Source organism: Neobacillus drentensis (genome assembly GCF_036965425.1).
GTDB lineage: Bacteria > Bacillota > Bacilli > Bacillales > Cytobacillaceae > Neobacillus > Neobacillus drentensis_F.
Window position 1 is genome coordinate 57,672 of record NZ_JBALPP010000023.1, and the last position, 57,671, is coordinate 115,342.

A 57,671-nucleotide genomic window follows, 5' to 3' on the forward strand; every position below is an offset into this window, starting at 1 on the left:
ATGCCACCCAAAAGTTTGGGGAAAAAAAGGTAGAAGCAATTAAGGCTGGCATTCATGCAAACCGAGAATGGGATGACCGGGAAAAATCCTTCCGAATTGCCGATACATTAATGATCCAGTGCCAGGAGCTTGCACCGGCCATCGTCCTGCTTTTTGCACCACCTTATTATCCTGCGGTCAATTCATCGGAGGATGAACTCGTGAATCAATGTGTGGATTACGTAAAGAAGGAAGGGCTCGCAAAATTTGATTTGCCGGTAAGACAAATCCATTATTTCAATGGTATCAGCGATTTAAGCTATGTGAACTATCGGGATGAAGGGGAAGGATGGACTACTTTCCAAGCAAACACCCCGGTATGGGGCAGCAGCTACAGCATCCCATTCACAGAGATGGCCCAGCTCCAAGCCCCGGTTTTAAATGTCGGCCCCCTTGGAAAAGACGCACATAAACGTACGGAACGTCTCCATATGAAAAGTGCATTTGAAGAAGTACCTGTACTAGTTGAAGGTATGATTAAGATGATAATGAATACGAAGATAAAAGACTGATTCACCTTGGTGGATCAGTTTTTTTATTAAGTTTGATTAAAAAAACTAATCAAGCGTTTGATTAAACGAGGCTGAAGTCATGCCGGGTCTGATATTTACCATATTATAAAAAAACTAATCAAACGTTTGATTAAATAGTACTAAAGGCTTGGTATATAAAGGTTATTCCTGACATATCCATTAAATATCAAACGTTTGATGAAACTCGTAATTTATAATTCCGACTTGGTTGATGGGAATGTGTAGTATTGGCGATTTCCATAAAAATTAAAGGAGGAACAATATGGATACTTTTTTAATCATCGTGAATATTGCCGTTCTGGTATTACTCATGGTTGGTTTGTTCATGATGCAAAAAAAGCACGTTTCCTTTTCAAAGCGTGTTTTTACTGCGTTGGGTTTAGGTATTATTTTTGGTTATCTCATTCATTTAATCTATGGAACAACATCCGAAGTAACCACTGGTTCAATCGATTGGTTTAACATTGTCGGCAACGGGTATGTGAAACTGTTACAAATGGTCGTGATGCCGCTAGTTTTCATATCTATCGTTGGCGCGTTTACGAAACTAAAATTAACAAAAAACATTGGTAAAATCAGTTTCCTAGTGATAGGAATTCTGCTTGGAACTACAGCTATTGCTGCAGCGATTGGGATTGGATCAGCATTAGGATTTAACCTTGATGGTGTTCAGTTAACAGAAGGTGCAGCTGAAAAAGCTAGGAATGCTCAATTAGAAGAAAGAGTGGCCGGTGTAGAAAACATGACGCTGCCGCAGCAAATTACCGAACTCATTCCAAGCAATCCGTTTCAAGACCTAACTGGGGCTCGTCCGACCTCCACCATTGCCGTTGTCATTTTCGCAGCCTTTGTTGGAATTGCCTATCTTGGTGTCAAACGCAGGGAATCAGAGCATGCAGAATCTTTTGCGAGAATAATAGATACGCTTTATTCGATAACCATGAGGGTGGTTACACTCATTCTCCGGCTGACGCCATACGGAATCCTTGCGATTATTTCAAGGGTAGCCGCGACAAGTGATTACGATGCCATTGCCAAATTAGGTAAGTTTGTCATTGCTTCCTATGTGGCACTGATCATCATGTTTATTGTGCATTTACTGCTTTTAATGCTAGCAAAACTGAGCCCAGTTAATTATGTAAAAAAGGCATTGCCTACCCTAACCTTTGCCTTCACTTCACGAACTAGCGCCGGGACACTGCCGATGACACTTAAAACGCAAACTAAGGATTTAGGAGTATCTGAAGGAATTGCCAACTTTGCAGGCTCCTTCGGGCTTACCATCGGTCAAAATGGCTGTGCTGGAATTTACCCAGCCATGTTAGCCGTTATGGTCGCACCTGCAGCAGGGGTAGATCCAACAAGTTTATCCTTTATCCTACCGCTTATTTTAGTCGTGGCTATCAGCTCATTTGGCGTTGCGGGTGTTGGCGGAGGCGCCACCTTCGCAGCCCTGATTGTCCTATCTGTCATGAACCTGCCTGTAGCAATAGTCGGTCTATTAATCTCTGTTGAGCCTTTGATTGACATGGGACGCACAGCCTTAAACGTCAGCGGCGCCATGACTGCCGGAGTCTTAACTAGCAAAGTGACAGGTGAATTCGAAACCGAAGTATATCAACAGCCTGATATCGTAGAGGCATAAAAAAAGAATCATAACAAAGCTGGATAGATAAAATCTATCCAGTTTTTTTAATGCCGATTCCGACGGCTCCTGTTGGTTTTTCAAATATATAATTCAGATTATTTAGATATCTTTCTTTACCAATCATTAGGAACTTGGTAAAGTAGATTTTAAGATAATCGAGATTACGATTAAATACATAAGGGGTGGAGACTATGAATATTTATCTAATTCGCCATGGGGAAGCAGAGCATAATGTAGATAGATTCTTGATGGCACATACACATGATTCTCAGCATAGTTTGACCGAGATCGGCCATAAGCAAGCACAAATGACAGCTGAATTTATGAAAGAGATTGTAAATGAAAAGTCAGTCCTATTTTGTTCTCCCTATTTACGGACAATGCAAACGGCGCAGGCGATTCATTCGTTACTGCCCGAGCAAATTCCATTTTTCCAGAACCCGCTGCTAAGAGAGTGGGAGTTAGGAAATTTATATGATTTTAACAATCGCACTCCGGAGGCAAAAAAGGAATTCAAAGCGGCGGGACAATTTTACTTCCGCTATCAAAATGGAGAATCATTAGCAGATGTGTACCTGCGGGCAACCATGTTTATGAACACCGTCCTAGAACGCGCGAAACAGCAAGGACGGTACGAAAATGTCGTGATTGTCACGCATGCAGCCTTTATTCAGATGTTCCTTACATTCCTAATGAATTGGCCTATTGAATTATTAGCAAAATTTAAACCGGTTGAAAATGCATCTGTCATTAAGATTCACGAAGCGGATTGGGATTACCAATATGAAAAGATTTTTGTTCCAATTGTCGAGGAATGAAATGCTAAAATCATCCACTAGACTATTAGCATAGTAGAGGGATAATAAAGGTGTATATTTTTTAAAAGGAGAACTGAATGAAAAATAATAATGTTCTTTTTCAAATAGGGGAAGTAGACCGAGAAGCCTTGCCATATTATTATGACTTTGGCAAAATTGTTTCTACTATTCAAGAAAAGCTTGTAGCTGAAACGGGAATCGAATTTCAAATGTACTCTGATTCAGATACTTCCAATGAAATTTGGGATATCCTCGAAGAAGACTTAAAAGAGGAATCTTCGGAATTGCAGCTGATTAGCTATATTTATAAGGAAGGTGAGACGAAAACGATTTCGTCGAACCATACCGATAAAACGATGGAGTTCATAGTAAAACCGCGTGTAGAAAACGGGCTTTACTATTATCCGAACTATGAAGTGGCCTTATCGAGAGTGATGATTTTTCAAAGTGATGGAGATATGGACCGGGATCTCGTTTTTGCCAAAAATGATGCTTGTTTAGTTTCGTTTCTGAAATATGTTCTAAAGAGAAAACGGGAATATATCAAAAATTACGTCACGGTTTTCACGGATACGGATGATGGCGTAGAGACCGAGATTGAAAGCATTACTAGCTTAGTAACCCGAGATGATGTCTTTTTAGAGGATTCACTTAAGAAAGAAATCTACCGTTCGATTGACCAATTCTTCTCCGAAAGCGGCGAGTTTTTCAAAACCTACGATATTCCTTACAAGCGGGGGATTCTATTATACGGAAAGCCAGGGAATGGAAAGACGACACTCGTGAAATCCATTGCCAGCAGCATTAACGCGCCTGTTGCCTATTGGCAGATTACCGAATTCACCTCGAGCTATACGATTAAAGAGGTGTTCTCCTCTGTATTAAAATTGACGCCAATGGTATTGGTGATTGAGGACATCGACTCCATGCCTGCAAGTGTTCGGTCTGTTTTCTTAAACATATTAGATGGGGCGACTTCAAAAGAAGGGATTTTCCTTATCGGGACGACGAACTACCCAGAAAAGATTGATCCGGCACTGATGAACCGTTCCGGCCGATTTGACCGCGCTTATGAGATCAAATTGCCAACGAAGGAACTTCGTTATCAGTATTTGGTTCGTAAAAAAATCGATCGTATCCTCTCCGAGGAAGAGATTCAGGAAGTCATCGAGGCAACAAAGGATTTCTCCTATGCCCAGCTTAATGAACTTTATGCCTCCATCGCCTTAGAATGGCATTATGATCAGAAGGTCGAAATCGCCCGTCTATGCGCAGACCTAAAATCCGACCAGCACAAACAACGCAAACAAAAATGGGATGAATCATTCTCAACCGCCTCCATGGGCTTTACCGGCTTTACAAGTGATTAAAAATGGTGTCAGGCACCATTTGTGGACATTTGTTCTTATGCAGTAGACACTCAGCGTTATGCTGGGTGTTTATTTGTGGCGTGTACTGTGAATCATACAAACTATAAAACAATTGATGTGAAGGATTTGATATTTTGTCTAATGACAAATGAGGGTCGTCCGAGATATGATTAAAATGACTGAATTTTCCCGCTTTTGTACTCTAAGAGATTTATAAACATTAAAAGAAAATAGTTGAACTTATTTTCTAAAAGGGAGTGTTTTAAATGCAGAAACAAAAGTTATTGATTAATGGGGAAAGACTGCAAAAGGAACTAGAACGGTTCGCCGACTTTGGCCGTACAGAAAATAACGGGGTTACACGCCTGTCATTGTCAGAGGAAGACCGCCGCGTAAGAGATTATTTCCGAACCTGCTGCGAGGAATTAGGCATGACAGTCAAGGTGGATGACATGGGCTGCATGTATGCCACACTTGAAGGCACGGAAAATAAACCGCCGATTCTCATTGGCTCCCATCTTGATTCCGTCAAAAAAGGCGGCCGCTTTGATGGTGTTTTAGGTGTTGTCACCGGGCTGGAAGTGGTAAGAACATTAGTGGAAAATAACATTAAGCCGCGGATTCCGATTACCATTGTCAACTTTACGAATGAAGAAGGAGCAAGATTTGAGCCTTCGATGATGGCTTCGGGTGTGCTCTCAGGCAAATTTGACAAGTCTGTCATGCTGAAAAAGAAAGATGCTGACGGAATTACATTTGAAGAAGCACTTAAATCGATTGGCTATGAAGGAGAAGTGTCCAATCGTCTTAAAGATGCAACCGCCTTTTTAGAGCTACATATCGAGCAAGGTCCAATTCTCGAGAAGGAATCACTTACAATTGGTGTCGTCGAATGCGTTGTTGGGATGGCATGTTATGAAATTGAAGTAACAGGAGAATCCGACCATGCGGGAACGACGCCAATGGATATGAGAAAAGATGCTCTTTTTGCCACCAATAATTTAATCAATGAAATTCGCTCACGTTTAGGCTCTTTAGATCCTGATTTGGTCTTTACGATTGGAAGAGTAAACGTGTATCCAAGCATCCATACCGTCATTCCAAATAAAGTCGTCTTTACTCTAGAAGCACGGCACAAAGATATGGAAATTGTCGGTACCGTCAAAGATTTCATTCAGGGATTGGTAAATTTTAAAGACAATGAGGGCTGTGAAATCAAAACAACCAAGCTATGGGACCGTGACACCGTTTGGTTTGCACCGGAAATCTGCAGCCAATTAGAACAGTCCGCAAACTCATTTGGATATTCCAATAAACGAATGGTCAGCGGCGCCGGCCACGATGCCCAGTTCATCGCCAACTATGTCCCTACTGCCATGCTGTTTGTTCCAAGCATAAATGGAAAAAGCCATTGCGAAGAGGAATTAACCAGTTGGGAAGATTGCGAAAAAGGGGTAAATGTAATTTTAGATACCGTGTTAGCTTTATTATCAAAATAAATGAATGCGAAGACTTTTCCACCAACATTGGGGGAAGAGTCTTTTTTTTGGAAAACAACAATTCTGAATTGACAGATATATTGCCTGTTGGTTACTATAAAGACATAAGTTAAATATTTACGAACGTCATCCGATAATGTCGAACGGAAAGGAATCGAAAATGGCTGAACGATACATTCAATCCATCGAAAGAGCAGCAGACGTCCTTGAATTGTTTTTAGCCTCCAATCAAGAACTCAGTGTAAAAGAAATAAGTGAAAAGCTTGGTCTTTCAAAAAGTACGATTCATGGAATCATCAAAACCCTTGAATATCGAGGGTATCTTCAACAGAATCCTGATGATTTGAAATATAAGCTTGGCTTAAAACTTTTCGAGCTTGGAAACAAAGTAAGCAATCAATTTGATATCGGAAATATTGCCCGTCCGATTATGAAAGAATTAGTCGAATCACTTATGGAAACCGTCCACCTAGTTGTATTTGAACGCGGTGAAGTCATTTATATTGAAAAATTGGATGGTCCCCGCTCCTTAAGAATTTACTCACAAATCGGTAAAAGAGCTCCAATCCACTGCACAGGGGTAGGGAAATCCATTCTTGCCTTTCAAGAGGAAGAAGAGATTGAAAGACTCTTAGCGAACGAGGATTTGGAACCGTTTACCGAGTATACCTTGACGGACAAAGCAGAGATAAAAAAACAGCTTCAAACGATTCGGGAGCAGGGCTATTCTGTGGACGATGAAGAAATTGAATTAGGTCTCAAATGTGTGGCCGCTCCTATTTTTAATCATCAAGGGAAGGTCATTGCCGCCATTAGCTGTGCCTCACCAAAAATGAGGCTTACCGAAGACAAGCAGGCTGAAGTGATTGAAGAAATTAAACAGGCTGCACTAGTGATTTCAACAAATATGGGATTTAAAACCCAACCTGCGCTCGCGTAGGCTCGGTTACATAAATTATTTTTTGAAATTAAAGGAGGAGAACAAAACATGTCAAAAGTAAAAGTTGCCATTCTTGGTTCAGGTAATATTGGAACCGATCTCATGATTAAATTAGGGCGCTCTGAAATTTTGGAACTCACGACTGTCATTGGTATTGATCCCGAATCAGATGGATTGCGACGTGCCAAAGAATTAGGATACACGGCTATCGATACAGGATTAGAAGGATTTCTTGAGCGGCCTGAATTAGCAGATATCGTTTTTGATGCCACCTCAGCAAAAGCCCACATCCGCCATGCAAAGCTGCTAAAAGAAGCAGGGAAAAAAGTGATTGATATGACTCCGGCAGCAAGAGGACCATTTGTCGTTCCATCAGTAAATATGGGTTCGAACATTGAAGCGGAGAATATCAACCTGATTACATGTGGCGGTCAGGCAACGATTCCAATGGTTCACGCGGTTAACCGCGTAAGCCCGGTAGAGTATGCGGAAATTGTTGCAACCATCTCCAGCCGCAGTGCCGGACCAGGAACGCGTGCTAATATTGATGAATTTACGGTTACGACATCACGAGGAATAGAAGAAGTAGGGGGCGCGAAGAAAGGAAAAGCGATCATTATCCTTAACCCTGCCGAACCGCCAATATTAATGCGTGATACCGTATATGCCCTTGTAGAAGAAGGAACGATGGACGAAGCGAAAATCACCCAATCTATTAAGGAAATGGAAAAAGCAGTTCAGTCTTATGTGCCTGGATATCGCTTACGTACCGAACCTATTTTTGATGGCAATAAGGTGACTATTTTTATCGAAGTTGAAGGTGCGGGTGACTACCTGCCGAAATACTCCGGCAACCTGGACATTATGACAGCAGCTGGCGTAAAGGTAGCAGAAGAGTTTGCGAAAAATCTAAAAGCGAATCAGCTAGTTTAATAGAAAGGGGAGAACAACACAATGACAAATGCCCGAGATATTTTTATAACAGAGGTAGCATTAAGGGATGGCAGCCATGCCATTGCCCACCAATTTACAGTTGACCAGGTTTTAAAGGTGGCCAAAGCATTAAACGATGCAGGCGTTCCTTATATTGAAGTATCCCATGGTGACGGTTTAGCAGGTTCATCCTTACAGTATGGACTGTCCCGAACAAATGAACTGGAATTAATTGAGGCGGCTGTTTCTGTTGCAGACAAGGCTAAAATTGCGGTCCTTCTCCTGCCAGGAATTGGGACGGTTAAAGACCTAAAAGAAGCAGCGAAATTAGGGGCACAGATGGTACGTGTGGCCACCCATGTAACGGAAGCGGACGTTTCCCTGCAGCATATTCATGCCGCGAAGGAACTAGGGATGGAAACTGTCGGATTTTTGATGATGTCACACATGGCACCGGTAGATAAATTAGTTGAGCAAGCTAAGTTAATGGAAAGCTATGGAGCAGACTCGATTTATGTAGTCGATTCTGCGGGCGCCTTGCTTCCTGATGGGGTTAGAGAGCGCATCCGTGCCTTGAAACAGCATGTAGGTGTTAACATTGGTTTCCATGGTCATAACAACCTTTCCCTTGCAATGGCGAACACTTTGGTGGCGATCGAAGAAGGCGCTACTAGAATCGATGGAAGTGTCCGCTGTTTAGGCGCCGGAGCAGGTAACACGCAAACGGAAGTACTTGTTGCCGTGCTTGACCGGATGGGCATCAAAACAGGCGTAGATGTTTATAAAATAATGGATTTGGCTGAAGAGATAGTGGCACCCATTTTACAAACTCCACAAGAGATTACAAGGGACAGTCTTGTGCTTGGTTATGCGGGCGTTTATTCAAGCTTTGCGCTTCATGCGAAACGGGCGGCCTCCAAGTTCGGCATCGATTCACGCGATATTTTAATAGAGTTGGGTAAACGTAAAGTGGTCGGCGGCCAAGAGGACATGATTGTAGATGTGGCTGCGGAAATTGCCAAAGCTAAAAGTGTAGAATCAGTACGGTAACGGTGCCAGGCACCAATCAAGGACTTTCCTGTAAATCGGGGGGGTCCTTTTTATTTGTAGAATACCTCCACAATTTTATTGAATCCCACCTTCGAATGAAAAGAATATAATCCCAATAGTAGAATAAGGCTTAAATTTTGTAGAATACCAAGTAAAATTTGTAGGAAGTACCCTAAAAAATGTAGAACACCCCCACGATTTTGTAGAAAGTACCTTTGAATTAAAAGAGCTTTATAGCAATTGTAGAATAAGGCTTAAATTTTGTAGAATACCCACTCAAATTCGTAGGAAGACCCTTTAAAATTGTAGAATCCCTCCACGATTTTGTAGAATCCCACTTTCAGTATTTTTTTAAAAAAAGAATTTCATAACTAGCTTTCCTTTCACCAAGTTTTCACCATTCTCTATTAGAATTCATATCATCAAGGAACGAAAGGAGGAAAATATATGAAAAAGAACAAAGTTGTTTTCTGGGGTATCATTATTGCCGCTTCAGTTTTGGTGGTCAATGTACTCCACTTTCTTTTAGGAGGGCATAGCGCTTTTGCCAGAGGTCCACATGGACAAGGCCATGGAGGAATGGGAACACGAGGTGGAGGTTTCGGTCATAACCAGTTCATGAACGGCCCGCATCATGAAGGCGGATTCCCATGGCTCGCCCTTATTATTGGACTAGCTGTCCTCGCTCTACTAGTAAGATGGCTTAGAAAAAAAGCAAAGACTTCTTCAATGAAACAGTTTATTGACACATCTATTGTGGGTTCACATACACCGGTCATGAATCAAAATGCAGCGATTTTAGACCAATGGGAAAAAAATATCATTACTAAAAAGGAGACTGAATAAAATGGGTATTTTTAGAAGAGTAAAAACAATTGCAATGGCAGAGGTTAACGGACTATTGGACGGCATCGAGGATCCGATCGCGATGTTAAATGAATATTCAAGAGAAATGGAGCAAGAAATTGCAAAAGGTCAAAAAGCGTTAGCACGACAAATTTTTGTAGAGAAAAAACAAGCGGGACTCATATCTGAAACACAGGCTTTAGTGGACAAGCGTACCCGCCAGGCGAAGCTGGCCATAGAAAAAGGCGAAGAGGGAATGGCAAAACTCGCCGTGCAGGAAAAGCTCACCCTAGAAAAACAGGCCGCTCTCTATCAGGAACAATATGAGGCAGTAAAAACTCAGACGAAAATCTTAGTTGAAAAATTAGACCAGTTGAAAGAAACATACAACCTAATGCAGCAAAAGAAAATCTTATTGGCCTCTCGTGCTAATGTGGCACAATCTATGAAACAAATTCAGAAAGCAACTGTTTCCTTCCAAACTGACACGATTGCAAGAGGGGTAGCCCGTGCCGAAGAGCGGATTTTGTTAATGGAAGCAGAAGTACAAGCAGGCAGCCAATTCGCCGCTCCTTTAGCCCAATTTGATACAGCCTATGATAATTTCATTAACGATGAGGAATTAAATAACGAAATTGAAAAATTAAAAAATGAAAAGGAAACAATTTAGTAGACCAAAGAGCACCTGAATATGAGGTGCTCTTTTTAAGTGAATCTTAAGCTTGCTAAGTTAGGTTTTATTGGTAAAGAAAAAACTCTATAAGGAGTCTTAGCAATGAATATTTTATTAGCAGAGGATGATTCACGCCTAGGTGAATTAATCGTATATATGTTAAAGAAGAAAGCCGGATACAAGGTTGAGTGGGTTCAAGAAGGGGACGATGCTTACTATTATGCCACTTCCACACACTATGATGTCATAATCATGGACTGGATGATGCCAAACGGGAGCGGGGTAGAAATCTGCAGAAGACTAAGAAAAAACGGTTATTCCGGTGCGATCCTCATGTTAACCGCAAAGGATACGGTTCAGGACCGTATCGAAGGACTGGACTCCGGAGCTGATGATTATCTCGTCAAACCGTTTGAAATTGACGAGCTGCTGGCTCGTTTGCGGGCACTTTCCCGCCGCAACTATGCGCCTATTTTAGAAGAGGAAATCGAAATGGAAGATTTGATTCTGAATCGGATGAGTCACGTCGTACGTTCAAGCGGAAAAGAGATTCTATTAAGTCCCCGTGAATTTCAGCTTTTGGATTTATTGGTGCAAAATAAAGGACAAGTCCTGCCGCGCGAGGTCATACTTGAGCGGATTTGGGGCTTTGATGCGGATGTGGCCATGAAAACGATTGATGCGACCGTCAAATTGATCCGCAAAAAGCTGGTTCCACTTGGAAAACAAGAACGGCTGAAAAGCATTAGAGGGGTAGGATATAAATTTGAATCTTAACCCATTATCATTTATTCGTTCCGTTACCAGCCATAGAGAAAAGGATGTTTTTAAGAGCACACAAGGCAAACTTACCCGGATTTATAGCGGAATTTTGATGTTATTTCTCATCCTTTTTATCGTCATCGTGTATTTTGTGCTCCATTTTGTAATCATGCAAAATCAAGAAAAGGAACTTCAAACTTTAGTAAATCAGGAGGCCGCCTACATTGAAGAATATTTATTGAAAAATAATCAAACGGATTTGCATGATATGCAAAATCAAGAGGTTATCTTCGCTGGAGTGAATCAATATTTCTATTATGTAGTAAGCGCTAATGGCGAAGTGATGATGGGACAAGAAGCTAATCGCCGCATCCGTCCCGATATCCTCCGCATATTGCAGGAGGGTCATCAAAATGAAATACAGAAGAAAACACTAAGTATGGAGAGCAGGGGCAATAAAGGCGAATTCCATCCTTCCGAAGCGAATCAGGATATCCGCTTGATCATTGCCAGTAAGCCGATTTATTATAAAGGGCAATTCATTGGTCAGCTTTATGCAGGAAAAGATATATCATTTGTCTATCAATTGTTTCACTGGGTTCTCATTATTCTAGTTGCTTTAGGTGGTATTTTTTTCGGAATTGCAATCGCTATTAGTACGTCCATGTCGAAAAGAGCGATGGTTCCGATCAGCGGTGCCTTTTCAAGGCAGAGGGAATTTGTTGCAGATGCCTCTCACGAGCTGAGAACCCCTTTAAGTGTTCTGCTATCATCGATTGATGCGATGGAAATGACAATTGAACCGCAAAAAGAGGACTTTTCTGGGAAAATGCTTATGAATATGAGGCAGGAAGTTAAGCGGATGACCCATTTGGTGAGTGATCTATTGACTCTCGCCAGGTCTGATTCGAATACAATCGAACTGAAAACCGAAACCTTTGATTTTCGTTCATATGCAGATAAAGCCTTAGAATCTGTAAGTCCGCTGGCTGCGGCTAAACAAATCTCGTTTAGCCTGGAATCACCAGCAGCACTGTTGGCGGTGGGAGATCCCGAGCGGCTCTCGCAGCTTTTATATATTCTATTAGACAACGCCATTAAATACACCCCAAATGAAGGGAAAGTCAAGTTATTCCTTTCAGGAGAAGGACAGGAGTTAGGCATCGCGGTTCAGGATACTGGAATCGGAATTGAGCGAGAGGAGATCAAGCGAATTTTCGAACGCTTTTACCGTTCCGATAAGTCGCGCTCCAGGCAAATGGGCGGACACGGATTGGGACTTTCCATTGCCAAATGGATTGTGGATAACCATAAAGGGACCATCAAAGTTTCGAGCGAGATTGGAAAGGGAAGCACCTTTATCGTGAGGATACCATTTGGTCTAAAATAGGGATTATAGAAAAACTAATCAAACGTTTGATTAAATAGGTTTATACCTGAAGAAAACTAATCAAACGTTTGATTAAATAGAGTCCAACACTTGATTTATGGAAATCATGACAAAGGAAGAAAACTAATCAAGCGTTTGATTAAATCCGCCTGAACCCTTGGTAAATAAGAGTTTGTTGGAAACTTTGAAATCAGCAATTGAAAAACTAATTAAACGTTTGATTAAATAAGGGAGAAGGCAAAAATTCTTAGGAGGAAACAAAGATGATTTCAAATATTGCAACGGTCGCGGTCTATGTAGACGATCAACAAAAAGCAAAAGAATTTTGGACGGAGAAGGTTGGTTTTGAAGTGAAAGCGGAATTTCCAATGGGACCCAATGCCTTTTGGCTCGAAGTAGCCCCTGCGAATGCCCAATCACACTTAGTGCTTTATCCAAAAGCCATGATGCCAGGACATGATAGCATGAAGGCATCGATCGTTTTTAACTGTGAGGATGTAATGGGTACATATGAAAAAATGAAAGCAAACGGTGTCGTATTTAAGGACGAGCCAAAGGAAATGCAATGGGGCACCTTCGTTCATTTTAGCGATGAAGATGGTAATGAGTTTCTTCTTAAAGGATAAGTTTCGAAATGAGGGTCAGCCGGATTCCGGTTGATCTTTTTATGTGGTTTTGTTTATTTTAAAATTCAAAAATCAATAAAATATCTATTTGACAAAAAGCGCTTACAAGATTAAGATAATGATAGTTAGTAAATTAATTTAATTAACTAATGAGGGACGCATAATATGGAACAAATTCCTCATTCTAGAAGTAAACTTACCATTTTCACCTAAGGGGGAGAAAAAGTTGAAAAAAAAGAAATGGCTTGGGATTGCTTTGACAGCTGCTCTTGCACTCGGATCATTGGCAGGTTGTTCTAGCGCGAAGGACACAAGTAAATCTGACGGGGGAAAAGGGGAGAAAATTACTTATTGGGCTCCATTCTCTGGCGCGGATGGTCCGCGGATGAAGACAATTGTTGAAAACTACAATAAGTCACAATCAAAATATCAAGTTGATTTACAAATTGTTCCACAATCAGACTATTATAAAACAGTTGACCTTGCTTTTTCTGGTCAAAAAAATGCCCCTGATGTATTGATCATGCACACTGATCAGCTCAAGAACTATGCTGATAAGAATTTATTAAAAGACTTAAGTGATACGATTGCTAAAACAGGCGTCAAAGCGGAAGATTATTCTGAAACAGCTTGGAAGGCTGGAGACATTGGCGGTAAACACTATAATATTCCTTTAGATATCCACCCGCTAGTCATGTATTATAACAAAGATTTATTTAAAGCAGCCGGTTTAGATCCGGAGAAGCCGCCAACTAACCGTGAAGAGTTCCTGGCCGCTGCTAAAAAATTAACTGTTCCTTCTAAAAACCAATATGGTTTCGTTGTACCAACCCTATGGCCAAACCAATTCATTTTCCCGACTATTTTATTCCAAAATGGCGGAGAGCTAATGAAGGATGGCAAGCCAAACTATAACAGCCCTGAAGCAGTTGAAGCTCTAACTTTCTATCGGGATTTAATCACAAAAGATAAAGTTTCCCCTGCAAATGTACAACAGGATGGCGAAGTGACACTATTCTTACAAGGTAAAAACGCCATGCACCTGAATGGTCCTTGGATGATGGAACAATGGGATAAAGCGGGCATCAACTATGGTGTAGCTCCTGTTCCACAGCTTGGCACGAAACAACAAGCTGTTTATGCAAATGCACATAATTTCGTTATTCCAGCAACTGTGAAGGACAGCAAAAAATTAGATGGTATTACTGATTTCTTGAAATATGTAGCCGCAAACACAATGGAGTGGGCTAAATCTGGTCAAGCTCCAGCTTCAAAAGCGATTTATGAACAAAGTGAAGAATTTAAACAAATGAAGCAGCAGCCTATCGTAGCGAAAGAATTTGATTATGCTAAATTTGCTCCTGCCATTGCTAACTGGGGACAATTATCTGATCCATTATGGGCGGAAGTAAACCTTGCCCTTCTAGGTAAAAAAGATCCACAAAAGGCATTAGATGATGCAAATAAAAAGGCTGAACAATTATTAAATAAGTAAACATGAAAGGAGGCGGACGGGAGGAAATACTACCTGCTCCGTCTCTTGTTTTATTACAAGATAACGTAGAAAAAAGTATTCGAAAGGAGGAAGGTGAATGAGAAATTCAGGCTGGAAATCACAATTAACTTCTAGTTTATTTGTACTTCCTTACTTGATATTGTTTATTGTTTTTCTATTGATTCCTATTGGGTACGGGGCTTGGATGAGCTTACACAACTGGGATTTATTAAACCCTGTTCATGAATTTGTTGGTTTTAAAAATTACGCTAAAATTTTCGACTCTTCTTCCTATCTAAATGACTTGTTTTTGGAAGGTCTTAAAAATACGTTCCAATTCGTTGTTTTTAGTGTTCCTTTATTGGTGGCTGTGGGATTAGGGCTGGCGTTGCTGGTGAATGCCCTCCCTGGAAGATTTAAAGGATTTTTCCGTACCGTTTACTTTATCCCATACGCAGTTTCCGTTTCAGTTGTGGCGATAATTTGGTTATGGCTCCTTGATACAAATAGCGGTCTGATTAATCAATACATGCAAAAGCTTGATTTACCGATGATTCCTTGGTTGACAGATATGCCATGGGCCTGGATTTCACTTGTAATCGCAACACTCTGGTGGACAATCGGCTTTAACATGGTCATTTTCATTAATGCCCTAAATGATGTATCCGAAGAGTTATATGAAGCTGGGTCCCTGGACGGCGCATCGCGTTGGCAGCGATTTCTTTACATTACTTTGCCGAGCATTAAACCAACCATGTTGTTTGTCGTTATTACATCAACGATTGCCTCTTTTAACATTTACGGTCAACCATTCTTAATGACGCGTGGAGGTCCGGGAACTTCTACAAAAGTGCTGTTAATGAACATTGTAGATGAAGCGTTTAAGCAGCGGCAATTAGGGAATGCAGCCGCGATGTCATTACTTATGGCATTAATCATGATTGTTATTTCGGTATTTCAATTCAAAATTTCTAATCGAAAGGAGTAGAGCAGCATGCAAAGTAAAGGGTTTAAAGTCTTCATTATTATAATAGCGATTATTGTTGGCTTAATTTTTATCGTACCAATTTTATGGATGCTGGCTACTTCCTTTAAAACCGATCAGGAAGCCTTTACGGCCGGTATTAAGTGGATTCCTAAAGTATTTACACTAGAAAATTACCAGTACAGCCTAGCAGGGAATTCAGATACACCAGTAATTCAATGGATGGGTAACTCTCTATTTGTTGGTATTGTTGGGACGTTAATTGTTCTTTTTGTCGATACATTGGCTGCGTATGGCCTCGCCCGTTTAGATGTTCCTTTTAAAAAATTGCTAATTAGTATCTTTATTGGTTCCTTAACCATTCCTTGGGTTATTACGTTTTTACCATTATATATGGAGTTTAATAAGCTGGGGCTTTTAGATACGTATGCTGTATTGATACTTCCGTATTCTGCCAATGCATTTGGTGTATTTCTTCTTTATCAGTATTTCCGCGGTTTTCCAAAAGAGCTGGAGGAGGCTGCATTTCTTGATGGTGCTAATAAATGGCAGGTGTTTGTAAAAGTCGTTCTGCCTGCTGCACGGCCAGTGATTTGGACTCTTGCCATTTTCACTTTTATGGGTATTTACAATGACTTCCTATGGCCGCTTGTTACAACGAATTCTCCTGAAATGCGGACGATTACAACTGGAATTGCCATCATGCAGCAAGGAAGCTTTGTTTCTTCACCAGGCAGGTTGATGGCCTTAACTTCGATTGCAACCATACCAGCCGTACTCTTGTTTATTATAGGTCAGCGTTCCTTTATTAAAGGCGTGACGCAATCAGGAATTAAATAGGATTAGTTAGGAAGGATTGATAATATGTCTACACCCCGCAATGAGTACCCAAGACCACAATTGGTGAGAAAAGAGTGGGTCAATTTAAACGGCGAATGGGACTTCGCCTTTGATGATGATAATGTTGGTTTAAAAAATAAATGGTTTCAAATAGAAGCTCCATTTGATAAAAAAATAAATGTACCTTTTGCTTATCAAACAAAATTAAGCGGAATCGAGGATCCATCCTTCCATGACTTTGTATGGTATCGCCGGGATTTTACTGTGCCCCAAAACTGGAAAGATCAGAGGGTAGTCCTTCATTTTGGAGCAGTAGATTACCGAGCTTGGGTATATGTAAATGGGCATTATGCTGGTTTTCATGAAGGAGGCCACATTTCCTTCTCACTAGATATTACCAATCTTTTAACTTGGGGTAATGAGACCGTGGCAGTAAGAGTGGAAGATCCGTCAACAGATGAAACAATACCACGAGGAAAGCAATTCTGGGTGGAACATTCGGATTCAATTTGGTACACACGTACAACTGGGATATGGCAAACCGTTTGGCTGGAGCCGGTAAGCCCTACAAGTATTTCTAAATTGAGATTAACGCCGGACATAGACCGCGGCGATATTATTGTAGAGTTCGAAGCTGAAGGTAACTTTATTCAAAAAACAGCAGAAATTGAAATTAGTTTTAAAGGGGAAAAGGTAGCAAAGGATACGATTGAACTATTTGAATCCTATAACAAGCGTGCTATTAACCTCTATAACCGCCAAATTTTCAGAACTTCTTTCCATCATATTGGCTGGAATTGGTCACCTGAGAATCCAAATTTATTTGACATTAAAGTCACGCTTAAGGACGAAGCAAATCAAGTCGTTTTAGACGAAGTAGATTCCTACTTCGGGATGAGAAAGGTTCATATTGAAAATGGTATGGTCTATTTAAATAACAAGCCATACTATCAAAAATTAGTTCTTGACCAAGGGTATTGGCCTGAGGGTCTATTAACGGCCCCAACCGATGAAGATTTAAAAAGAGATATTGAATTAGCATTAGAAATGGGCTTTAACGGGTGCAGAAAGCATCAAAAAGTAGAGGATCCGCGTTTCCTTTATTGGGCAGATAAGCTAGGTTTCCTAGTTTGGGGAGAATGTGCAGCATTCCCATCCTATAGTGAAGATGCTGCTTCAAGATTAACAAAAGAATGGCTCGAAATCATTGAACGGGATTACAATCATCCATCCATCGTCGCCTGGGTTCCTGTAAATGAAAGCTGGGGAGTACCATTTATTAAAGGCAACAAACAGCAGCAACACCATTCTTTAGCAATGTACCATCTGATTCATTCAGTTGATACGACTCGTTTAGTCATCTCAAATGATGGCTGGGAGCTAACCGAAACAGATATTTGCGCAATCCATAATTATAATCATGGATCAGATGATGAAAAAGCAAAGTATGAAGCCTTTAAAGATTCATTGGCCACAAAAGAGAATCTACTAAACTCTAAGCCAGCTAACCGTGGCATTTATGCCGATGGTTTTGAGCATAAAGGCGAACCAATTCTTTTAACTGAGTTCGGTGGAATTGGCTTTAAAGTGGGCGAAGATAATGGCTGGGGCTATACATCTGTAAGGGATGAATCCGAGTTTATTGCCGATTATCACAGGGTGATGGAAGCAGTCTATGCTTCGAAAGCATTACATGGCTATTGTTATACGCAGCTAACGGATGTGGAACAAGAAATCAATGGCTTATTAACCTATGATAGAAAGCCAAAATGTGAATTGACGAAGATTAAAGAAATAAATGATATTTGGCATTCTAATATTGTAAGAATCTAAAATAGAAATGCAAAAAAGAGTTGGATCATCCGTAGCCAACTCTTTTTTATATTTCATCTGTTTTGAACATTTTTTGTAAGACCAAGGTTACTGCCCCTAATACCATACCGGTTTTTCCCAAGTTTGAACACACAACAGAAATATCTTCATTGGAGCTTTTAAAAGTGTATTTTTCGATACTTTTTTTAAGTGGAGCTAAAACAAAATCTCCTGCTTCGAAAATACTTCCTTCCACAATCAGTTTTGCTGGCTTAAGAATATTGATCATGTTGGCTGCAGCTAGTCCGAGGGATTGGCCGGCTTCTTCTAATACTAATTTAGCAAAGAAATCATCTTCCCTTGCAGCTTTAAAAACCATTTTTAAATCAAGTTCATCTTTTCCATCCTTCAACCATTCATGAAGAATCGAATCAGAATGATTCTTTACTTCAGCCCTTACTCTGTTAAGGATGGCCGATTCTGATGCATAAGCTTCCAAACAGCCGTTATTCCCGCATTGGCATTTTGGACCGTTGACATCTAAAATGGTATGTCCTATTTCTCCTGCCGTATTAAATGAGCTTTTATAAATTTCATTATTAATATAGATACCTGAACCAATCCCTCGTCCTACACTAAGAGAGATAAAATCAGACACACCTTGTCCTTGTCCAAACCAACTTTCCGCTTTGGCTAATGCGCGTACATCATTTTCGACAATAACAGGAATATCGAATTCTTTTTCTAAGCTATCCTTTATCGGTATATTCTCTAAATGCAAGTGCGGAGAAAAAATGGCTAAACCTTTATCAGGGTCCACTAATCCATGCATTGCAAATCCGATGCCTAAGATTAGCTCTTTCTTTATAGGCGTATTATTTAGAACATGTTGGATGCATTCTATAACCATGATCACGAATTCGTTTTTAGAAGGTAGTTCAGTAATATCCTCACTAAAATCAAAGACAATTTTTCCATCCATTGTAGTCAAAATAACACGGATAACCTCAGCGGCTGCATAGACTCCGATTATATAATGAGCTGTATAGTTAATTCGAAGCAATATTGGCTTTCTTCCGCCTGCCTTTGAGCTTATCGATTGTTCCTCAGTAATCAGATTTTTTTCAATTAATTCACTAACTAAGGAGCTGACTGTCGGCGGTGTCAACTTTGTTAATTTGGCAATTTCCGCTCTCGAAATCGGTTCTCTTAATCGGATCATGTTTAAAACAGTGGATTGATTAAGCGATTTCATTCTTTCGAAGCTTCCGGTTTTGGTATCGTAACTCATATTACATCACGCCTTTTTTTGCATTACCTACTTATAATCATATCACATGTAAGCCTTAAAAAGTAACAGCCCTCAATATGGTGGAAACTTTTTCAACGCTATTTCAGATATTATTGTATTATAAAATAAATATTAGATATTTCTATAACATGGAACCATCAGGGGGGATTGGGATGATAGAAGTGAACCTTTGCAGAACGCTGATTGTAGACGATGAAATGCTAATCAGGCAAGGGATAAAACATTATATTGATTGGGAACAGGAAGGTTTCTTAATTGTGGGGGAGGCTTCAAACGGGCAGGAAGCTCTTGAATTAATAGAGTCGACGAACCCCCATATCATCATTACCGATATTGTCATGCCCATCATGGATGGTGAAGAATTAACAAGAATCGTCAAGGAACAATACCCTCAAATCGAAATTATCATCCTGAGCAGTTTCGGCGAATTCGACTATGTTCGCTCCACCTTCCAAAATGGCGTCGTTGATTACATTTTAAAACCGAAGCTGGATGCACAAAACTTATTAAAAGCATTGAAGACAGCATCAAGCCGCATTCCAGCGTTTCAGAAAGTGGCCAGGAATACAGATGCTCGACTTTATTTAGGACAAATCATACATAAGCTGGTCTCAGGATATGAAGCAAGTTATGATATGAATTCAGTGTTAAATTCTTTTCCATACAGCCAATACTGTCTATTGGGTGTTGACTTAAAGACGCTTCGCAATGACATTCAAACAAAATTGGAGGAGGCAATACCCCATTATATCGATCAAGCGGCACACTACTCATTTCAATTTGACCAAAATATCCATGTGCTTTTATTGAATGTGAACAAAGAAAATATGGATCGAGTCATTAGTTTGGCTTGCTCATTTGCAGAAGCGAATCCTAGTATTAGTTTGGTGCTATCAGAAGAATTCATTGAACTTTCTCAAATAGGAACCATCTACAAAGAAAGTCTGTTAAAGCTGATAAACTATCGTTTTTATTTCCCTCATAAGCAATTCTTAACGAAACGGGATTTGCCGGAATTGCCGGTCAAGCAGGAAAGTTTCAATTTGGATTGGTTTACAGAAGAATTTAAACGGAAGAATTTCGATGAGGCATTCCGATATTTACTTGAACATGTTGGTTTGTTATCAAAAAGTTACACAACAGAGGTTTATGAATATAAGGCTTTCTTTGGAAACATTATTTTTAACATAACCATCCTTTTAAGTAATATGGAATATAACGTTAAAGAATTAGAGAATGCCAGATATTCGTATTTTAAATCGATTGAAGATGCGAGCAATGCGGATGAAACTGCTGCCCTGCTGAATCAGTTTATCGAGGAAGCCAAGGCATGTATATTCTCGTCCCAAACTCAGCCGGACAATCTAAACATGAAAAAGATAATGGAGTATATAAGGACCCATTACGCAGAACCAATTACCCTGAAGGATGTCGCCAAACAATTTCATTTTAATCCTTCGTATCTATCAAACTATTTTTCAACCCATAATAATGAAGGGTTTATTGAATATTTGAATAAGATTCGGATCGAGGAAGCGGCTAAACTGCTTATCCAAGGGACAGTATCCATTTCCGAAATCAGCGGAATGGTCGGCTATTCTGATCACAGTTATTTTTGTAAGGTATTTAAGAAAATTAAGGGAGTATCACCGAGCCAATACAAACGAAAACAAACCTTAAGATAAGAGATGATATCCATGAGGCTTATTCCAAATCGCTTTAAACATAACAACCTGTTTATCATTATGTTCCTCATTACAGTTCTTATGATTGTAATCGTTTCCATCACAATCACGTGGATGACCATTCGCATGTCGGAGAAATTCTTTTTTGAAAAGTTCAGTATTACGAACTCGAAGGTGATGAATCAAGTAAAAGAGAGCTTCGAGTCGTTCCATTATTCAATCGTAATTGCGTCAAACAACCTCCTGCAAAGCGGCAATCTCAAGAAAATCCTAACGGAGGAAGGCTCCAATACGGAAAAAATGAATGCCATATTTACGATAGGCCAGCAAATGGAACATATTCAATCCAATCTAGACGCCTATGAAGTTGAGATCATTGTTACCGGGAAAAATGGGCTAAGCTACGCAACTGATCGCAGGTACTGGCCAATATCAGATGAAGAATTAAAGTATAGTCATCTGACTCGCAATACGTTTAACAACCCGAAAAGGCTCTTGTATCAGTATGACCACCGATTAGTCCAGACTTCAGAGGATGGTGATGGCAATGTCATTGTTGCCTCAAAAGCACTGATGGACCGATTATCAGGAACGATTTATGGTTCAATGTATTTTGCGATTCAAGAGAGAGAGTTCAGAAAGTTTTACTCGAGCTACACTACACCTGGAAATAACGTTGTCATGGCAGATAGGCAGGGAGTGATTGTGTCGAGTAACATATCGAAGCTCATTGGAAAAAAAGATAAGCAGCTTGTAAACTATGCAGCTAAAATTGAAAAAGGCTCAAAGGATTACACCATCGAAAAATTCATGGGAAAGGATCAAATTATCACGATGGAATACCTTCCATCCTTCGATATGTTCCTTTTTAATATCATTGATAAACAAAAGGCAGTCGGCGATCTGATTAATAAAAAGGCGATTGTCCTGATCTCGATGGGAATTGTTCTTGCAGCCCTGATTATCGTGTTTTTAGCCTCTAGACGAGTAACAAATTCGCTTTCGAAACTGGTGAAGCAAATCGGAAATGCTCCGAAACACAACTTCCACCAATATGTTGCTGTTACCGGCACTTATGAAACAAGACAAATTGGCAATGCCTTTAACTCAATGCTTAATGAACTGCATGATTATGTTGAACAATTGGTTTTGGCGCAGAAACAACAGCGTAACGCAGAACTGGCTGCTCTGCAGCAGCAAATTAATCCACATTTCTTATACAATACATTGACTTCCATTAAATTCATGGTTCTGCAGGGTGTGAAGGAAGAAACAGAGGCAGTTATTAATGCCCTGATATCCTTGCTGCAGAATACAATTGGCAATGTCAGTGAAACCATTACAGTTCAACAGGAATTAGAGAACTTAAAAAATTACGTGTTAATCAATCAAAAACGATATGGGGACCGAATAAAAGTAAACTATTTCGTTTCACCGGATTGCAGGGAATATCAAATCCCAAAATTAATTTTACAGCCTTTCATCGAAAATTCTTTTTTTCATGGTTTTAATAAAAAGGCTAATGGGTATATCAATGTTCTTGTTTGGCAGGAGGGTGCCAACTTAATTTGCGAAGTGGTCGATAACGGAGACGGAATGGAAGTTTCCTCAGAAAATAAACTTCCGAATACGAAGCGAAAACAGGCGCTTTTCTCCGGCATTGGAGTCCGGAATGTCCATGAACGCATTCAGCTTATTTATGGGGAAGCATTCGGGGTAACCATTTCCAGTGAACTAGGTGAAGGGACAAAAATCCGGATCACGCTTCCTTCTTCGACTTTGTAAAAAAAATCATAGAATCTAAAAATAGTACAAATTTATTAAAATGGAAGCGCATTCAACTCGTAAAAATATTACCAACTCTAAAAAATATCGTCCTAACGGTGAAGCCCCAGCAGGTGCTACGATAGTACATGTAAGGAGATAACGCTTACAAAAACACATTAGATACGCTTGGGGGGAATATCGAATGAAAAAAGTATTAGCACTATTTTTAGTAAGTATTTTACTTTTAACTGCTTGTTCTTCTGGATCAAAGAATAAACAAGCTTCGGGCGAGTCAAAAGATACGAAGGAAATTACCGTATGGGCATGGGACCCAAATTTTAACATTAAAGCGATGAATCTGGCAAAAGAAGCCTATAAATCTGAAAACCCTGATCTTAAGATTAAAGTGGTTGAAAACGCTCAGGCAGACATCGTTCAAAAGCTAAACACCAGCTTAAGCTCTGGTACGACGAAAGGCCTGCCGAATATTGTGTTGATTGAGGATTATCGGGCGCAAAGCTTCTTGAAAGCCTATCCGGACATGTTCCAGAAACTGACCGGTTCTTTCAAACCAGAAGACTTTGCTCAGTATAAAATGGCTCCAACCAGCTTGGACGGCAAAAACTATGGACTTCCATTCGACACTGGCGTAACCGGATTATATGTTAGAACGGATTATTTAGAAAAAGCAGGTTACAAAGTAGCTGATTTACAAAATATCGACTGGAATAAGTACATTGAGATTGGTAAAAAGGTAAAAGCAGCAACAGGTAAAGTCATGCTGACACAGGATCCAAAAGACCTTGGACTTATCCGCATGATGATTCAGTCAAGTGGTGCTTGGTATTTAAAGAAGGATGGGGTTACACCTGACTTAGCTGGTAATGCAGCTTTAAAAGAAGCATTCAAAACATACAAAGAAATTTTAGATGCTGATTTAGTGAAACCTGTTTCTGACTGGAGCCAGTTTGTCGCAGGATTTAACAGCGGGGATGTTGCAACTGTTCCAACTGGGAACTGGATTACACCATCCATTAAATCTGAAGCCTCCCAATCTGGCAAATGGGCAGTTGTGCCAATGCCAAAACAATCTGGAATTGCAAATTCAGTTAACGCTTCAAACTTAGGCGGAAGCTCTTGGTACGTCCTTAACGTTCCAGGAAAAGAAAAAGCAGTTGATTTCCTTGCTAAAACCTTTGGTTCCAATGTTGACTTCTACCAGACATTGAATAAAGAAATCGGTGCCATTGGTACCTACAAGCCAGCTGCAGAAGGCGAAGCCTATAAGGCATCCGATGATTTCTTTGGAGGACAAAAAATCATTACTGATTTTGCTAACTGGACTGAGCAAATTCCACAAGTAAACTATGGTTTGCATACGTATGCCATTGAAGATATTTTAGCAGTTGGAATGCAGGACTACCTTAAAGGAAAAGACCTTGATAAGGTGTTAGAGGACGCTCAAAAACAAGCCGAAGAACAAATTAAATAAACCTAACATCTAAAAAATAATAAAGAAGTAAGCCTCGGAAATTCGCCGGCTTCTCCTATACGGTTTAACGGTAACGGAGCTAACTGTTTGATCAGGCGATTCGTTCTGAGGCTGTTTCTTTTATTGACAAGGTAAGGAGTCGATCGAAGTGATTACAGCTAAAGTTAATCAAAACCAGGCGCTGAAAACGGCAAAATCAGGCCGAAAAATTCGAGCGAAAAATACTGCAATCGGCTGGTCCTTTGTGACGATTGCATCTCTCATGATTTGCTTATTTTATTTCTATCCAATGGTTCAAGCACTTATCTTATCCTTTCAATCTGGTACTGGCGCGAATCTAACCTTTACAGGTCTTGATAATTATGCACGGTTATTGAAGGATCCGACATTCTTAACGACAGTGAAAAATACTGTTATTTATCTCGTCATTCAAGTGCCTATCATGATCATTCTTGCTTTATTTCTTTCTGTTTTACTGAATAATAAAACGCTGAAGTATAAGGGATTATTCCGAACTGCTATTTTCCTTCCCTGTGTAACCTCGCTTGTCGCATATTCGGTTATCTTTAAGTATCTGTTCGGACAGGATGGCATTATCAACATTATGTTAATGAAGCTTTCGCTTATTTCTGAGCCGATTCAGTGGCTGACAGACCCCCTCTGGGCAAAAATTGCGATCATCGTGGCGATTACGTGGAGATGGACTGGCTATAACATGATCTTTTATTTATCTGCGCTGCAAAACGTCGATGAATCCATATATGAAGCAGCGAAAATCGATGGAGCTTCATCAATCCAGCAATTCTTCAAAATTACGATTCCAATGCTGAAGCCTATTATCCTATTTACATCGATTACCTCAACCATTGGTACGCTTCAATTGTTTGATGAAGTCATGAATATTACCAAAGGCGGACCAGGAAATGCGACGATGACGATTTCTCAATACATCTATAATTTATCGTTTAAATATACTCCTGATTTTGGCTATGCAGCTACAGTTTCATATGCCATTGTCATTATGATTGTCATCTTCTCGATTATTCAGTTTAAAGTGGCAGGTGATAAAAATGAGTAAACGGATCTTTAGCTATACAGTCCTTATTATCGCTTCCATTGTTTCCGTATTCCCATTTTTATGGATGATTGTTAGTTCTACCAACAAGTCTGTGGATGTAACGAAGGGAAGATTGCTGCCAGGAACTCATTTTATCGAGAATTTTCAAAACCTGTTGGATACAGTTGATCTTATCCCAGCATTAGTCAACTCAACTAAAATCTCGATTATTACAACAGTTCTTGCGATGCTGATTGCCTCGTTGGCTGGCTATGGATTTGAGATTTTTAAAAGCAGGACAAAAGACTATTTATTCAACTTTTTGCTTCTTTCCATGATGATACCATTTGCAGCGCTGATGGTTCCGTTATTCCGGATGTTTGGGACAATATCACAATCAGTTCCGATGATTGGCATTGATACATTGTCAGCCGTAATCTTGCCAACCGTCACCACTGCTTTTCTTATCTTTTTCTTTCGACAAAGCACAAAAATGTTCCCGAAGGAAATACTGGAAGCAGGAAGGATTGATGGATTAACTGAATTGGGTGTCTTTTTTAGAATTTATGTTCCTACGATGAAAACAACTTATGCGGCTGCGGCTATTATTACGTTCATGGCGAGCTGGAATAGCTATCTATGGCCGCTTGTTATCTTGCAATCTCCTGAAAATCAGACAATTCCTCTGCTGATTTCTAACCTTGGCTCAAGCTACTCTCCTGACTTTGGAGTAATTATGACCGCGATAGTAATTGCAACCCTGCCGGCAGCGCTTATTTTCTTTATAATGCAAAAACATTTTGTTGCCGGAATGATGGGGTCTGTGAAATAGTGGAATAAAAATAGTTAGGAAGTGTACTAGATCATGTCAACGATTTCTAAAACAATGAAAACCATTCCATCATTAGACTGGCTGACAGATTTAAATGTATTCGCTGTTAACTGTCTCCCTGCACACTCGGATCACTACTATTACGAGACAATGGAAGAAGCGAAAAATGCAGCCTCAATGGAGTGGCGTCATGGTTTAAACGGAGACTGGAAATTTACCTACAGTGTCAATCCGAACAGCCGTCCGGGCGATTTTTATAAGCCCGAATTCAACTGCTCTGGCTGGGGAAATATCTCCGTTCCTGGACATATTCAGCTCCAAGGGTATGGGAAACCGCAATATGTAAATACGATGTACCCTTGGGATGGGCACAATGAAATCCGTCCGCCGGAAATTCCTGCGGATCATAATCCAGTGGGCAGCTATGTGAAATTTTTTAATATTCCTGCCAATATGCAAAATAAGCCGGTTTATATTTCCTTTCAAGGAGTGGAATCTGCCTTCTATTTGTGGTTGAATGGTGAATTTGTCGGCTATAGTGAGGACTCATTTACCCCTGCGGAGTTTGAGCTTACTCCTTACCTTGTGGATGGAGAAAATAAGCTTGCCGTAGAGGTCTACCAAAGAAGCACTGGAAGCTGGCTTGAAGATCAGGACTTTTGGAGATTTTCAGGTATTTTCCGTGATGTGTATCTTTACACGGTTCCTGAGGTACATGTTACAGATTTACATGTTCGTCCTGAGTTGGATGCAAATTTCACAAAAGGTACACTTGCTGCGGATATCAAGATTCAAGGGACTGCTTCCAAGATCACTGCGGAATTAGTTGATGCCAATGGAGTTCGGGTGGCGAGCACAAATGGTGAACAGTTTAATGGAAAATGGACGGTAACACTCCAACTGGACAATCCAGAGCTATGGAGTGCAGAGAGTCCATATTTATACAAATTATATATTCAACTCTTTAATGAATCTGGAAGTTTGGCAGAGGCAGTACCCCAAAAGGTCGGCTTTAGAAGGTTTGAACTTGTGGATAAGATTATGTGCTTAAATGGGAAACGGATTGTGTTTAAAGGAGTAAACCGTCATGAATTTAATCCACGCCGCGGCCGGGCGATTACAAAGGAAGATATGCTGTGGGATATTAAAACCCTGAAGCGTCACAATATGAATGCAGTTCGCACCTCACATTATCCGAATCAGAGTTATTGGTACGAGTTATGTGATGAGTACGGAGTCTACGTCATCGACGAGATGAATTTGGAAACACATGGATCATGGCAAAAGATGGGGGCTGTTGAGCCATCCTGGAACATTCCGGGCAATAAGCCGGAATGGGAGTCCATCGTCATGGACCGTGCGATCTCGATGGTTGAGCGGGATAAGAATCACCCATCCATTTTAATTTGGTCCTGTGGCAATGAATCTTATGCCGGGGAAGTCATCCTTAATGTCTCAAAATATTTTAAGAAGGTAGACCCAAGCCGGCTTGTCCATTATGAAGGTGTATTTCACAATCGCGCTTACAATGATACAAGTGATATGGAAAGCCGGATGTATGCAAAGCCTGCGGACATCGAAAAGTATTTAACGGAACACCCAGAAAAGCCTTATATTAGCTGTGAGTACATGCATGCAATGGGAAATTCGCTTGGCGGCATGTACAAATATACGGACTTAGAGCAAAAGTATCCAATGTACCAAGGCGGATTTATTTGGGATTACATTGATCAGGCGATTTATAAGAATGACCGTTATGGCAGGGAGTTCCTTGCTTATGGGGGGGATTTTGGAGATCGTCCGACTGATTACGGCTTCTGTACGAATGGCATTGTGTATGCAAATCGTGAGCTTTCACCAAAAATGCAGGAAGTAAAATTTTTATATCAAAATTTCAAGCTGGTACCGGATAAGAACGGGGTTACAATCAAAAATGAAAGCCTGTTCTCCAATACAGAAGACTTTGTGCTTGAATATACTCTTTTCTTTGAAGGTGAGGAATTGTACCGAAACACTCTTGAAGCGGCTGTAGAACCTCAAAGTCAGGGGTACTATGAATTCAATTTACCTGATAACATTGATAACCTTTCGGGTGAGTATTCTGTTCAAGCATCACTAAAGCTGAAGGAAAACACACTTTGGGCAGATGCAGGGTATGAGATTGCCTTTGGACAGTTTGTATATCAGGCGGGTTCAAGGGAAACTGTTCCTGTTAAGGGAGAGTTGAGGGCAGTCAATGGTGATGTCAATATTGGTGTTCACGGCCGAGATTTTACGGTGATGTTTTCGAAGCAAGTTGGAAGTTTAATTTCACTGAACTATGCTGGCAGAGAAATGATTGCTCTTCCACCGGCACCATTATTCTGGAGAGCGACAACGGATAATGATCGAGGCTTTTCTCAGAGCTACCATTCCGGGCTTTGGTATGCTGCGAGCCTGGCTAGAAAGTGTGTAAAGATCGAATTGGAGGAAAGCAGCGGTCATGTAAGCGTTAGTTTTACTTATAAATTCTCAATTAACGATGATATTGAGGTAATTACTGTTTACACTGTTTATCCAGATGGAAGCGTCAAGGTTCGATCTAAGTATAAAGGTTCCGAGAAATTATCGCAGCTGCCGATTTTTGCGGTGTCCTTTAAGGTTCCAGCAAATTATGACCAGCTTGAATGGTATTCGATGGGGCCAGAAGAGAATTACTCTGATCGAAACAAGGGAGCAAGATTAGGTATTTTTAAAAATCATGTAGCTGATAATCTTTCCGGCTATGTGATGCCGCAGGAATCAGGCAACCGAACCGGAGTACGCCGTGTGAGCGTGACGGACAAAGAGGGAAAAGGAATCCGAATTTCTTCAGTGACAGAACCGCTTGAATGCAATTTCTCCCCTTATACAGCATTTGAACTTGAGAATGCTCAGCATGTTTTCGAGCTGCCGAATGTTCATTATACCGTGGTGACGGTGGCCGGCAGGCAGATGGGCGTCGGAGGGGACGACAGCTGGGGTGCACCAGTTCACGACGAACATCTCATTCATGCAGAACAGGATATGGAATTTGAGTTTATGATTCATCGGATTTAAGTATTACAAAACGATAATGACTAGTAAAGAGTTCAAACAGGGCTCTTTACTAGATTAGTATGTTATTTAAACAAAATAAACCCTACCCTAGTATAGTATTTATCGGAAAAGGTTGATAAATGCTTCATTGATAGATTGACCATTTTTTAGAAAGGATTTTGGAGTGAATCTCTGTATTTAGGGGGGTGATGACATGATCTGAATTATTGCATTACTGTTTCCGTAATGCCCGGAATTATGGACATCAGTCAAGGATATGAAAGATTTAGTATCATCCATCTTTGAGTAAACATCGAATTCCTTAACTGTCAGGAAATGTACGTCAGAACTATTAAAGGGGAGGATTTGTATTATGTTGATAAAGAGGTTTGACAGAAAAATATTTGCGTATTGCATGGTCGTATTACTTGTTATGGGGGTGGTTTCACCCGTCATATCTAAAAAGACTTTTGCCGAGGAAAATTCTGTTGAAGTCAATTCTAATGAAGAGGCTATTAAATTGGACCCAAGCTATCAGCATGAGCCTATTGATGGCTGGGGAACGGCGCTTGTCTGGTTTGCGAATGTGACTGGAGGCTGGCCGGATGAACTTAAAAACCAGCTGGCAGACGATCTCTTCGGGAAAGATGGGCTGAATTTTAATATTGCCCGCTATAATATTGGCGGCGGTGATTCGCCAGAGACAGCACCCTATATGCGTAAAGGCGGGGCAGTCCCTGGCTACTGGAACCGGCCGGCAGAATTTGGCCCTCCAGTAGGAAATACCACTGGATGGAAGGAACAAGAAAATTGGTGGGATCCAAAGAATCCAGACCATTGGAATTGGAATGCCGATGCAAATCAACGCTGGTGGCTGGAAGCTGCTAAATCAAGGGGTGCAGACACGTTTGAAGCTTTCTCCAATTCTGCTCCATATTTTATGACTAGAAGTGGCTATGTTTCAGGGAACACTAATCCGTGGGAGGAAAATTTAAAGGCTGACCAGTTCAAAAATTTTGCTTCATACTTAACAACAGTCGTTGATCATTTACAAAAAGATCTAGACATTGAATTTAAAACGCTTTCACCAATTAATGAACCCTGGTCAGGCTTTTGGAAAGCACTGGGGAGACAGGAAGGCTCCAACTGGCCAGTGGCATCACAGGCAAAAATCATTAACGAGGTGAAAAAGCAGTTAGCTGAAAAACAACTTAATACAGTTGTTTCTGCAATGGATGAATCCCTTCCGCAAGCGTTTATAAGTGATTGGGAGCAATATAATGCGGAAACACGTGCCAATATCGGGGGATTAAATGTACATACGTACTGGCCTGAACAGCAAATTGGCGTGCGGGATATTGCCAAATCATCCGGCAAGAGGCTGTGGATGTCAGAGGTAGATCTCAGTCCAGGAGGCATTGGACAAAATCATACCGATATTCGAACAGGTCTTGGCCTATCTGAACGGATTACCAGCGATATTCAAAAGCTTGAACCAGAGGCATGGGTGCTATGGCAGGCAATCGAAGATGAAGTGAATATGAACCCAGAACATGAAAATGGAAACTGGGGACTAATTCAAGTTGATTTTGACCCTAAGGATTTCAGCAATGTAAAAATTTATAAAAATAAAAAATACTATGCAATGGGGAACTACAGCAAATTTATCCGACCAGGTTCACAAGTCATCAATTCAAACAGCAGCAGTACATTAGCAGCCATCAATAAACAGGACGAATCACTTGTCTTAGTTTATACAAACAGCACCACAGAGGAAAAAGCACTGAACTTTGACTTATCGGGATTTAAAACAGTCAAACAAGATGCCGAAGCTGTTCCATATATAACGTCGGCAACGGATAATATTGCCAAGGGATCTGCCATTAAAATCTCGGATAAAAAGTTATCAGCTGTCGTTAAACCTCAATCGATTACCACTTTTGTAGTTTCAAAGGTATCAGGTGTTGCCCCTGGTCAAAATGTTGTCGATTCCGATGTAGACTACAATATTATCAATAAAAACAGCGGGAAAGTTCTCGACATCGCCCAGGATCAAGCAGCGATTGTACAAAAAACAAAGGTTCATGATAAAGATACTCAGGGCTGGAGAATTCAAAAAGTCACAAATGGCAACAGCAACAAGGAGATGTACAAAATTGTCCATCTGGCAAGCGGCAAGGTGCTTGGAGTTGAAAACGGTTCAGCCATTTTGCAGAAAGATGAAGATCTACCAAGTCAAAAATGGATTCTATCAACCTATGGAAATGGAGAATATACTTTTGTAAATGCACAAGATGGCAAACTGCTTGAAATTGGCGGGGAATCAAAAGCGGAGGATGCCCGTGCAACGGTATGGCAGCCGAATGCCGGCAATAATCAGGTATGGAAGCTGGTTAAAGCGGGAATTACCAAAATCGAACCGGTAGAAGTCGTCGTGCCAAAGAAAAAAACGGCACCCATTCTGCCTAATGAAATAACGGCAATATACGGTGATGGGGATCGAGTTTTGAAAAGTGTCATTTGGAATGAAATTGATCCAGCCCTCTATGATCGAGAAAATGTCTTTACTGTTGAGGGTAAGGTAGAAGGCGCAAAAATAAAGGCTGTTGCAACAGTCATTGTTTCTAAGATTGAGAGTATCGAGCCTGTCAAAGTTAAAACGACTCCAGGCGTAGCACCAATTTTACCAAAAGAAGCAACCGCCAAATTAACCAACGGATCTCAAGGTACGGTGGCAATTCTATGGGATGAAATTGATCCTTCACTTTATGCTGGTCTAGGCAAATTTACAGTGAGAGGAAAAAATCCATACAGCCCAGTTAAAGCATTTGCAGAGGTTCAGGTTGTAAAACCCGCTTTGAAAAATCTTGCATTGAAGAAATCTGGAAATGAATTCCCGAAAGCAAGTGCTTCCTTCACGGGAATGTACGACAGTGCCTCAAACATAATTGATGGAATTATCTCCAGTGTCCGCTGGACGAACTGGGATCCAAACAATTGGAGAAAAGAAGACTGGGTTGCGATTGATTTTGGCAAAGAAGAGACCATTTCAAAAGTAGATTTCCATTTCTATGATGATGGCGGCGGTACGAGACCAGCACAATCATTCGTGCTGCAATATTGGAATGGCAGTGCATGGGTTGATATTGAAGGGACTCAAACTGAGGTGGCGGCTAAAAAAGAAATCAATCTTTCGTTTGAGCCTCTCAAAACTTCAAAGATTCGGGCAATGATGCAGGCAATGCCGAACACATGTATAGCCATTTCAGAACTAATGGTATGGGGTGTTGGAGAAACTTCTGTTCCAAGTGCAGGGGAGGATGCGACGCTTGAAAATGTCCTGATTAATGGGAAGCCACTTAAAGACTTTAAGGCTGATACCCGCACCTATCAAGTGGAAATGAATGGCAGAGTGCATAAGGATTTAAATATAAAGGCAATTACAAACGACCTTTTCGCGGATGCACAAATTAACCTTCCTGTTTCCTTGCCTGGCAAAGTGGAAATTATCGTAACATCTGAGGATCGTAAACATAAGGAAACCTATACAATCGAGTTAGTTAATGAAGATGGAACCTTACTAATTCAATAATATAGGAGATTTTATTTAACTATTAAAATAGGGGGTGTTTATGATGAACCCCCTATTTTAAATCGACATTCATTTAGAAAAAGGTGAAGTTTTATGCATATACATGCAAACTTAGAAAAACAGCAGTTTCATTTAACAAATGGTCAGATAAGCTACATTTTCCACGTGATGAAGAATGGACAGCTAGGTCATCTTTATTATGGCAGGGCAATAAGGCATCGAAGCGATTTCTCCCATTTGCAACAATATGATGTGCCAACACCCGCAAGCTGTCATGTTTATGCAGACCATCCAGCCTTTTGCCTGGAAACACTCCGTCAAGAATACCCTGCCTACGGAAATTCAGATTTCCGGGAACCCGCCATCACTCTAACCAAAGCGAACGTAAACCATGTTCCCGATTTTAAATATGAATCTTTTCGTTTGTTGGAAGGAAAGCCTCGTCTCGATGGTCTGCCGGCAACCCATGTAGAAGACAATAGCGAAGCCAGCACCATCCAAATCATCTTAAAGGATGAGGTTTTACAAGCGGAATTAATCTTAAATTATACTATTTTCAGTGGAAAGCCAGTCATTACGAGAAGTGCCTTCTTAAGAAACAACGGTCAAGAGGAATTGTTTATTGAAAGAATGATGAGTGCATCGCTGGATCTGCCTGATAAGGATTTTCAGTTTGTCCATTTAGCCGGGGCATGGTCAAGAGAACGGCATGTAAAGGAAAGAAATCTAGAAACAGGAATTCAGTCTATTTCAAGTCTGCGCGGGGCAAGCTCCCACCATCATAATCCATTTTTTGCATTAAAAAGACCATCTGCGACGGAGCATGCAGGCGAGGTATACGGATTTAATTTTGTATATAGCAGTAATTTTCTTATGCAAGTAGAAGTAGACCATTATGACACGGCCAGGCTGACCGTTGGGATTCATCCATTTGGCTTCAAGTGGACATTAAAGCCGCAGGAGTCCTTTCAAACACCTGAAGCAGTGATGGTGTATTCAGATCATGGGCTAAATGGAATGAGCCAGGCTTTTCATGCTCTTTATCGCAAAAATTTAATCCCTGTTCAATGGCGAAAACAAGAACGGCCAATATTGATTAATAACTGGGAAGCCACCTACTTTGATTTCAATGAGGAAAAGCTGGTGAACATTGCAGAATCCGCTAGTCAATTAGGAATCGAATTGTTTGTGCTCGACGATGGCTGGTTCGGAAAACGAAATGATGATACATCCTCACTCGGAGACTGGCATGTAGATTTAAATAAGCTTCCCAATGGGTTAGAGAGCCTGGCTCAAAAAATTTCTGCGCTCGGCATGAAGTTTGGCCTGTGGTTTGAACCTGAGATGATTAGTCCAAACAGTGAATTATTTAGGGAACATCCGGATTGGGCGGTCGGTATGTCTCAGCAGCGTACTCTTGGTCGCAACCAGCTTGTACTTGATTTTTCAAGACCGGAAATTGTTGATTATCTTTATGAAAAGATGTCCGATATCATGAAACGGGCAGGTCTTTCTTACATTAAATGGGATATGAATCGAAATATTACCGAACCCTTCTCGCAAAAATTAGCACCAAATCAGCAAGGGGAATTTTTCCACCGCTATATTTTAGGCGTATATCATCTATACGACCGGTTAACAAGTGAGTTTCCTCATGTGTTGTTTGAATCGTGTGCGGGCGGGGGCGGACGGTTTGATCCGGGAATGATGTACTATGCACCACAGGCCTGGACAAGTGATGATACGGATGCCGTCGAAAGGCTCAAGATTCAATACGGAACGTCATTTGCTTACCCGATCTATAGCATGGGATCTCATGTTTCAGCTGTTCCGAATCATCAAACATTAAGAACCACGCCATTATCGACAAGAGCGAATACCGCTTACTTTGGAACCTTTGGCTATGAGTTAGATCCTCTTCATTTAACTGAAGAAGAACGTCTGGAAATTAAGGAGCAGGTCGCTTTTTATAAAAAGCACCGAGGGTTAATGCGCGATGGTCAATTTTATCGCCTGCTGAGTCCTTTTAACGGAAATGAAACAGCATGGATGGTGGTCAGCCAAGATCAATCGGAAGCTTTAATTGGTTACTATAAAGTTTTGGCGACCCCGAATTCTCCGAAGCAGTTAACATTAAAGCTTTATGGGCTGGACGAAGCGAAAGTCTATCAAGTGGCTGAGAGTGGTCAGTGGTATTATGGAGATGAACTGATGCACGCAGGGCTTCAGCTTCCAGTAGAGTTCAATGGTGCAAACAGCCAAAGTGCCGAGCGTGGAGGAGACTTCCAATCTTATGTTTTTTATTTAACAAACAAAGAGGACAAATTCTCTATTTCATAAACAATTATAAATAAGATTTTAAGTTTGGGAGGGAAAAAATGCATATACTCAGTAAAGCGGAATTGCAAGAAATAATTGAAAATGCCTTTGAGTTAAATTTAGACCATGACTTCATTTTATTATTATCTAATGAGCTGCACAAACGATTTCATGATGAATCAAGCATTGTAAGTACGAACTAATAAAACAAGAGCATCCTTCTGGTCCCCATGACAAATAGCCGTATTTCGAGTTTTTTCGTCGGAAATACGGCTATTTACTTTATTGAGCAGTTTTTCGTAACTCGAAAAAAATGGTTGCGAATACTTTGTTACTGGATTTAAAATGAGTATGTATCTAATAGGGAAGAAGGTTTCAGCATGTGGATTGCTGCAGCATTGATAACTACCTTAAGCTTCGGAACGAATAACACTCTATTTAAATGGAGTACAAGCCGTGGTTTGTCAAAGGTGCATATTCAGTTTTTCTTTTATTTTACGGCTTTTTTACTTACGCTCGGGTATGGGATTTCTACAGGGAAATTCCACTTTAATCTCTATGCCATTATCCTTGGCGGGTTGATCGGAATCTTGAATGCCAATGGCAATATTCAAATGTCAAAGGCCTTCGAAAAGGGGCCTGCCAGCCTCACTTCACCGCTAATCGGCGCAAATGCCATCCTGCCGATCTTCGGAGCAGCGATTATTTTTCATGAAAATATCAGCCTTCTCCATTGGATAGGGATTGCGGTTATCTTAGGCTCAGCAATGGCCATTCAATATTCGCCGGGACAGAGCCGGGGCACAGAGTACGGTCCTTGGATATTCCGGGTACTTTTGGCCATCCTGTCATTCGGTGTCCTAGGCATATTAATGAAAACAACTTCTTATTTGCACATCAGCTCGTTCAATACAATCATTTGTATGTACGGTGTAGGAAGCTTGTATCTAGGAATAACAAGCATTCGGGAAAAGGAAACTTGGCAGCGATCCGAAGTCAATATCGGTTCACTTGTTGGATTGGTCAGTGTAATAGGCTACAGCTGTTATTTTTACGCGCTGCAGATTGGGACTGCAAGTATCATCTTCCCAATTGTCAGCCTGAATTGTCTCGTTGTGATCCTTGCAGGCTGCTGGTTTTTTAAAGAAAAATTAAAACGATATCAGCTCGTAGGCATATTTTCTGCTATTCTCGGAATTATTTTTACAAAAATATAAGATTGGAAACAGCTCCAGTGGGGGCTGTTTTTTATATTCAATGATTAGCAAAAAAATAGTTAATTATTTAGTAAAAATTTTAGTAAAAATAATTGCGTAATTTTACTAACGGAATTAAAATGGAATTAAAGATAATTTGCCTGGAGGGGACTATACCCATGAACTTGATGACGCTAAATACAACATTTGAAAACGTATTCTATACTTTACCTGAAAGATCCTTTTTTGCCCCTGGCCGGATTAACTTAATTGGCGAACATACCGATTACAATGGCGGCCATGTATTCCCATGTGCGATTACTTACGGAACTTATGCGGTTGTAAGGAAGCGCGAGGATCAGCTTGTACGATTGTATTCCATGAACTTCGCCGAAAAAGGAATCATCGAATTTAACCTAAGCGAACTTAAATACGATAATAATCATAATTGGGCCAACTATCCAAAAGGCATGATCCGCTACGTGAAAGAAGCGGGATACGAGATTCCAACCGGATTTGAGTGTGTAATCCAAGGGAATATTCCAAATGGATCGGGACTATCTTCTTCAGCATCGATTGAGCTGTTAACAGGAGTGCTTGTAAACGGCCTTTTTAACTTAGAGATGCCCCGGCTTGATCTCATCAAGCTTGGTAAAAAAGTAGAAAACGAATTTATTGGTGTTAACAGCGGGATCATGGACCAGTTTGCTATTGGGATGGGCGTGAAAGATGCAGGAATTCTATTAGACTGCCAAACTTTGAAATATGAATACGCACCGATTCATCTTGAAAATCACAAAATCTTAATCATGAATACAAACAAACGCCGGGAACTAGCAGATTCTAAATACAATGAGCGTCGAGCCGAGTGTGAAGAGGCATTAGCTCAGCTTCAGCAAAAGCTCCCGATTGAAGCGCTGGGTCAGCTATCGGAAGAGGAGTTTGATACAAATCAAACCTTGATTACCAATGAAACCGTTCGTAAGCGGGCGAAACATGCAGTCTATGAAAATGTTAGAACCCTTAAGGCTTTGGAGGAACTAAAAGCCGGGAATGTGGAGACCTTTGGCCAATTGATGAACCAATCGCATATTTCCTTGCGAGACGACTATGAAGTAACGGGCGTAGAACTCGACACGTTAGTGGAAGCGGCTTGGAATCATCCAGGAGTTCTTGGAGCGCGGATGACAGGAGCAGGCTTTGGCGGCTGTGCCATTGCCATTGTTGCCAATGAAGAGGTTGAGCGTTTTATTGCAAACGTTGGCGCAGCCTATCTTGACAAGATTGGTTACGAAGCCGATTTTTATGTTGCCAGCATCGGTGACGGAGCGAAGGAAATCAAAATGGAGGAGGCGCTATAAATGAGTATTCTTGTTTTAGGCGGGGCCGGATATGTCGGTTCGCATGCTGTTTACCAGTTAATTGATCAGGGTTTTCCGGTAGTGGTGATTGACAACCTGCAAACAGGCCACTTGGGTGCCGTCCATCCTGAGGCCCGTTTTTATCAAGGGGATATCCGCAGCCGTGAGTTTATGAGATCTGTTTTTGAAAAAGAAAAGATTGAAGCTATTTTGCATTTTGCCGCCAACTCCCTTGTTGGCGAATCGATGGTTGAGCCGTTAAAATACTTTGATAACAATGTGTACGGCACACAAATTGTCCTCGAAATGATGAAGGATTTTAGCGTTAAGCACATTGTCTTTTCGTCCACAGCTGCGGTGTACGGGGAGCCGAAGGAAGTGCCAATTACAGAAGAAGCCCAGACCATGCCAACCAACACCTACGGGGAAACCAAATTGGCGATGGAAAAAATGATCTCCTGGTGCGAGCAGGCATTTGGAATCAAATACGTATCCTTAAGATATTTTAATGTTGCCGGGTCCAGAGAAGACGGGCAAATTGGAGAAGATCACAACCCTGAAACACATCTCATTCCCGTTGTCCTAGAAGCTGCATTGGGAAAAAGGCCGGCAGTTACCATCTTTGGTGATGATTACGAAACAGAAGACGGTACGTGTGTCCGTGATTATATCCATGTCGAGGATTTAATTGCTGCCCATATTTTAGCACTGAAACTTTTACAGCAAGGTGGAGAAAGCAGTATTTTTAATCTCGGTTCTAGTCAAGGGTTCTCTGTTAAAGAAATTGTTGGGACTGCTAAAGCGGTAACAGGAATTGATATTCCAGTAAAAATGGGTGAACGGCGCTCTGGTGATCCAAGTACATTAATTGCTTCTTCGGAAAAAGCAAGGCAGGTACTTGGCTGGAATCCAACAAGAACAGCTATCCATCAAATTATCAGTGATGCCTGGAACTGGCATAAGCAGAATCCGAACGGATATCAGAGGTGAGGAAATGATTTATCAATTGGTCCAACAACTAGTGGGAAAAGCGCTCGAAGCAAAACTGATTGAACGGGAAGACGAAATTTTTGCACGCAATCAAGTTCTTTCGCTGCTGAAATTAGCAGACTTTAAGGAAACCAATTCCGGAAAGAATCATTCCATTCCCGACGTGCTTGATGAAATCGTTGATTATGCCTGCGAACAGGGTATTATTGAAGATCTTTTTGACGAAAAAGAAATGCTTTCAAGTAAAATCATGAACTGCTTTATGGCAAGGCCATCCACTGTGAATCAGCTTTTTTACGAAAAATATCAACAGGCTCCACAGGAAGCAACGCAGTATTTTTATGATTTGAGCAAAAACAGCAACTACATCCAAATGAACCGGATTCGAAAAAATATTGAATACAAGGCTGACACGGAATACGGTGAATTGGACATTACGATTAATTTATCGAAACCTGAGAAAGACCCTAGAAGTATTGCGGCCGAACGGGCAGCCGTGAAAAATGAATATCCGAAATGCTTGCTATGTATTGAAAATGAGGGTTATGCAGGGCGGATTGGCCATCCAGCCCGCTCCAATCACCGCATGATCCGGATGGATTTGCTGGATGAAAATTGGTATCTCCAATATTCTCCTTATGTTTACTACAATGAGCATTGTATTGTTTTATCGGAAAAGCATACCGATATGAAAATTAGCCGGACGACGTTTCAACGATTATTATCCTTTGTCGAGCAGTTCCCGCATTATTTTCTTGGTTCAAACGCGGACATTCCGATCGTGGGAGGTTCAATTTTATCGCATGAACATTACCAAGGGGGTAATTATGAATTTGCGATGGCGAAGGCGGAATCTGATTGGACATTTGAAATGGCAGGATGCCCGAAAGTAGAAGGTGCAGTTGTGAAATGGCCAATGTCTGTGATTCGTCTGCGGTCAGAAGATAAGGCTGACCTCGTTGAGGCTGCGGACCATATTTTAGCTAACTGGAAAAATTACAGCGATGAGGCGGTTGGAGTTTTTGCATGGACGGGAGAGACTCCGCATAATACCATTACGCCGATTGCCCGCAAAAAGGGTGATGTATTTGAACTCGATTTAGTTTTACGAAACAACCGGACGAGTGAGCAGCATCCGCTTGGCATATTCCATCCGCACAGCGATGTTCACCATATAAAGAAGGAAAACATCGGTTTGATTGAAGTAATGGGATTGGCCGTGCTTCCAGCCCGCTTAAAGGATGAGCTCAAAGAAGTGGAGAATTTCGTTCTTGGGAAAGAAGCAATGGTTGCAGACTATCATTTGAACTGGGCAGTAGAATTAAGAGACCGCTATCAAGCAGTTGCGAATGAATCAAATGTGGAATCACTGGTAAGAAAAGAAGTAGGAAATAAATTTTTAAGATGCTTAGAAGATGCCGGTGTGTTTAAATGGAATGAAGAAGGTGCTGCTGGATTCCGCAGGTTTATTGAAACCTTATCATGAGAAGCTCTCGAAAAAATGGAGTGAGATTTGATGAAGATAATTGATAAATTAATTGGCAATTATGATGGACATTCTGTAATTGAATATACGCTTACCAACGATTCGGGGATGACAGTCTCATGTCTAAATTACGGGTGTGTGATCACCAAAATAATCGTTCCAGACCGCCAAGGAAACTTTGAAAATGTGGTGCTTGGTTTTGAGGAGTTTGAAGACTATCTTGAATTGTCCCCTTACTTTGGATGCGTTGTCGGCCGGGTAGCTGGAAGAATTAAAGGTGCTAGATTCGAATTGGACGGAAAAGAATACTTGCTAGCAGACAATGAACATCCTAACCACTTACACGGCGGGAAAAAGGGCTTTAATTCAGTGGTTTGGAGAGTGGGAAAAATTGAGGAAGATGAAGCAGTCGGTCTAAAGTTTTATTATCATAGTCCAAATGGGGAGGAAGGCTATCCAGGAAATCTGGACATCTTTGTAACCTATCTATTAAACAATAAGAACGAATTGGTTATTACCTATGAAGGGAAAACCGATCAAAAGACATTGGTTAATTTAACGAATCATTCCTATTTTAATCTGAGCGGCAATTTAAAAAGAGATTGTACCGAGCATATCCTTCAATTAGAAAGCGACCGTTTTTTAGAACTGGGTGAAGATTTGATTCCGTCTGGAAAAATGATTGCGGCAAAGAATACTCCTTTTGATTTTCAGCATGGACGCAGAATCCTTTCGGGGGTGAATTCGGAACATCCTCAAAATGTGCTCGCCGGAAACGGCTACGATCATCCGCTTATTTTTACGGAAAAAGGTGAAAATACCATCGTATTGAGCGATGAAGAAAGTGGACGGACGCTGATGGTTACGACGGACCAGCCGTGTGTCGTTGTTTATACCTCGAATCAGTTAGAAGGGCCGTTTTCGATTTCAGGTGTCCGGGCCAGAAATTATCTGGGTGTCTGCCTGGAGACACAAGGCCTGCCTGATGCCATTCATCATGCGGAGTTTCCATCTGTCATTTTAAATCCAGAGGATGTATACTATTCCACAACAAAGTATCGCTTTTTTGCCAACACATTAGGAGACTAAAATATGGCTACCATTAAGGATATTGCACAAATAGCGGGGGTATCGATTGCCACTGTTTCACGGGTGCTCAATTATGATACGACGCTTTCAGTCAGCGATGAAACGAAAAAAAGGATTTTCGAGGTTGCAGAAGAGCTTTCTTATAAGAAGAAATCATCGATCCGAAAACAGGAGTCAGGCAGGATTGCTCTCTTGCAATGGCATTCAGAAAAAGAAGAGCTGGAAGATTTATACTATATGTCCATCCGGCTGGGGGTGGAGAACCGCTGCCGGCACCATGGAATCCAAGTGGTAAAGTATTTTCAAGATAATTACGGGGATTTGAGAGAAGATGAGATTCAAGGGCTCATCGCCATCGGCAAGTACAGCAGCAAGCAAGTGAAAGACTTGCTTGCCATTACGAAAAATATTGTCTTTGTCGATTCTTCTCCTGATGAAGAGAAATTTGATTCCATTGTGATTGACTTTGAGAAGGCAACCGAAAAGGTCCTTAACTATTTTCTAGAAAAAGGTCATGAACGAGTTGGGTATATTGGCGGCAGGGAAGTTTTCAAAGATAAAACTTCCAAAATAGAAGACCCTAGGGAAAGGGCGTTCAAGCGCTATTTAGCAGAAAAAGACTCATTAAATGAAGCGTTTATGTACATTGGTAATTTCTCCGTGGATGCCGGTCATACTTTGATGAAACAAGCCATCCAGGAACATGGAGAAAACCTGCCTACCGCTTTTTTTGCCGGGAATGACTCGATTGCCGTCGGTGCTCTCAGGGCTTTACTGGAGAAAGGAGTCTCTGTTCCAGATCGTGTGAACATCATTGGTGTAAACGACATCAGCATATCCAAATATGTATTTCCTTCACTCAGCACCATAAAAGTTTATACTGAACTCATGGGAGAAACCGCCGTTGATACATTGTTGGAAAGAATAGAAGGCAGAAAAACAGCCAAAAAAACATTCATCGCAACAAAACTCATAATAAGGAATAGTAGTTTCTAACCTAGAGAAAGGCCAAACTGTCCGCCTGAGGCGGACAGTTTGGCCTTTTTGTCTTTTTGTGGTGCCTGACACCATATTCCATTGTCGAATTTTGGTGTGTTACGTATAATATGCTTATCTAATCAGGTATTGGAATGGTGGTGTTTTATGAGCAGGTTGTCCATCATGGCGTATTCGTTTGGGATTCTGTTTTTTCTTGTGAGTTGCTCATTTGCTAGTTTTTATGGATATAAGGTTGTAACCCATGATTTGCCTAAAGAGGAGAAAACAGTAGAAAAGTATAATTATCATTTTGTACTTGTATCCCAGGAATTGGATAACGAGTATTGGAGACTTGTCGAGAAAGGAGCACGGGCGGCAGCAAAACAATATGGTGTTCTGCTTGAATATGCCGGCCCAAAGCAGGCTAACATTGAAGACCATGTAAAAACGATTGAAATGTCGGCAGCTTCTAAAGTCGATGGAATTATGACGCAGGGGCTGAGTGACGAACAATTTACCCCGCTGATTAATCGGGTTGTAGCCAAAGGAATCCCTGTCATTACGGTCGATACGGATGCAGCTAATAGCAAGCGATTAGCTTATATTGGAACGGATAATTATTATTCCGGGTATTTAGCTGGAAAAGCTTTGATAGCGGATACAAAGGGAAAAGCCAATGTCGCTATCATCACGGGAAGTTTTTACGCTAATCATATGCAACAACGGGTAAAGGGGTTTCAGGATGCTGTAAAAGGAGAAATAGGAATCCATATTGTTACGATTGAAGAATCAGAGATTAGCAGAGTAAAAGCGGCGGAAAAAGCGAATCAAATTTTGCAGGATCATCCTGAGGTAAACGCATTTTTTGGGACAAGTGCTTTAGACGGCATTGAAATCGCCCATGTGGTAGAGAAATATAATAAACAGGATCAAATTTATATTATCGCCTTTGATACACTCCCGGAAACCCTTGATTACATTCGAAAAGGTACAATTAAGGCAACAGTTGTTCAAGAACCCTATGAAATGGGATACAAAGCTGTAAAAATGATGATTGACCTAAGAGAGGGGAAAACCGTTCCACCGATTGTTCATACAGATACCCGGATTTTAAGAAAAGGGGATTTACCGGTTAGTTACCACGTGAGATTGGAGGAGAGCCGGTAATGTTATTCCGCATCAGATCGAAATTACTTCTTTACTTTATCGTTCTAGTGGTATTGCTGACATCTGTAGGATTCTTTTTTTATAGCAGCAGTGAAAAATTAGTGAATGAATATGATAACAGCTTCGAACGATTTCTCCTGCTTAACAATATCTCACAAAGAACAAATTTAATTACCGAAAATCTCCACGCTTATATTTTAGAAAAAGATGAATCCTATCTTAAAGACTATCGAAAAGAAAAGGTAAAGCTGATAAAGGACCAAAAGCGGCTTTTTAAAGTCATTAACACAAATGATGTTACACTTTCAAATTATAACAATATGATTGACAGTTTTTTGGATGAAGGCGATGCGACTGTGGGCGCATCTCAAAAAGATGAGATTAACCAATATTCAAGTCATTTTAATGAAGTATTAAAAATTAACTCCTTCCTTCAAGAAAGCACACTAGCATTGTTAAATAATAAGCTGACCGACTATCAAAAGTTTTATAATCAAATGGAACAGCAAAACCATTATTATAAGCTCATGTCGATTTCCTTGTTTGCGGCTGCGTTTTTCCTTAGCACTTTGCTGGCCTTATGGATATCTGGCGGGATTACCAAGCCGATAAGATTGTTATCACAGGCAGCGAAGCAAATTTCGAAAGGAAACCTATCCGGCGAGGATATTAAAATCACCACAAAAGACGAGCTAAAGCCATTAACGGAAACGTTTAACCAAATGCGTGCAAACCTTAGGCAACTCGTGACAGAAATCAAACAACAGGGAGAACTGGACAAGCTTTTAAAAGAATTAGAGTTAAAGAGTCTGCAAAACCAAATCAATCCTCATTTTTTATTCAATACATTGAATACGGTTTCAAAAATGGCGTACTTGGAGGAAGCGGAACACACCTCGAGATTGATTGAAGCCGTTGCGGCCCTGCTTCGGTATAATCTGAGTGATTTAGATAAAGCGGCAACGCTTAGAGATGAGGTCCGGATTGTAAAAGAGTACTTTTTTATCCAAACAACGAGATTCGGAGAGCGCATTCAATTTATCACAGATATTGAGGATGATTGTTTAGATATCGAGATTCCTAGTTTAACACTGCAGCCGCTCATCGAGAACGCTTTTATTCACGGTGTTGAGGAATATGAAGAAAATGCCGAAATTCGCTTAAATATTTACAGGCAGCGGGACCAGATTTATGTGGAAGTCATTGATAACGGCGAAGGAATGGACACTGCCACAAAAAACAAATTGCTTCAATATGCGGAAGGCGCCATCACTGAAGAGGGATATGAACGTGAAAAATCAAAAGGGCATTCCAACGGGATTGGCGTGAAAAATGTAATTAGAAGACTACAGCTTTTTTACCAGCGAAAAGACATAGTTGAAATTGAGTCAGAATTGAAAAAAGGAACAAACTTTAGACTGACAATTCCTGTCGCGGCCAAAGGGGGAAGCGAGCTTGTTGAAAGTTCTTATAGTGGATGATGAAGTTCTTGAAAGAAAAGCGGTTGCCAAAATTTTAAAAAACTCTTCAGAAGACGTAACGGTGATTGGCGAGGCCCCCAATGGGAGAAAGGCGATAGAAATGGCAGCGGAGCTGCGGCCGGATATCATTTTTATGGATATCAAAATGCCCGGAATCGATGGCGTACAAGCCGTGAAGGAAATTAGAAAATTCGATGCGGGCATCCGCTTTATCATGGTTTCTGCCTTTAATACCTTTGAATATGCCAAAGAAGTGATGCAGCAGGGAGTGAAGGAGTACATCTTAAAGCCGAGCAGCAAGCAGGATATTCTTGAAGGCCTTAAGCGTGTAGCTGATGACATCCATGCAGAGAGAAAGCAAACAGAAGAGCAGCACACCTTGCGGGAAAGCTTGAACCGGGCCGTTTTGATTGCCCAAAAAGAATGGGTAACATCGCTGTTAATGAACCAAGTCCAGGATATTACCTTTGATGAATGGGGGCAGCTGCTGGGGGCGGAAATTATTTCGGGCCACGTGATGCTCTTTTCCCTGCAGCCAGCAGGTAAATCTGAATTCACAAACAATGAAAAACAAAACTGGTATTCATGGCTCAAGGATACCCTTAAATCCGCTGTGAAAAAGCATGAGATCATTATTGGACCCATTACAGACCTGCAAGTGCCAGTTTTATTCCTAACATCAGAAAAGCTCCATTTCAAAACGAATGCCCAACTTATCTGTGATAACCTGATTAATTTTTTCAAAAAAGAAAACTTTTCAGGGGATATACGGATCGGAATCGGACATCCATACAGCCAGGCAAAAGAGCTCAATAAATCCTATCATGAAGCGGTTTTGGCGCTGGAGCAGCTTGCTAAAACACCTAATCGTAAGTATGTATTTTGCGACAAGCAGGGAAATGCCTTTGAATTGCCTACTGAATCTGGTTTTCTTGAGATAGAAAAGAAGCTGTTAGATGCCGTTCGGCAAGGGGATGTCAATCAGGTGTTGTTCATTTTTGATTCGTTTGTGACCAAGGTCGAAACGAATAAGGATTTAAAAGCTTCATTAGTAAAAAAATCCTTTGATGAATTGTTTATTCTCATATCTCGAATGCTCCATGATTTAGGGATTATCTACGAAGGAACTCCTGTGATCGAAGGGTCGGAGGATATCGGGGTGATTTTTGAAAAAGGGAAAAAACATTTACTTGCGGTCGTGCAGCAGGTTCAGATTTGGCGCAACAATCATGCCAAGGGAATGCTGCATAAAGCGAAGGAATATATTGAAGAGCATTATGCTGAAGCGATTACCTTGGAATCTGCAGCAGAATATGTAGAACTCAGCCCGTTTTATTTTAGCAAGTTATTTAAAGATCGATTTGGGATGACGTTTATTGATTACTTGACGGAAATCCGAATCAAGCATGCCAAGGCTGAAATGGTCGACCCGGCCAAAAGCTTAAAAGAAATCTGCTATTCAGTCGGCTACAAGGACCCCAACTATTTCAGCCGTGTATTTAAGAAGGCAACAGGCCTATCCCCAACAGAATTTCGAAAAGTAACAGTAAGTTAATTTTCAAAATCCCAAACATCACTGATTGGGATTTTTTTATTACAGTATTGTTGCAAACGATTACAAAATAATCTAGATAATCACAAATATGTGCTATAGTTTTGAACTATTGCGAACATTCTCCTGATGCTAACATATGTGTAAGGGCTTACAGGGAGGCTGAGTTAAGCAGATTCTTAGTGCTTACCAGAGTCTTTATAAAAAGTAAAAGGAGAATGATGACATGTTGAAAAAGAAAAAAGGCGTAGTTCTATCATTAACAATTGCATCTAGTATTCTATTAGCTGCAGGCTGCAGCAGTTCAACCAGCGGGTCTGGCGATTCCGCTAGCAGCAAAGACGGTAAACTTCCTGCAGTAGGTGCAACCATCTATAAGTTTGACGATAACTTCATGAGCTATGTACGCCGTGCGATGGAGAATTCCGCAAAGGGCAAAGTAAACCTAATGCTGAACGACTCGCAAAACGACCAAGCAAAACAAATTGAGCAAGTGGACACACTGATCGCAAAAGGTGCAAAATCTCTTGCTATTAACCTAGTAGATCCTAAAGCAGCACAAACTATTATTGACAAAGCGAAACCAAAAAATATTCCAGTAATCTTCTTTAACAAAGAGCCGGATGCCAATGTTTTAGCAGGCTACGACAAAGCTTACTATGTAGGAACAACTTCTTCTGAATCAGGTGTCATCCAGGGTGAATTGATTGCAAAAGCTTGGGAAGCAAACAAATCTAAATGGGATAAAAACGGCGATGGCAAGCTTCAATACGTATTACTAAAAGGTGAGCCAGGACATCCAGATGCGGAAGCACGTACGAAATTCGCAGTTGATACTGTAAAAGAAAAAGGTATTCAAGTTGAAGAATTAGCAATGGATACAGCTATGTGGGATGCAACAAAAGCAACTGAGAAAATGGATGCTTGGTTAGCAAAATACAGCGACAAAATTGAATTCGTTATCGCAAATAACGATGGTATGGCACTTGGAGCAATTGCTTCTCTTGAGAAAGCTGGATTCTTCTCTGGCGACAAATTCATGCCAGTTGTAGGTGTTGACGCAATTCCGGAAGCGCTTGAAATGATTGAAAAAGGCAAAATGGTTGGTACAGTCTTGAATGACGCGAAAAACCAAGGAAAAGCAACAATCGAGCTTGCTACGAACGCAGCAAAAGGCAAGGATGTTCTAGACGGAACTTCTTGGAAGCTTGACGATAAGAAAGCAGTCCGCGTTCCTTACGTTGAAGTAACAAAAGACAACATCCAAGTTGGTAAAGACGCATATAAGTAAGAAAAGCGGAAGCGCCTTGAACAGGGGTGACAGGCATAAGACGAGCCGGCGAGAAGGCTGCCTTTTGCCTTCTTGACGGATTGGCTTATGACCCCGAACCCCTAGGCGCTGGAGCTAGACAGTAAGATTTTGAATGTGGAAGCGCCAGTCCAGGGCTCAGCCCTCAGGCGCTCCTCGAACGAAGGAAAAGAAGCTGCTTTTCCTTCGTTCGGGGCATTGCTTCAAAGAGTACCCCCTTTGAAGCAGGACTTCGCCCTATATATTTTGAAAAATGAATCCTTTTAATGAATAGATATGAGACGAACTTTCAGGGTCTCATATTTTTTAAATGTTTAAGTGAGGAGGTTCGTCATGTCAGAAGCTAGTTCAACAAATTTACTCGAAATGCTGAATATAACGAAACGATTCCCTGGCGTTATCGCCCTTAATAATGTTTCTCTCAAAGTGAAGCCGGGATCAGTGCATGCTTTGATGGGTGAAAACGGGGCAGGAAAATCAACCTTAATGAAATGCTTATTCGGAATTTATTCGATGGATGAAGGCAAAATTCTTTTTGACGGAAAAGAGGTTTCCTTTGTCAATTCAAAGCAGGCGCTTGAAAACGGCGTTTCCATGGTGCACCAGGAATTGAACCAGGTACGCCAGCAAAATGTTATGGATAATTTATGGCTCGGCCGTTATCCGAAAAAAGGAATTTTTATAGATGAAAAGAAAATGTACGAGGACACAAAAGCAGTTTTCAAAAGCCTTGATATTAACATCGACCCACGCAGCAAGGTCAGCACACTTTCCGTTTCCGAAATGCAAATGGTGGAAATTGCCAAAGCCGTCTCTTACGGTTCTAAAATCATCGTAATGGATGAGCCTACCTCATCTCTAACAGAGAATGAAGTCAACCATCTTTTTAAAATCATCAAAAAGCTGCAAAGTGATAATGTTGCGATCATCTATATCTCGCACAAAATGGAAGAGATCTTAAAGATTTCCGATGAAGTCACCATCATGCGTGATGGGCAGTACATTGCGACAAAAAGCGCGAAAGAACTAACAACTGACGAAATCATCAAACTGATGGTCGGCCGTGATTTATCACAGCGCTTCCCTGCAAAAATCAACAAGCCGGGCGATATGATTTTAAAGGTTTCTAACTTAACCGCAGAAACGCAGCCTTCCTTTGTGGATGTAAACTTTGAACTCCGAAAAGGAGAAATTTTAGGAATTGCAGGCCTTGTAGGCTCGAAGCGGACGGAAGTCGTCGAATCGATTTTTGGAATGAGAGCCTTAAAATCCGGAACGATTGAATTACACGGTAAGGCGGTCAACAATCATTCACCGCAGCATGCCATTAAAAACGGCTTTGCCCTTGTGACGGAAGAGAGAAGATCCACTGGAATCTTTCCAGAGCTAAGCATCAGCTTTAACTCGATTATTTCTAATATGGGTCAATACCGTAAAGGACCGTTCTTATCTGATAGTAAGGTGAAGGAAGATACACAATGGGTGATTGATTCGATGAAGGTAAAAACACCTACACAAAAGACATCCATCGGAAGTCTTTCTGGAGGTAACCAGCAGAAGGTTATTATCGGCCGCTGGCTGTTGACTAAGCCGGACATTTTATTGCTCGATGAACCAACACGGGGAATTGACGTAGGAGCAAAGTTCGAAATCTATCAACTTATTAACCAATTAGCAGCAGACGGAAAAGGCATCATCATGATATCTTCCGAGATGCCAGAGCTTTTAGGGGTTACAGATAGAATTTTAGTAATGAGTAATGGAAAAGCAGCTGGAATCGTGGAGACGTCTACAACTTCGCAAGAAGAAATCATGCGATTAGCAGCTTTGTACTAGGAGGCGATGGAAATGAATACGCAAGCTTCAAAAAAATCGAATGTATCAAAATGGCTTGTTGATAATGTTATTTATGTAGTTTTAATCCTATTGGTAGTCGGTATCGTCGTTGCTTCTCCTGATTTCTTATCGATGACCAACTTAATTAATATTTTGGCCCAATCTTCATCAAGGATCATCATTGCACTTGGGGTTGCAGGGATCTTGATTACAGCCGGTACGGACCTATCTGCTGGACGGATGGTCGGTCTTGCCGCCGTTATTTCAGCATCCATGCTGCAGGCAGGCGATTATGCGTATAAGATGTATCCTAACCTGCCTGATCTTCCGCTATTTGTACCGATTTTAATCGCAATGGCTGCAACTGGCCTAATCGCTGCCTTAAATGGTGTGATTGTATCTAAATTTCATGTTCCTCCTTTTATCGCTACATTAGGTATGATGATTGGTGTATATGGTTTAACTTCGATTTACTTTGACCGCCCTCCATATGGAGCACAGCCTATCGGAGGATTAAGCGAAAAATTTACAACTTTTGCCCAGCGCGGAATTAAAGTTGGTTCATATGAATTCCCGTATCTCATTCTTTATGCCATTATCGTTTCTATCATTATTTGGGTGATTTGGAATAAAACACAGCTTGGTAAAAACATGTATGCGATTGGCGGTAACCCAGAGGCAGCTAAGGTTTCTGGTGTAAACGTCGCAAGAAATCTTATCATTATTTATACGATTGCCGGTCTTCTTTACGGCTTAACTGGTACACTTGAAGCAGGCCGTGTCGGCAGTGCAACGAACAACACTGGTAACATGTACGAACTAGATGCGATCGCAGCCTGCGTAGTCGGTGGCGTATCCCTATCAGGCGGTATCGGATCCGTTCCTGGCGTAATCACAGGGGTTCTCATATTCCAAGTTATCAACTACGGACTAGCCTTCCTAGGAGTAAGCCCGTACATCCAATTCATCGTCAAAGGCCTAATCATCATCGTCGCAGTCGCCTTCGACATGCGCAAACACGCAAAGAAAAAATAATAGAAATCAGGGTGTCAGGCACCGCTCGTGGACATTTGTCCGCAAGTGGAGGACACTCTTTTTTGTGTGTTCAGTCAAATAAACCCGATACGTGGCTGAAATCTCAACCTGAACTTGTTTTGGGTTACGTAGAACCTTCCTGCGTGACTGAAAATGCATCCCGACCCTGTTTTGGGTCACGTAGAGATATCCTACGTGACCGAAAATGCACCTCGACCTTGTTTTAGGTAACATAGAACCTCCCTGCATGACCGAATCTCCCCCGAAGACCTGCTTTAAGTCACATAGAATCCCTTTAAGTGATCATTCGACTAATTCCAGTCCCTAAAATAAAAAAAATCACAATTAAAAAACCCTTTTCTTTTGGTAACAGATGGAATATAATCAAACTGTATTACGAATGATAGTACACTTAGTACAGATTGGGGGCCTCCCGTTATGTTTGAACTGGACATGAGGAGCCGAAAACCTATTTATGAACAGTTGGTGGATAAAATGAAGGAGCTAATTATGAATGAGGTAATCAAGCCGGATGAACAGCTGCCATCAGTTAGAACATTAGCAACAGAGCTTACCATTAACCCGAATACCATCCAAAAGGCTTATCGGGAGCTTGAAACCCAAGGATTTATTTACTCTATTAAAGGCAAAGGAAGCTTCGTTAATCCAAACAATCAGATAAAAGACTTAGAGAAAATAGATACCGTAAAAAAGGAACTTGAAAAACTAGTCATCGAAGCTTTATATCTTGGAATCCCGGCAAGTCAACTTATCAAATTAATCGAAGAGCTGGACGCATCAAAAGGGGGAGGGGAAAGCAATGATTGAAATGAGAGAGGTTAGCAAAAAATTTGATCGTTTTACCGCCCTGGAAAAGGTCAACTTATCCATCCAAAAAGGCTCGATTTACGGTCTGATCGGGTCAAATGGGGCCGGCAAGACAACATTAATTAAGCTTCTTGCAGGGATCTACCTCCAGGATTTCGGAGAAGTGACCATTAATACTGAACCGGTCTATGAAAATATCGGCATAAAGCAAAAGATCTTTTACATACCAGATCAGCCCTATTTTTTCTCACAATATACAACAAAGCAAATGGCACGGTTTTATAAAAGCTGTTACCCAAGCTGGGAAGAGGACCGTTTTCAAAGACTTGCTGAGCAATTTGAAGTGAATCTAAACCAAAAAATCCACACTTTTTCAAAAGGCTGGCAGAGACAGATTGCTTTCATTCTTGCCCTTTCCGCCAATCCCGAAATTCTCATACTGGATGAGCCGCTGGATGGCCTCGATCCGGTAGTAAGGAAAAAGGTCAAGAATCTATTAATTCATGATGTCGCCGAAAGAGAAATGACGATTCTCATATCATCACATAATCTTCGCGAGATAGAAGACATATGTGACTATATCGGAATTATCCATAAAGGAACACTCTTAATAGAAAAAGAACTGGACGACCTGAAAGCAGATATTCATAAAATACAGGTGGCCTATAAAGACGGTACTCCTCCAGACAAACTGCTTCTAAATCTCAATCCGCTTCATATAGAGAGGCGAGGAAGCGTCTACCTTTTCATTGTCAGAGGCGAAGAAGCAGCCATCACAAAACAAATTCGTCAGACAAAACCTGTCCTTTTTGACTTGCTTCCTCTTACGCTCGAGGAGATCTTTATTTACGAAATGGGGGATATCGGGTATGCCATCAAAAATGTCATGGTTTAATAGAGAAATAATGCTGCAAATTGGGCGAAGTACAGGCTGGGTTTCGGTTGTCTACTTCCTTGGCTTGCTCTTTATCCTTCCCATTCAACTATTAATGATTTACTCCGATGAGACAGAAAGGGTTTACCAAGATACAGACAATCTCTTTCGCTATAATTTTGAATTTCAAATTGGAATTATTGCGGTTGTGCCAATCATCCTGGCTGTGTTCCTGCTCCGCTTTTTGCATGCAAAACAGGCTGCTGACCTTATGCACAGCCTCCCGCTAAAAAGAGACAGGATTTTTCATCATTATGTTCTGACAGGGATGCTATTTTTAATCATACCTGTCGCCGCCGTCACTTTTATTATCCTTCTTATGCATAACACCCTAGACCTAAGCAGCCTGTTTAGTGTAAAGGATATTTTTTACTGGGCCGGCACGACAACTGTAATTACCCTGCTTTTATACACAGCAGCTGTGTTTATCGCGATGATGACAGGAATGTCAACCGTTCAGGCCGTCTTATCGTATGTGTTTCTCTTTTTTCCAGTGGGGATAACATTATTGATGTTTTATAATTTGAAAATATTACTCTATGGATTTCCTAGCGACTATTTCATTAGTAGGCAGTTAGAAAAATTATCCCCACTTGCGTATGCGGCTGTCCTTGACAGCAAAACGTTTCATTGGAACGATGGGGTGCTCTACATCATTTTAATAATAGTCCTGTATGGACTCGCGCTGCTTCTTTATAAAAAAAGATACCTAGAAAGAGCTTCAGAAGCGATTGCTTTCCCAAAATTACGTTCAGTTTTTAAATATGGGGTTACGTTTTGCATGATGCTGCTTGGGGGTTCGTACTTTCATGCAGTTTCCTTTAACAGTAATAACTGGACGATCTTTGGTTATGCCATTGGGGCTGTACTTGGCTATTTTGCCGCTGAAATGATCTTGCAAAAAACCTGGAGGGTTTTCAGCCGTGTAAAAGGGCTAATCATCTATTTAGCAATCATTGCCGTTGTCGGGATAGGTGTTCAAATTCTTGGAATCTATGAAAATAAAATACCGGAAGAGGCTGAAATTAAAAACGTTATTCTATCTAATAATTTCGGCTATTATATGGCTGATGATGATGTTTATTCAGAGTTCTATTCTCCGTTGCCAATGAAGGAAAAAGCCAACATTGAGGCAGTTCGGAAGCTTCATAAGCAGATTGTTGCAGATAAAAAAATCAATCAGCAAAGGCAAGACGATCGATCAGTAAATTTCTTTTTTCGCTATGAAATGAAAGATGGCAGCTATTTAACTAGGGGATATACCATAAATGAGCGGCTTTATGAGGAATTTTTCAAGCCTATTTATGAATCGAAGGAATATAAGCTGACGAATAAAGAGGTTTTTAAATTAAAGGAAAATAAAATTAAGAAGCTCACTATTGGAGGAAATGGACCGATTACAAAAGGTGTAACCTTATCGAATCCAGACGATATTAAAGCAGCGATTACGGCATTAAGACAAGATGTACTGGCGGAATCCTATGAAGACAGCCTATATTTTGAAGGAAAAGGCTCCATGGTGGAGGTATATGTAGGCAGCGACCACTATTTAAATTTTGAAATTAAGCCTACTTATCATCATTTTACTGAATGGCTGAAACAAAAGGAATTATTAAAAGGAACGATGGTAACGGCTGATGATATCACTCATGTCCTCGTTGCCAAAAGGGATACGTCCGTAACGGCAGAGCTTGAAAATATAAAAAATGAAGTGGAAAAAAGCACGGATAAATTAGATATAAACGATAAGGAACAAATTCAAAAAATGTTAGATAACGCCAGCCCCAACTCTAATCACGAATACATGGCTGTCTTTTATTATCATTTTGGCGATTATTTTGAGGTCATGTTTTTTGATGAAAAGCATGCTCCGGATTTCATTAAAGAACAATTTAAATAGGGGAGGCAGCAGTTTGAGCTCCATCGATTTTAATCAAGTGTATTCAATGTATGCGAAGCGCCTGCAAGGTCTTGCCTATAAATATACAAAAGACTGGCTTTGGGCGGAAGATATCGTCCAGGAATCATTTATAAAAGCCTTTAAAAAAATAGATACAATAGAAGATACTGGAAAATTAGGTGCTTGGTTGTCTGCCATCACTGCCAGGACGGCCATCGACTTTCTAAGGTCAGAAAAAAGAAACAAACGGATACCTGTTGACATCGCTGATATAGAACTTATGATGGGACATGATCATAACGGGATAAACACAGAGGAAGCAGTTGGCATCCGCCTTTTCCAAGAGGACTTAGGCCGTTCGATAGAGCACCTATCTAAAGAATTCCAAGAGGTGCTTATTCTTAAAGTGGCATATGGTTTAAAGGAAATTGAAATTGCCAGCCTGCTAGATTTGAAGGCTGCAACTGTGAAGACCCGGCTTTACCGGGCTAGAAAACAACTAAAACAGGTCTTCGCAGTGAAGGAATCCGCATAAGGAAAAAGGGCACATCCAGAAGAGGATAGTGCTCCTTTTTTTGGCATTTAGAAGTTACCAGATAAATGCTGTAAATATAGTATGGAAATCGTTAAATCACTAGTTTATCATTAAAGAAAATACGATGAATTCAACGAAGTATGGGTGGGAGTCTGTTGATTCTATTAGACTATATTAGTAATCTCTCAATTTTTTCACTACTGGTAAGCGCTCCATTAGTGATTCAGTCAATCTTTAATGACAAGCTGATCAAGCAGGTACGCCTTTGGGGCGGTTTATATGCCGGATCGGTATCAATTATTCTTGTTATGTTATCGTTTCAACAGCAAGGGTATTCTTATGATATACGATATGCATCGGTTATTTTAACCTTCGCCTACCTAGGGCCAGTGGCTGGAGCATTTGCAGGGACGTGTGCCCTGGCGGCAAGGTTGTTTTCCAGTGGCCATTGGTCACCTGCCATTAGTGGCTGGCTATTCATTTTGATTGTTTTTTTAATTGTACATTTCTTGTTTAAACATTTAACACCAGTGAAAAAATGTATTATACTATTTGGTTCGTATGTGGCCATATATGTCATTACGGTGCCATTCATTTTTAATGTATTTAGAGATAAACCATCCTTTCATATTACTTATATGTTGTTTGTGATGCTGGGAGTTATCCTTGGGGGACTATTAATCGAGTCCTATATGAAGCTGTATAGAATCATCTCAGAGAAAAAGCATATGGAGATGACGCTTGCGACGAGTGAATCCAAATATCGGCTGATTGCTGAGAACACATCAGACCTGATTATGGTGATGAACCAAGATCATAGCATTAGTTATTTTTCGCCTTCTCATGAGGTAGTGTTAGGTTATCAAAGTGCTGAACTGGAAAAGGTTGAATTATGTAAGTTTATCCACCCGGATGATGTCTGCTTGTTTAAAACTGCTTTAAATAGGATGTTTGACAATAAAGAGTCGTACTCGATGGAATTCCGTCTCCGGCATAGAGAAGGAAATTGGATCGAATTTGAGTCTCGGTGTATGCCAGTAGAAGGTGATAGACAAACCATTGAGCATATTGTGATCATTAGCCGGGACATCTCTGAACGAAAAAAATCGGAAGAAATTCTTCTACAGTCTGAAAAGTTATCTATTGTTGGAGAGTTAGCGGCCGGAGTGGCCCATGAAATCAGAAATCCACTAACAACGATAAAAGGGTTTGTTCAGCTTTATAAAAGCGGGATTCAGACCTTTGATTTTAATGAATTGTTATTAAGTGAACTAGAACGGATTGAATCAATTACAACTGAGCTGTTATCATTAGGAAAGCCGCAAGCGGTCCAGCTTAATCGGATAAATGTACGGGATTTAATTGAAAATACTCTTGAGTTGATGGCTCCGGAGGCTTTAATGTACGGCATTCAATTTCAGCTTAAGTCCGAAGAATCCTCTTATTTTATTACCGGTGAGAAAAATCAATTAAAGCAGGTGATTCTAAACATCCTTAAAAATGCGATGGAAGCCATGAAAGATGGCGGTGATATTCACATCAGTCTTTCAAAGGGGGCAGAAGGAGATTGTGTTATTTCTGTTCAGGACCAAGGATGCGGAATTCCTGAAGATCTGCTTCCAAGATTAGGCGAACCATTTTATAGCCTAAAAGAAAAAGGAACAGGCCTCGGCGTCATGATCTGCCACAAAATTATCAAACAGCACAACGGCACCATCACCTACACTAGCAAGGAAAATGAAGGAACTCTAGTTCAAATCAAGCTGCCGCTGGTAAAATAAGTTTTTTTGTAAAATTGACATAAAGGCTGTGGTTGTTAATGTGTTTAATTTTGTTTGCTTATAATATTCATCCGGAATATAAGTTGATTGTGGCGGCAAATCGAGATGAGTTTTATAATCGGCCTACTGCACCAGCTCATTTTTGGGAGGATAGTCCGGAAATTCTTGCCGGAAGGGATTTAGAAAAGATGGGAACGTGGATGGGAGTTACCGACCTAGGTCGTTTCGCTGCTTTAACCAATTATCGCAACCCCAAAGAGTTAACTGAGGGAAAACAATCTCGAGGTGAATTGGTAGCAGATGCTCTCAAATACGATGGTGTTCTAGCGAACTATATGGCAAAGCTTGCAGAAAACAATGCCCAGTATCCCGGCTATAACTTACTAGCAGGAGGTGCTAATGAGCTCTATTATTATTCAAATATTGGGCAGGAGCTGCAAAAGCTAAAACCAGGTATTTATGGTGTCAGTAATCATTTACTAGATACCGAGTGGCCTAAAGTTAAGATAGGTAAGGATGGCTTATCCAAAATTATCGGTGGAAATCGGGAGGATATGGTTGAAAATCTCTTTGCGCTTCTCCAATATTCCGAAGCGTCCTCTGATGAACTTCTACCAAACACAGGTGTTCCATTAGATCTGGAAAGAATGCTCTCTCCTTTATTTATCAAAAGCGAGCAGTATGGAACTCGAAGCTCTACCGTTATGCTAATGTCAGATAAAGAAATAAAGTACACTGAACGGGTTTTCTCAAATGGTCAGGTCAATGACCAACACTATACAATTGAACTTTAAGAACTAATCAAACGTTTGATTAAATAGACTTGAGCCCTTGATACACA

45 protein-coding genes (1 of these 45 only partly in view) are annotated in these 57,671 nt (G+C 40.8%); 44 read left to right on the plus strand and 1 reads right to left on the minus strand.

Annotated features, from left to right (window positions below; translation table 11 throughout):
- From V7161_RS06955 to V7161_RS07035, 17 genes are all read left to right on the plus strand, one after another.
- Positions 1 to 551: the final stretch of a M20/M25/M40 family metallo-hydrolase gene (locus tag V7161_RS06955; protein ID WP_335443448.1), read on the plus strand. The gene continues 1,069 nt to the left of window position 1, outside the view; only the last 551 of its 1,620 coding nucleotides appear in the window; its start codon lies off the left edge, out of view; it ends in the stop codon at positions 549 to 551.
- A 283-nt stretch (positions 552 to 834) separates the two neighbouring features.
- Entirely contained in the window at positions 835 to 2,217 is a 1,383-nt protein-coding gene (locus tag V7161_RS06960; RefSeq protein ID WP_335443450.1) for an L-cystine transporter, read from the plus strand.
- 194 nt (positions 2,218 to 2,411) lie between these two features.
- Positions 2,412 to 3,038, plus strand: coding sequence for a histidine phosphatase family protein (locus tag V7161_RS06965; protein WP_335443452.1), 627 nt, complete (start codon positions 2,412 to 2,414; stop codon positions 3,036 to 3,038).
- A gap of 77 nt (positions 3,039 to 3,115) precedes the next feature.
- Positions 3,116 to 4,408, plus strand: coding sequence for an AAA family ATPase (locus V7161_RS06970; protein WP_335443454.1), 1,293 nt, complete (start codon positions 3,116 to 3,118; stop codon positions 4,406 to 4,408).
- A 266-nt stretch (positions 4,409 to 4,674) separates the two neighbouring features.
- Complete coding sequence (locus V7161_RS06975; protein ID WP_335443456.1) at positions 4,675 to 5,907, plus strand: Zn-dependent hydrolase; 1,233 nt, start codon at positions 4,675 to 4,677, stop codon at positions 5,905 to 5,907.
- Between the two features lie 160 nt (positions 5,908 to 6,067).
- Positions 6,068 to 6,847: an IclR family transcriptional regulator gene (locus tag V7161_RS06980; protein ID WP_335443458.1), complete on the plus strand. Its 780-nt coding sequence runs from the start codon at positions 6,068 to 6,070 to the stop codon at positions 6,845 to 6,847.
- Between the two features lie 48 nt (positions 6,848 to 6,895).
- Positions 6,896 to 7,780: an acetaldehyde dehydrogenase (acetylating) gene (locus V7161_RS06985; RefSeq protein WP_335443460.1), complete on the plus strand. Its 885-nt coding sequence runs from the start codon at positions 6,896 to 6,898 to the stop codon at positions 7,778 to 7,780.
- 21 nt (positions 7,781 to 7,801) lie between these two features.
- Positions 7,802 to 8,830 carry a 4-hydroxy-2-oxovalerate aldolase gene (dmpG, locus tag V7161_RS06990; RefSeq protein WP_335443462.1) on the plus strand — a complete coding sequence of 343 codons (1,029 nt, stop codon included), beginning with the start codon at positions 7,802 to 7,804 and terminating at the stop codon, positions 8,828 to 8,830.
- A gap of 447 nt (positions 8,831 to 9,277) precedes the next feature.
- Positions 9,278 to 9,676 (plus strand): hypothetical protein, encoded by a 399-nt coding sequence (locus tag V7161_RS06995; RefSeq protein WP_335443464.1) that lies wholly within the window; start codon positions 9,278 to 9,280, stop codon positions 9,674 to 9,676.
- A 1-nt stretch (position 9,677) separates the two neighbouring features.
- Entirely contained in the window at positions 9,678 to 10,346 is a 669-nt protein-coding gene (locus V7161_RS07000; protein WP_335443466.1) for a PspA/IM30 family protein, read from the plus strand.
- 105 nt (positions 10,347 to 10,451) lie between these two features.
- Positions 10,452 to 11,126 carry a response regulator transcription factor gene (locus V7161_RS07005; protein WP_335443468.1) on the plus strand — a complete coding sequence of 225 codons (675 nt, stop codon included), beginning with the start codon at positions 10,452 to 10,454 and terminating at the stop codon, positions 11,124 to 11,126.
- On the plus strand, positions 11,116 to 12,501 hold the full coding sequence (locus tag V7161_RS07010) for a sensor histidine kinase (protein ID WP_335443470.1): 1,386 nt from the start codon (positions 11,116 to 11,118) through the stop codon (positions 12,499 to 12,501). Before V7161_RS07005 ends, V7161_RS07010 begins: the two co-directional genes overlap by 11 nt.
- Positions 12,502 to 12,764: 263 nt before the next feature.
- Complete coding sequence (locus tag V7161_RS07015) at positions 12,765 to 13,127, plus strand: VOC family protein (RefSeq protein ID WP_335443472.1); 363 nt, start codon at positions 12,765 to 12,767, stop codon at positions 13,125 to 13,127.
- A gap of 226 nt (positions 13,128 to 13,353) precedes the next feature.
- Positions 13,354 to 14,622 (plus strand): ABC transporter substrate-binding protein, encoded by a 1,269-nt coding sequence (locus V7161_RS07020; RefSeq protein ID WP_335443474.1) that lies wholly within the window; start codon positions 13,354 to 13,356, stop codon positions 14,620 to 14,622.
- Between the two features lie 97 nt (positions 14,623 to 14,719).
- Positions 14,720 to 15,610: a carbohydrate ABC transporter permease gene (locus V7161_RS07025; RefSeq protein ID WP_335443476.1), complete on the plus strand. Its 891-nt coding sequence runs from the start codon at positions 14,720 to 14,722 to the stop codon at positions 15,608 to 15,610.
- A gap of 6 nt (positions 15,611 to 15,616) precedes the next feature.
- Complete coding sequence (locus tag V7161_RS07030) at positions 15,617 to 16,447, plus strand: carbohydrate ABC transporter permease (RefSeq protein WP_335443477.1); 831 nt, start codon at positions 15,617 to 15,619, stop codon at positions 16,445 to 16,447.
- Between the two features lie 24 nt (positions 16,448 to 16,471).
- A complete protein-coding gene (locus V7161_RS07035) occupies positions 16,472 to 18,280 on the plus strand; it encodes a glycoside hydrolase family 2 protein (protein ID WP_335443479.1) in 1,809 nt (602 codons plus the stop codon).
- A gap of 46 nt (positions 18,281 to 18,326) precedes the next feature.
- Here V7161_RS07035 and V7161_RS07040 read toward each other — a convergent pair whose 3' ends face one another.
- Positions 18,327 to 19,550, minus strand: a complete 1,224-nt coding sequence (locus V7161_RS07040; RefSeq protein WP_335443480.1) for an ROK family transcriptional regulator — start codon at positions 19,548 to 19,550, stop codon at positions 18,327 to 18,329.
- A 173-nt stretch (positions 19,551 to 19,723) separates the two neighbouring features.
- Here V7161_RS07040 and V7161_RS07045 point away from each other — a divergent pair, with 173 nt between their 5' ends.
- The 27 genes from V7161_RS07045 (at position 19,724) to V7161_RS07175 (ending at position 57,624) form a co-directional block, all read left to right on the plus strand.
- On the plus strand, positions 19,724 to 21,256 hold the full coding sequence (locus V7161_RS07045; protein WP_335443482.1) for a response regulator transcription factor: 1,533 nt from the start codon (positions 19,724 to 19,726) through the stop codon (positions 21,254 to 21,256).
- Positions 21,257 to 21,268: 12 nt separating this feature from the next.
- Entirely contained in the window at positions 21,269 to 23,041 is a 1,773-nt protein-coding gene (locus V7161_RS07050) for a sensor histidine kinase (protein WP_335443484.1), read from the plus strand.
- A 184-nt stretch (positions 23,042 to 23,225) separates the two neighbouring features.
- On the plus strand, positions 23,226 to 24,515 hold the full coding sequence (locus V7161_RS07055) for an ABC transporter substrate-binding protein (protein ID WP_335443486.1): 1,290 nt from the start codon (positions 23,226 to 23,228) through the stop codon (positions 24,513 to 24,515).
- Positions 24,516 to 24,777: 262 nt separating this feature from the next.
- Positions 24,778 to 25,593, plus strand: coding sequence for a carbohydrate ABC transporter permease (locus V7161_RS07060; RefSeq protein WP_335443539.1), 816 nt, complete (start codon positions 24,778 to 24,780; stop codon positions 25,591 to 25,593).
- Positions 25,586 to 26,404 carry a carbohydrate ABC transporter permease gene (locus V7161_RS07065; protein WP_335443489.1) on the plus strand — a complete coding sequence of 273 codons (819 nt, stop codon included), beginning with the start codon at positions 25,586 to 25,588 and terminating at the stop codon, positions 26,402 to 26,404. Before V7161_RS07060 ends, V7161_RS07065 begins: the two co-directional genes overlap by 8 nt.
- Before the next feature lie 33 nt (positions 26,405 to 26,437).
- On the plus strand, positions 26,438 to 29,482 hold the full coding sequence (locus tag V7161_RS07070) for a glycoside hydrolase family 2 TIM barrel-domain containing protein (protein WP_335443491.1): 3,045 nt from the start codon (positions 26,438 to 26,440) through the stop codon (positions 29,480 to 29,482).
- A gap of 352 nt (positions 29,483 to 29,834) precedes the next feature.
- Complete coding sequence (locus V7161_RS07075) at positions 29,835 to 33,053, plus strand: glycoside hydrolase (RefSeq protein WP_335443492.1); 3,219 nt, start codon at positions 29,835 to 29,837, stop codon at positions 33,051 to 33,053.
- A 93-nt stretch (positions 33,054 to 33,146) separates the two neighbouring features.
- Complete coding sequence (locus tag V7161_RS07080; RefSeq protein WP_335443494.1) at positions 33,147 to 35,393, plus strand: alpha-galactosidase; 2,247 nt, start codon at positions 33,147 to 33,149, stop codon at positions 35,391 to 35,393.
- A 38-nt stretch (positions 35,394 to 35,431) separates the two neighbouring features.
- A complete protein-coding gene (gene sda, locus V7161_RS07085; protein ID WP_335443496.1) occupies positions 35,432 to 35,575 on the plus strand; it encodes a sporulation histidine kinase inhibitor Sda in 144 nt (47 codons plus the stop codon).
- A 177-nt stretch (positions 35,576 to 35,752) separates the two neighbouring features.
- Positions 35,753 to 36,589, plus strand: a complete 837-nt coding sequence (locus tag V7161_RS07090; protein WP_335443498.1) for a DMT family transporter — start codon at positions 35,753 to 35,755, stop codon at positions 36,587 to 36,589.
- A gap of 158 nt (positions 36,590 to 36,747) precedes the next feature.
- Positions 36,748 to 37,929: a galactokinase gene (locus V7161_RS07095; RefSeq protein WP_335443500.1), complete on the plus strand. Its 1,182-nt coding sequence runs from the start codon at positions 36,748 to 36,750 to the stop codon at positions 37,927 to 37,929.
- Entirely contained in the window at positions 37,930 to 38,919 is a 990-nt protein-coding gene (galE, locus tag V7161_RS07100) for a UDP-glucose 4-epimerase GalE (protein ID WP_335443501.1), read from the plus strand. It begins immediately after the preceding gene.
- 4 nt (positions 38,920 to 38,923) lie between these two features.
- Positions 38,924 to 40,405, plus strand: coding sequence for a UDP-glucose--hexose-1-phosphate uridylyltransferase (gene galT / locus V7161_RS07105; protein ID WP_335443540.1), 1,482 nt, complete (start codon positions 38,924 to 38,926; stop codon positions 40,403 to 40,405).
- 30 nt (positions 40,406 to 40,435) lie between these two features.
- Positions 40,436 to 41,494: an aldose epimerase family protein gene (locus V7161_RS07110; protein ID WP_335443502.1), complete on the plus strand. Its 1,059-nt coding sequence runs from the start codon at positions 40,436 to 40,438 to the stop codon at positions 41,492 to 41,494.
- 3 nt (positions 41,495 to 41,497) lie between these two features.
- Positions 41,498 to 42,490 (plus strand): LacI family DNA-binding transcriptional regulator, encoded by a 993-nt coding sequence (locus V7161_RS07115; RefSeq protein WP_335443504.1) that lies wholly within the window; start codon positions 41,498 to 41,500, stop codon positions 42,488 to 42,490.
- Positions 42,491 to 42,637: 147 nt separating this feature from the next.
- Positions 42,638 to 43,639 carry a sugar-binding protein gene (locus tag V7161_RS07120; protein ID WP_335443506.1) on the plus strand — a complete coding sequence of 334 codons (1,002 nt, stop codon included), beginning with the start codon at positions 42,638 to 42,640 and terminating at the stop codon, positions 43,637 to 43,639.
- Complete coding sequence (locus V7161_RS07125) at positions 43,639 to 45,120, plus strand: sensor histidine kinase (RefSeq protein ID WP_335443508.1); 1,482 nt, start codon at positions 43,639 to 43,641, stop codon at positions 45,118 to 45,120. The genes V7161_RS07120 and V7161_RS07125 overlap by 1 nt, the downstream gene beginning before the upstream one ends.
- Positions 45,095 to 46,675, plus strand: a complete 1,581-nt coding sequence (locus tag V7161_RS07130) for a response regulator (protein ID WP_335443510.1) — start codon at positions 45,095 to 45,097, stop codon at positions 46,673 to 46,675. Before V7161_RS07125 ends, V7161_RS07130 begins: the two co-directional genes overlap by 26 nt.
- 223 nt (positions 46,676 to 46,898) lie before the next feature.
- Complete coding sequence (gene mglB / locus V7161_RS07135) at positions 46,899 to 47,963, plus strand: galactose/glucose ABC transporter substrate-binding protein MglB (RefSeq protein WP_335443512.1); 1,065 nt, start codon at positions 46,899 to 46,901, stop codon at positions 47,961 to 47,963.
- A gap of 351 nt (positions 47,964 to 48,314) precedes the next feature.
- On the plus strand, positions 48,315 to 49,817 hold the full coding sequence (gene mglA / locus V7161_RS07140) for a galactose/methyl galactoside ABC transporter ATP-binding protein MglA (RefSeq protein WP_335443514.1): 1,503 nt from the start codon (positions 48,315 to 48,317) through the stop codon (positions 49,815 to 49,817).
- A gap of 12 nt (positions 49,818 to 49,829) precedes the next feature.
- Positions 49,830 to 50,852, plus strand: a complete 1,023-nt coding sequence (gene mglC / locus V7161_RS07145) for a galactose/methyl galactoside ABC transporter permease MglC (protein WP_223594386.1) — start codon at positions 49,830 to 49,832, stop codon at positions 50,850 to 50,852.
- A gap of 438 nt (positions 50,853 to 51,290) precedes the next feature.
- On the plus strand, positions 51,291 to 51,680 hold the full coding sequence (locus V7161_RS07150; RefSeq protein ID WP_335443517.1) for a GntR family transcriptional regulator: 390 nt from the start codon (positions 51,291 to 51,293) through the stop codon (positions 51,678 to 51,680).
- Positions 51,673 to 52,575 carry an ABC transporter ATP-binding protein gene (locus V7161_RS07155; protein WP_335443519.1) on the plus strand — a complete coding sequence of 301 codons (903 nt, stop codon included), beginning with the start codon at positions 51,673 to 51,675 and terminating at the stop codon, positions 52,573 to 52,575. The genes V7161_RS07150 and V7161_RS07155 overlap by 8 nt, the downstream gene beginning before the upstream one ends.
- The gene (locus tag V7161_RS07160; protein ID WP_335443520.1) at positions 52,550 to 54,514 is read left to right on the plus strand and encodes a multidrug ABC transporter permease; all 1,965 of its coding nucleotides are present in this window, start codon (positions 52,550 to 52,552) and stop codon (positions 54,512 to 54,514) included. The genes V7161_RS07155 and V7161_RS07160 overlap by 26 nt, the downstream gene beginning before the upstream one ends.
- Positions 54,515 to 54,527: 13 nt before the next feature.
- Positions 54,528 to 55,049 carry an RNA polymerase sigma factor gene (locus V7161_RS07165; RefSeq protein WP_335443522.1) on the plus strand — a complete coding sequence of 174 codons (522 nt, stop codon included), beginning with the start codon at positions 54,528 to 54,530 and terminating at the stop codon, positions 55,047 to 55,049.
- 155 nt (positions 55,050 to 55,204) lie between these two features.
- Complete coding sequence (locus tag V7161_RS07170) at positions 55,205 to 56,830, plus strand: ATP-binding protein (protein ID WP_335443525.1); 1,626 nt, start codon at positions 55,205 to 55,207, stop codon at positions 56,828 to 56,830.
- Positions 56,831 to 56,868: 38 nt separating this feature from the next.
- Positions 56,869 to 57,624, plus strand: coding sequence for an NRDE family protein (locus tag V7161_RS07175; protein WP_335443527.1), 756 nt, complete (start codon positions 56,869 to 56,871; stop codon positions 57,622 to 57,624).
- Positions 57,625 to 57,671: the final 47 nt, after the last annotated feature.

Bases quoted from the DNA above. Each gene is read 5' to 3' on its own strand.
- V7161_RS06960 (WP_335443450.1), top strand. From the start codon at position 835: ATGGATACTTTTTTAATCATCGTGAATATTGCCGTTCTGGTATTACTC.
- V7161_RS06965 (WP_335443452.1), top strand. From the start codon at position 2,412: ATGAATATTTATCTAATTCGCCATGGGGAAGCAGAGCATAATGTAGAT.
- V7161_RS06970 (WP_335443454.1), top strand. From the start codon at position 3,116: ATGAAAAATAATAATGTTCTTTTTCAAATAGGGGAAGTAGACCGAGAA.
- V7161_RS06975 (WP_335443456.1), top strand. From the start codon at position 4,675: ATGCAGAAACAAAAGTTATTGATTAATGGGGAAAGACTGCAAAAGGAA.
- V7161_RS06980 (WP_335443458.1), top strand. From the start codon at position 6,068: ATGGCTGAACGATACATTCAATCCATCGAAAGAGCAGCAGACGTCCTT.
- V7161_RS06985 (WP_335443460.1), top strand. From the start codon at position 6,896: ATGTCAAAAGTAAAAGTTGCCATTCTTGGTTCAGGTAATATTGGAACC.
- dmpG (WP_335443462.1), top strand. From the start codon at position 7,802: ATGACAAATGCCCGAGATATTTTTATAACAGAGGTAGCATTAAGGGAT.
- V7161_RS06995 (WP_335443464.1), top strand. From the start codon at position 9,278: ATGAAAAAGAACAAAGTTGTTTTCTGGGGTATCATTATTGCCGCTTCA.
- V7161_RS07000 (WP_335443466.1), top strand. From the start codon at position 9,678: ATGGGTATTTTTAGAAGAGTAAAAACAATTGCAATGGCAGAGGTTAAC.
- V7161_RS07005 (WP_335443468.1), top strand. From the start codon at position 10,452: ATGAATATTTTATTAGCAGAGGATGATTCACGCCTAGGTGAATTAATC.
- V7161_RS07015 (WP_335443472.1), top strand. From the start codon at position 12,765: ATGATTTCAAATATTGCAACGGTCGCGGTCTATGTAGACGATCAACAA.
- V7161_RS07025 (WP_335443476.1), top strand. From the start codon at position 14,720: ATGAGAAATTCAGGCTGGAAATCACAATTAACTTCTAGTTTATTTGTA.
- V7161_RS07030 (WP_335443477.1), top strand. From the start codon at position 15,617: ATGCAAAGTAAAGGGTTTAAAGTCTTCATTATTATAATAGCGATTATT.
- V7161_RS07035 (WP_335443479.1), top strand. From the start codon at position 16,472: ATGTCTACACCCCGCAATGAGTACCCAAGACCACAATTGGTGAGAAAA.
- V7161_RS07040 (WP_335443480.1), bottom strand. From the start codon at position 19,550: ATGAGTTACGATACCAAAACCGGAAGCTTCGAAAGAATGAAATCGCTT.
- V7161_RS07045 (WP_335443482.1), top strand. From the start codon at position 19,724: ATGATAGAAGTGAACCTTTGCAGAACGCTGATTGTAGACGATGAAATG.
- V7161_RS07050 (WP_335443484.1), top strand. From the start codon at position 21,269: ATGAGGCTTATTCCAAATCGCTTTAAACATAACAACCTGTTTATCATT.
- V7161_RS07055 (WP_335443486.1), top strand. From the start codon at position 23,226: ATGAAAAAAGTATTAGCACTATTTTTAGTAAGTATTTTACTTTTAACT.
- V7161_RS07060 (WP_335443539.1), top strand. From the start codon at position 24,778: ATGATTTGCTTATTTTATTTCTATCCAATGGTTCAAGCACTTATCTTA.
- V7161_RS07065 (WP_335443489.1), top strand. From the start codon at position 25,586: ATGAGTAAACGGATCTTTAGCTATACAGTCCTTATTATCGCTTCCATT.
- V7161_RS07070 (WP_335443491.1), top strand. From the start codon at position 26,438: ATGTCAACGATTTCTAAAACAATGAAAACCATTCCATCATTAGACTGG.
- V7161_RS07075 (WP_335443492.1), top strand. From the start codon at position 29,835: ATGTTGATAAAGAGGTTTGACAGAAAAATATTTGCGTATTGCATGGTC.
- V7161_RS07080 (WP_335443494.1), top strand. From the start codon at position 33,147: ATGCATATACATGCAAACTTAGAAAAACAGCAGTTTCATTTAACAAAT.
- sda (WP_335443496.1), top strand. From the start codon at position 35,432: ATGCATATACTCAGTAAAGCGGAATTGCAAGAAATAATTGAAAATGCC.
- V7161_RS07090 (WP_335443498.1), top strand. From the start codon at position 35,753: ATGTGGATTGCTGCAGCATTGATAACTACCTTAAGCTTCGGAACGAAT.
- V7161_RS07095 (WP_335443500.1), top strand. From the start codon at position 36,748: ATGAACTTGATGACGCTAAATACAACATTTGAAAACGTATTCTATACT.
- galE (WP_335443501.1), top strand. From the start codon at position 37,930: ATGAGTATTCTTGTTTTAGGCGGGGCCGGATATGTCGGTTCGCATGCT.
- galT (WP_335443540.1), top strand. From the start codon at position 38,924: ATGATTTATCAATTGGTCCAACAACTAGTGGGAAAAGCGCTCGAAGCA.
- V7161_RS07110 (WP_335443502.1), top strand. From the start codon at position 40,436: ATGAAGATAATTGATAAATTAATTGGCAATTATGATGGACATTCTGTA.
- V7161_RS07115 (WP_335443504.1), top strand. From the start codon at position 41,498: ATGGCTACCATTAAGGATATTGCACAAATAGCGGGGGTATCGATTGCC.
- V7161_RS07120 (WP_335443506.1), top strand. From the start codon at position 42,638: ATGAGCAGGTTGTCCATCATGGCGTATTCGTTTGGGATTCTGTTTTTT.
- V7161_RS07125 (WP_335443508.1), top strand. From the start codon at position 43,639: ATGTTATTCCGCATCAGATCGAAATTACTTCTTTACTTTATCGTTCTA.
- mglB (WP_335443512.1), top strand. From the start codon at position 46,899: ATGTTGAAAAAGAAAAAAGGCGTAGTTCTATCATTAACAATTGCATCT.
- mglA (WP_335443514.1), top strand. From the start codon at position 48,315: ATGTCAGAAGCTAGTTCAACAAATTTACTCGAAATGCTGAATATAACG.
- mglC (WP_223594386.1), top strand. From the start codon at position 49,830: ATGAATACGCAAGCTTCAAAAAAATCGAATGTATCAAAATGGCTTGTT.
- V7161_RS07150 (WP_335443517.1), top strand. From the start codon at position 51,291: ATGTTTGAACTGGACATGAGGAGCCGAAAACCTATTTATGAACAGTTG.
- V7161_RS07155 (WP_335443519.1), top strand. From the start codon at position 51,673: ATGATTGAAATGAGAGAGGTTAGCAAAAAATTTGATCGTTTTACCGCC.
- V7161_RS07160 (WP_335443520.1), top strand. From the start codon at position 52,550: ATGCCATCAAAAATGTCATGGTTTAATAGAGAAATAATGCTGCAAATT.
- V7161_RS07175 (WP_335443527.1), top strand. From the start codon at position 56,869: ATGTGTTTAATTTTGTTTGCTTATAATATTCATCCGGAATATAAGTTG.